The 56,070-nt window shown below is 49.5% G+C and carries 66 protein-coding genes (2 of these 66 running past the window's edge); 9 read left to right on the top strand and 57 right to left on the bottom strand.

From position 1 onward, the window contains the following. From M3650_RS16245 to M3650_RS16105, 29 genes are all read right to left on the bottom strand, one after another. Nucleotides 1–359, bottom strand: the beginning of a protein-coding gene (locus M3650_RS16245) for a 5'-nucleotidase (RefSeq protein ID WP_251576297.1). The gene continues 589 nt to the left of window position 1, outside the view; the window shows 359 of its 948 coding nt (coding positions 1–359); the start codon lies at nucleotides 357–359; its stop codon lies beyond the left edge, outside the window. Between the two features lie 29 nt (nucleotides 360–388). Next, nucleotides 389–559: a hypothetical protein gene (locus tag M3650_RS16240; protein ID WP_251576295.1), complete on the bottom strand. Its 171-nt coding sequence runs from the start codon at nucleotides 557–559 to the stop codon at nucleotides 389–391. 5 nt (nucleotides 560–564) lie between these two features. Then, the gene (locus M3650_RS16235; protein ID WP_251576293.1) at nucleotides 565–801 is read right to left on the bottom strand and encodes a GrpB family protein; all 237 of its coding nucleotides are present in this window, start codon (nucleotides 799–801) and stop codon (nucleotides 565–567) included. Next, a complete protein-coding gene (locus M3650_RS16230; protein ID WP_251576291.1) occupies nucleotides 759–941 on the bottom strand; it encodes a GrpB family protein in 183 nt (60 codons plus the stop codon). Before M3650_RS16230 ends, M3650_RS16235 begins: the two co-directional genes overlap by 43 nt. Next, complete coding sequence (locus M3650_RS16225) at nucleotides 941–1,399, bottom strand: GNAT family N-acetyltransferase (protein ID WP_251576289.1); 459 nt, start codon at nucleotides 1,397–1,399, stop codon at nucleotides 941–943. The genes M3650_RS16230 and M3650_RS16225 overlap by 1 nt, the downstream gene beginning before the upstream one ends. 17 nt (nucleotides 1,400–1,416) lie before the next feature. Then, complete coding sequence (locus M3650_RS16220) at nucleotides 1,417–1,968, bottom strand: hypothetical protein (RefSeq protein WP_251576287.1); 552 nt, start codon at nucleotides 1,966–1,968, stop codon at nucleotides 1,417–1,419. A 209-nt stretch (nucleotides 1,969–2,177) separates the two neighbouring features. Further along, the gene (locus M3650_RS16215) at nucleotides 2,178–2,729 is read right to left on the bottom strand and encodes a ribonuclease FAU-1 family protein (RefSeq protein WP_251576285.1); all 552 of its coding nucleotides are present in this window, start codon (nucleotides 2,727–2,729) and stop codon (nucleotides 2,178–2,180) included. A 498-nt stretch (nucleotides 2,730–3,227) separates the two neighbouring features. Next, entirely contained in the window at nucleotides 3,228–4,028 is an 801-nt protein-coding gene (locus tag M3650_RS16210) for a hypothetical protein (protein WP_251576283.1), read from the bottom strand. 111 nt (nucleotides 4,029–4,139) lie between these two features. Further along, nucleotides 4,140–4,892: a vWA domain-containing protein gene (locus tag M3650_RS16205; RefSeq protein WP_251576281.1), complete on the bottom strand. Its 753-nt coding sequence runs from the start codon at nucleotides 4,890–4,892 to the stop codon at nucleotides 4,140–4,142. A 37-nt stretch (nucleotides 4,893–4,929) separates the two neighbouring features. Further along, nucleotides 4,930–6,936 carry a serine/threonine-protein kinase gene (locus M3650_RS16200; protein ID WP_251576278.1) on the bottom strand — a complete coding sequence of 669 codons (2,007 nt, stop codon included), beginning with the start codon at nucleotides 6,934–6,936 and terminating at the stop codon, nucleotides 4,930–4,932. 237 nt (nucleotides 6,937–7,173) lie between these two features. After that, the gene (locus tag M3650_RS16195; RefSeq protein WP_019424144.1) at nucleotides 7,174–7,449 is read right to left on the bottom strand and encodes a WXG100 family type VII secretion target; all 276 of its coding nucleotides are present in this window, start codon (nucleotides 7,447–7,449) and stop codon (nucleotides 7,174–7,176) included. Nucleotides 7,450–7,545: 96 nt separating this feature from the next. Then, complete coding sequence (locus tag M3650_RS16190; RefSeq protein ID WP_019424145.1) at nucleotides 7,546–7,869, bottom strand: DUF4176 domain-containing protein; 324 nt, start codon at nucleotides 7,867–7,869, stop codon at nucleotides 7,546–7,548. A gap of 153 nt (nucleotides 7,870–8,022) precedes the next feature. Continuing rightward, nucleotides 8,023–9,198 carry a WXG100 family type VII secretion target gene (locus M3650_RS16185; RefSeq protein WP_251576276.1) on the bottom strand — a complete coding sequence of 392 codons (1,176 nt, stop codon included), beginning with the start codon at nucleotides 9,196–9,198 and terminating at the stop codon, nucleotides 8,023–8,025. Then, nucleotides 9,195–10,034: a hypothetical protein gene (locus M3650_RS16180; protein ID WP_157259750.1), complete on the bottom strand. Its 840-nt coding sequence runs from the start codon at nucleotides 10,032–10,034 to the stop codon at nucleotides 9,195–9,197. Before M3650_RS16180 ends, M3650_RS16185 begins: the two co-directional genes overlap by 4 nt. Nucleotides 10,035–10,040: 6 nt before the next feature. Further along, nucleotides 10,041–14,042, bottom strand: coding sequence for a type VII secretion protein EssC (gene essC / locus M3650_RS16175; protein ID WP_251576274.1), 4,002 nt, complete (start codon nucleotides 14,040–14,042; stop codon nucleotides 10,041–10,043). Between the two features lie 29 nt (nucleotides 14,043–14,071). Further along, nucleotides 14,072–14,401 (bottom strand): hypothetical protein, encoded by a 330-nt coding sequence (locus M3650_RS16170; protein ID WP_251576272.1) that lies wholly within the window; start codon nucleotides 14,399–14,401, stop codon nucleotides 14,072–14,074. Nucleotides 14,402–14,790: 389 nt separating this feature from the next. Beyond that, on the bottom strand, nucleotides 14,791–15,519 hold the full coding sequence (locus M3650_RS16165; RefSeq protein ID WP_233697171.1) for a CoA-transferase subunit beta: 729 nt from the start codon (nucleotides 15,517–15,519) through the stop codon (nucleotides 14,791–14,793). Then, nucleotides 15,516–16,352: a CoA transferase subunit A gene (locus M3650_RS16160; RefSeq protein ID WP_251576271.1), complete on the bottom strand. Its 837-nt coding sequence runs from the start codon at nucleotides 16,350–16,352 to the stop codon at nucleotides 15,516–15,518. Before M3650_RS16160 ends, M3650_RS16165 begins: the two co-directional genes overlap by 4 nt. A gap of 11 nt (nucleotides 16,353–16,363) precedes the next feature. Next, nucleotides 16,364–17,695, bottom strand: a complete 1,332-nt coding sequence (locus M3650_RS16155) for a CoA-disulfide reductase (RefSeq protein WP_251576269.1) — start codon at nucleotides 17,693–17,695, stop codon at nucleotides 16,364–16,366. 1 nt (nucleotide 17,696) lies between these two features. Then, the gene (locus M3650_RS16150) at nucleotides 17,697–18,035 is read right to left on the bottom strand and encodes a type 2 periplasmic-binding domain-containing protein (RefSeq protein ID WP_251576267.1); all 339 of its coding nucleotides are present in this window, start codon (nucleotides 18,033–18,035) and stop codon (nucleotides 17,697–17,699) included. Between the two features lie 19 nt (nucleotides 18,036–18,054). Then, on the bottom strand, nucleotides 18,055–18,333 hold the full coding sequence (locus M3650_RS16145) for a EutN/CcmL family microcompartment protein (RefSeq protein WP_251576265.1): 279 nt from the start codon (nucleotides 18,331–18,333) through the stop codon (nucleotides 18,055–18,057). Between the two features lie 11 nt (nucleotides 18,334–18,344). Beyond that, nucleotides 18,345–19,028 (bottom strand): phosphate propanoyltransferase, encoded by a 684-nt coding sequence (gene pduL, locus M3650_RS16140; protein ID WP_483311750.1) that lies wholly within the window; start codon nucleotides 19,026–19,028, stop codon nucleotides 18,345–18,347. Continuing rightward, a complete protein-coding gene (locus M3650_RS16135; protein WP_251576262.1) occupies nucleotides 19,025–19,300 on the bottom strand; it encodes a BMC domain-containing protein in 276 nt (91 codons plus the stop codon). Before M3650_RS16135 ends, pduL begins: the two co-directional genes overlap by 4 nt. A 37-nt stretch (nucleotides 19,301–19,337) precedes the next feature. Further along, nucleotides 19,338–19,613, bottom strand: coding sequence for a BMC domain-containing protein (locus tag M3650_RS16130; protein ID WP_019424158.1), 276 nt, complete (start codon nucleotides 19,611–19,613; stop codon nucleotides 19,338–19,340). Nucleotide 19,614: 1 nt separating this feature from the next. Then, entirely contained in the window at nucleotides 19,615–20,121 is a 507-nt protein-coding gene (locus M3650_RS16125; RefSeq protein WP_251576260.1) for a BMC domain-containing protein, read from the bottom strand. Beyond that, the gene (locus tag M3650_RS16120) at nucleotides 20,118–20,408 is read right to left on the bottom strand and encodes a BMC domain-containing protein (RefSeq protein ID WP_251576258.1); all 291 of its coding nucleotides are present in this window, start codon (nucleotides 20,406–20,408) and stop codon (nucleotides 20,118–20,120) included. The genes M3650_RS16125 and M3650_RS16120 overlap by 4 nt, the downstream gene beginning before the upstream one ends. 32 nt (nucleotides 20,409–20,440) lie before the next feature. Next, entirely contained in the window at nucleotides 20,441–20,767 is a 327-nt protein-coding gene (locus M3650_RS16115) for a BMC domain-containing protein (RefSeq protein ID WP_019424161.1), read from the bottom strand. 24 nt (nucleotides 20,768–20,791) lie between these two features. Then, a complete protein-coding gene (locus tag M3650_RS16110) occupies nucleotides 20,792–22,300 on the bottom strand; it encodes an aldehyde dehydrogenase family protein (protein ID WP_251576256.1) in 1,509 nt (502 codons plus the stop codon). Nucleotides 22,301–22,306: 6 nt separating this feature from the next. Then, nucleotides 22,307–23,080, bottom strand: a complete 774-nt coding sequence (locus tag M3650_RS16105; protein ID WP_285848495.1) for a class II aldolase/adducin family protein — start codon at nucleotides 23,078–23,080, stop codon at nucleotides 22,307–22,309. A 331-nt stretch (nucleotides 23,081–23,411) separates the two neighbouring features. On the opposite strand from M3650_RS16105, the gene M3650_RS16100 reads away from it, so the two are divergent. Further along, nucleotides 23,412–24,173 carry a DeoR/GlpR family DNA-binding transcription regulator gene (locus tag M3650_RS16100; RefSeq protein WP_251576251.1) on the top strand — a complete coding sequence of 254 codons (762 nt, stop codon included), beginning with the start codon at nucleotides 23,412–23,414 and terminating at the stop codon, nucleotides 24,171–24,173. 127 nt (nucleotides 24,174–24,300) lie between these two features. Here M3650_RS16100 and M3650_RS16095 read toward each other — a convergent pair whose 3' ends face one another. The 6 genes from M3650_RS16095 to M3650_RS16070 all read right to left on the bottom strand — a co-directional run bounded on the left by M3650_RS16095 (nucleotide 24,301) and on the right by M3650_RS16070 (nucleotide 30,779). Next, nucleotides 24,301–24,462 (bottom strand): hypothetical protein, encoded by a 162-nt coding sequence (locus M3650_RS16095; protein WP_251576249.1) that lies wholly within the window; start codon nucleotides 24,460–24,462, stop codon nucleotides 24,301–24,303. 244 nt (nucleotides 24,463–24,706) lie between these two features. Further along, nucleotides 24,707–25,792, bottom strand: coding sequence for an S-methyl-5-thioribose-1-phosphate isomerase (gene mtnA / locus M3650_RS16090; protein WP_251576247.1), 1,086 nt, complete (start codon nucleotides 25,790–25,792; stop codon nucleotides 24,707–24,709). 15 nt (nucleotides 25,793–25,807) lie between these two features. After that, nucleotides 25,808–27,034 (bottom strand): S-methyl-5-thioribose kinase, encoded by a 1,227-nt coding sequence (gene mtnK, locus M3650_RS16085; protein ID WP_251576245.1) that lies wholly within the window; start codon nucleotides 27,032–27,034, stop codon nucleotides 25,808–25,810. A gap of 21 nt (nucleotides 27,035–27,055) precedes the next feature. Beyond that, nucleotides 27,056–28,051, bottom strand: a complete 996-nt coding sequence (locus M3650_RS16080) for an ABC transporter permease (RefSeq protein ID WP_251576242.1) — start codon at nucleotides 28,049–28,051, stop codon at nucleotides 27,056–27,058. 1 nt (nucleotide 28,052) lies between these two features. Then, entirely contained in the window at nucleotides 28,053–29,567 is a 1,515-nt protein-coding gene (locus M3650_RS16075; protein WP_251576240.1) for a sugar ABC transporter ATP-binding protein, read from the bottom strand. Nucleotides 29,568–29,660: 93 nt separating this feature from the next. Beyond that, on the bottom strand, nucleotides 29,661–30,779 hold the full coding sequence (locus M3650_RS16070) for a sugar ABC transporter substrate-binding protein (RefSeq protein ID WP_251576238.1): 1,119 nt from the start codon (nucleotides 30,777–30,779) through the stop codon (nucleotides 29,661–29,663). A gap of 360 nt (nucleotides 30,780–31,139) precedes the next feature. Between M3650_RS16070 and M3650_RS16065 the strand changes: the two genes are divergently transcribed. Both M3650_RS16065 and M3650_RS16060 read left to right on the top strand, forming a co-directional pair. Then, nucleotides 31,140–31,739, top strand: a complete 600-nt coding sequence (locus M3650_RS16065) for a TetR/AcrR family transcriptional regulator (RefSeq protein ID WP_251576236.1) — start codon at nucleotides 31,140–31,142, stop codon at nucleotides 31,737–31,739. A gap of 63 nt (nucleotides 31,740–31,802) precedes the next feature. Continuing rightward, nucleotides 31,803–33,260, top strand: a complete 1,458-nt coding sequence (locus tag M3650_RS16060; protein ID WP_251576234.1) for a serine hydrolase — start codon at nucleotides 31,803–31,805, stop codon at nucleotides 33,258–33,260. 419 nt (nucleotides 33,261–33,679) lie between these two features. Here the strand turns inward: M3650_RS16060 and M3650_RS16055 are convergent, their stop codons facing one another. The 4 genes from M3650_RS16055 to M3650_RS16040 all read right to left on the bottom strand — a co-directional run bounded on the left by M3650_RS16055 (nucleotide 33,680) and on the right by M3650_RS16040 (nucleotide 36,814). Beyond that, the gene (locus M3650_RS16055) at nucleotides 33,680–34,039 is read right to left on the bottom strand and encodes a DnaJ family domain-containing protein (protein ID WP_251576232.1); all 360 of its coding nucleotides are present in this window, start codon (nucleotides 34,037–34,039) and stop codon (nucleotides 33,680–33,682) included. An 88-nt stretch (nucleotides 34,040–34,127) separates the two neighbouring features. After that, a complete protein-coding gene (locus tag M3650_RS16050) occupies nucleotides 34,128–35,102 on the bottom strand; it encodes a phosphotransferase enzyme family protein (protein ID WP_251576230.1) in 975 nt (324 codons plus the stop codon). Nucleotides 35,103–35,143: 41 nt separating this feature from the next. Next, complete coding sequence (locus M3650_RS16045; protein WP_251576228.1) at nucleotides 35,144–35,761, bottom strand: class I SAM-dependent methyltransferase; 618 nt, start codon at nucleotides 35,759–35,761, stop codon at nucleotides 35,144–35,146. 24 nt (nucleotides 35,762–35,785) lie between these two features. Then, a complete protein-coding gene (locus M3650_RS16040; RefSeq protein ID WP_251576226.1) occupies nucleotides 35,786–36,814 on the bottom strand; it encodes a BadF/BadG/BcrA/BcrD ATPase family protein in 1,029 nt (342 codons plus the stop codon). A 634-nt stretch (nucleotides 36,815–37,448) separates the two neighbouring features. Here M3650_RS16040 and M3650_RS16035 point away from each other — a divergent pair. Continuing rightward, entirely contained in the window at nucleotides 37,449–38,438 is a 990-nt protein-coding gene (locus M3650_RS16035) for an aldo/keto reductase family protein (RefSeq protein ID WP_251576224.1), read from the top strand. Between the two features lie 11 nt (nucleotides 38,439–38,449). Here the strand turns inward: M3650_RS16035 and M3650_RS16030 are convergent, their stop codons facing one another. Further along, nucleotides 38,450–39,352, bottom strand: coding sequence for a LysR family transcriptional regulator (locus M3650_RS16030; RefSeq protein ID WP_251576549.1), 903 nt, complete (start codon nucleotides 39,350–39,352; stop codon nucleotides 38,450–38,452). A gap of 94 nt (nucleotides 39,353–39,446) precedes the next feature. Next, entirely contained in the window at nucleotides 39,447–40,403 is a 957-nt protein-coding gene (locus M3650_RS16025; protein ID WP_251576222.1) for a helix-turn-helix transcriptional regulator, read from the bottom strand. A gap of 145 nt (nucleotides 40,404–40,548) precedes the next feature. Here M3650_RS16025 and M3650_RS16020 point away from each other — a divergent pair, with 145 nt between their 5' ends. Further along, the gene (locus M3650_RS16020) at nucleotides 40,549–40,914 is read left to right on the top strand and encodes a VOC family protein (RefSeq protein ID WP_251576220.1); all 366 of its coding nucleotides are present in this window, start codon (nucleotides 40,549–40,551) and stop codon (nucleotides 40,912–40,914) included. A 28-nt stretch (nucleotides 40,915–40,942) separates the two neighbouring features. Next, nucleotides 40,943–41,356: a GNAT family N-acetyltransferase gene (locus tag M3650_RS16015; RefSeq protein WP_251576218.1), complete on the top strand. Its 414-nt coding sequence runs from the start codon at nucleotides 40,943–40,945 to the stop codon at nucleotides 41,354–41,356. Between the two features lie 149 nt (nucleotides 41,357–41,505). On the opposite strand, the gene M3650_RS16010 is transcribed toward M3650_RS16015, so the two are convergent. The 6 genes from M3650_RS16010 to M3650_RS15985 form a co-directional block, all read right to left on the bottom strand. Continuing rightward, entirely contained in the window at nucleotides 41,506–41,826 is a 321-nt protein-coding gene (locus tag M3650_RS16010; RefSeq protein WP_251576216.1) for a GNAT family N-acetyltransferase, read from the bottom strand. A 55-nt stretch (nucleotides 41,827–41,881) separates the two neighbouring features. Further along, nucleotides 41,882–42,316 carry a GNAT family N-acetyltransferase gene (locus M3650_RS16005; RefSeq protein WP_251576214.1) on the bottom strand — a complete coding sequence of 145 codons (435 nt, stop codon included), beginning with the start codon at nucleotides 42,314–42,316 and terminating at the stop codon, nucleotides 41,882–41,884. Beyond that, entirely contained in the window at nucleotides 42,310–42,804 is a 495-nt protein-coding gene (locus M3650_RS16000) for a DinB family protein (protein WP_251576213.1), read from the bottom strand. The genes M3650_RS16005 and M3650_RS16000 overlap by 7 nt, the downstream gene beginning before the upstream one ends. A gap of 89 nt (nucleotides 42,805–42,893) precedes the next feature. Further along, complete coding sequence (locus M3650_RS15995; protein ID WP_251576211.1) at nucleotides 42,894–43,421, bottom strand: hypothetical protein; 528 nt, start codon at nucleotides 43,419–43,421, stop codon at nucleotides 42,894–42,896. A gap of 177 nt (nucleotides 43,422–43,598) precedes the next feature. Next, on the bottom strand, nucleotides 43,599–44,198 hold the full coding sequence (locus M3650_RS15990; RefSeq protein ID WP_251576209.1) for an HD domain-containing protein: 600 nt from the start codon (nucleotides 44,196–44,198) through the stop codon (nucleotides 43,599–43,601). 217 nt (nucleotides 44,199–44,415) lie between these two features. Next, entirely contained in the window at nucleotides 44,416–45,225 is an 810-nt protein-coding gene (locus M3650_RS15985; RefSeq protein ID WP_251576207.1) for an inositol monophosphatase family protein, read from the bottom strand. A 147-nt stretch (nucleotides 45,226–45,372) separates the two neighbouring features. On the opposite strand from M3650_RS15985, the gene M3650_RS15980 reads away from it, so the two are divergent. Next, the gene (locus M3650_RS15980) at nucleotides 45,373–46,062 is read left to right on the top strand and encodes a stalk domain-containing protein (RefSeq protein ID WP_483311749.1); all 690 of its coding nucleotides are present in this window, start codon (nucleotides 45,373–45,375) and stop codon (nucleotides 46,060–46,062) included. A 208-nt stretch (nucleotides 46,063–46,270) separates the two neighbouring features. Here the strand turns inward: M3650_RS15980 and M3650_RS15975 are convergent, their stop codons facing one another. The 9 genes from M3650_RS15975 to M3650_RS15935 all read right to left on the bottom strand — a co-directional run bounded on the left by M3650_RS15975 (nucleotide 46,271) and on the right by M3650_RS15935 (nucleotide 53,131). Beyond that, on the bottom strand, nucleotides 46,271–46,900 hold the full coding sequence (locus M3650_RS15975) for a pyridoxamine 5'-phosphate oxidase family protein (protein ID WP_251576205.1): 630 nt from the start codon (nucleotides 46,898–46,900) through the stop codon (nucleotides 46,271–46,273). 1,137 nt (nucleotides 46,901–48,037) lie between these two features. After that, nucleotides 48,038–49,024, bottom strand: coding sequence for a S66 family peptidase (locus tag M3650_RS15970; RefSeq protein ID WP_251576203.1), 987 nt, complete (start codon nucleotides 49,022–49,024; stop codon nucleotides 48,038–48,040). Between the two features lie 3 nt (nucleotides 49,025–49,027). Beyond that, nucleotides 49,028–49,951, bottom strand: a complete 924-nt coding sequence (locus tag M3650_RS15965; RefSeq protein WP_251576201.1) for an ATP-grasp domain-containing protein — start codon at nucleotides 49,949–49,951, stop codon at nucleotides 49,028–49,030. Between the two features lie 70 nt (nucleotides 49,952–50,021). Continuing rightward, nucleotides 50,022–50,390 carry a VOC family protein gene (locus M3650_RS15960; RefSeq protein ID WP_251576199.1) on the bottom strand — a complete coding sequence of 123 codons (369 nt, stop codon included), beginning with the start codon at nucleotides 50,388–50,390 and terminating at the stop codon, nucleotides 50,022–50,024. A gap of 125 nt (nucleotides 50,391–50,515) precedes the next feature. Continuing rightward, nucleotides 50,516–50,854 (bottom strand): HAD-IIIA family hydrolase, encoded by a 339-nt coding sequence (locus tag M3650_RS15955; protein WP_251576198.1) that lies wholly within the window; start codon nucleotides 50,852–50,854, stop codon nucleotides 50,516–50,518. A gap of 19 nt (nucleotides 50,855–50,873) precedes the next feature. Then, nucleotides 50,874–51,404, bottom strand: a complete 531-nt coding sequence (locus tag M3650_RS15950; RefSeq protein WP_251576195.1) for a GNAT family N-acetyltransferase — start codon at nucleotides 51,402–51,404, stop codon at nucleotides 50,874–50,876. 25 nt (nucleotides 51,405–51,429) lie between these two features. Then, nucleotides 51,430–52,107, bottom strand: a complete 678-nt coding sequence (locus M3650_RS15945) for an HD domain-containing protein (protein WP_311295092.1) — start codon at nucleotides 52,105–52,107, stop codon at nucleotides 51,430–51,432. A 13-nt stretch (nucleotides 52,108–52,120) separates the two neighbouring features. Further along, the gene (locus M3650_RS15940) at nucleotides 52,121–52,516 is read right to left on the bottom strand and encodes a hypothetical protein (RefSeq protein ID WP_157259751.1); all 396 of its coding nucleotides are present in this window, start codon (nucleotides 52,514–52,516) and stop codon (nucleotides 52,121–52,123) included. A 48-nt stretch (nucleotides 52,517–52,564) separates the two neighbouring features. After that, the gene (locus tag M3650_RS15935) at nucleotides 52,565–53,131 is read right to left on the bottom strand and encodes a GNAT family N-acetyltransferase (RefSeq protein ID WP_019424201.1); all 567 of its coding nucleotides are present in this window, start codon (nucleotides 53,129–53,131) and stop codon (nucleotides 52,565–52,567) included. A 272-nt stretch (nucleotides 53,132–53,403) separates the two neighbouring features. Here M3650_RS15935 and M3650_RS15930 point away from each other — a divergent pair, with 272 nt between their 5' ends. Beyond that, nucleotides 53,404–54,378, top strand: coding sequence for an ABC transporter ATP-binding protein (locus M3650_RS15930; RefSeq protein ID WP_251576193.1), 975 nt, complete (start codon nucleotides 53,404–53,406; stop codon nucleotides 54,376–54,378). After that, entirely contained in the window at nucleotides 54,375–55,892 is a 1,518-nt protein-coding gene (locus tag M3650_RS15925; protein ID WP_251576191.1) for an ABC transporter permease/substrate-binding protein, read from the top strand. The genes M3650_RS15930 and M3650_RS15925 overlap by 4 nt, the downstream gene beginning before the upstream one ends. Nucleotides 55,893–55,954: 62 nt before the next feature. On the opposite strand, the gene M3650_RS15920 is transcribed toward M3650_RS15925, so the two are convergent. Then, nucleotides 55,955–56,070, bottom strand: partial view of a GNAT family N-acetyltransferase gene (locus M3650_RS15920; RefSeq protein WP_019424204.1) — the end only. 364 nt of this gene lie beyond the right edge of the window; 116 of the gene's 480 nt are visible here — the last part of the coding sequence; its start codon lies beyond the right edge, outside the window — the gene reads right to left on this strand; the stop codon is at nucleotides 55,955–55,957.

Below are 56,070 nucleotides of genomic sequence, written 5' to 3'. Positions count from 1 at the left end.
GCGTTGAATGCTTCCATGTAAACGAATGGATTGCTTCCCGTGACAAATGCCGCCCGTGAAATGGGCAAGCCATGGTGCTCAATCGATTTAAACACACGGAGTCCGGTATCCGGATCGTTCCGGGATAATAGCACTACTTCAACATGCTGATCAGTCGATGAATTTCCGTTAATCCCAAGCAGTCTCCGCACGAGCGGAAAGGCCACGCCTGGAAGGAACGGCTCTTGCTCATGTTCCCGCTGATATTTGCGGTACTCTTCTTCTCCCTGAGCCCGAAATACTTGATCCGCCTGACTCAAATTGAATAACGCGCTCGAAGCGACCGCGACGACGAATTTGTGTGAAATATCATAAGCCATTCCATGTCGGCCCCCCTTTCTCCCTTACTTTAGCGAATCATCAGTGTACGTTTCTTATCCAAAATGTATAAGTCCAACGCTTGTATAGCCCGTCGCAGCAGCTTGATAACCAAATAGGCGATGTAGATCCCTACAACAATGGTGACAACATAGAACAGTTGAATGAACAATGACATAAGCATATAGCTCATGTGATTCATGAATATCAGCTCCTTCCTTGCTCCGTCCCCCGCCCTGTGCTCCAACCTGTAAGCTGGCTCCACTCGGATGCCTTTTGCATTACGCTCCATATAAACGGGGACTTGGCACCTGTGTAGCCGTGGCGATCGTGACGGTACTGCTCCGCCAGACGCAGCTTCATATCCGCATAGGCATCGCGCTCTTCAGGATGGCAGTCGGTTACCGAGAATTTGAATTGTCGATGATAGGCTTCGCCGCACATCCCGGTATGGAAGTGGAACCGATATGCTCCACCCGGGCAGCAATATCCTGCAACGACCTGCGTATCGGAGCGGCAATGCGTTCAAATTGGGCGGGCCACTGTGTCTGATAAGGCATAATCTGCACTTCATACGCATTCACTAGATTTGCGCCCCCAACTGCAGTATAATTTCCTCCCCATCCCTCTCTCCGGTATCACGGAAGCCTAGCTTCACATACAAATCACGGGCCACCGTATTATCCGGCACGTATGAAATGCGAATGGCGGTCGCCTTGTATTCCTGCTTCAGCGTGTCGATTACGGTTTGCAATGCCGCTGTTCCATAACCTTGTCCTTGGTAAGCGGCATCGATCATGAAGCGCATAATCCAATGGCAGCCATCATCAGGGTACGGAACCGTATCGAACATGACGAAGCCTGTCATCGTATCTTCTGCGTAGATTGCACACGGCTTCAAATTAGGTTCCACCTTCGATTGAGCGATGGAATACAGATTCGAAGCAACGAAGTTTCTCTGCTCCTCTTTCGGAGAAAGCTGAATGCAGTTCTTCCAGTTGTCCACCGTCACATCCACTAATGATATATTTATTTGTGCCATGATCTCCCTCCTTACATTTATTCCTCATTCCTGTTCTTCCTTCGAATCGTAGTCATACAATTGATTCCAATAACAACCGCCGCAATGAACAGAAGAGCAGAATAAGAGGAGTTGACGTTCCTTCCTTTGCCAAGCACTTGAATATCCTCCGCTGCATCTTCAAGCGGAGCAGTACGAGTGCACAGATGCGTCATGTATTTCCCATCACTATGATAAGCATATACAAGATACTCTTTTCCGGGTTCAAATTCGTATCCGCAGCTTGCAGAGGACAGCGCGGTGACGACTTTGGCATTGGATGCAACATTTCCTTTCCATACGCGCTTCACTTGAAAAGAAACTTTCACAGGATCTGCAGTAGAAAAAGTCATTTTGGTCCAACTGCGGCTCACATGGGTCACCTTGCCAGCGAACACAGCCGCTGCATCTCGCTTGGCATCCTCGATGCTCGGGCTCGCCGCGCAGGAGCAGGCGGAGACGGGAGCCGCAAATAGAAACGAGAGCCCAAACATGACGACAGTCATCATTAAAATGCAGGCGAACGGTAATCTTGTCGGGGCACGCTTCAACGAATATCCCTCCTGAAGTTTTACCTATGTTAACCTGTACGAAATAAAGCAGGAAAATGTTTCATAATCGCGCCGTTTCTTATTGGGGGAGCATCCTGACATGTAAACGTTGATCAAAGACAGCAGGATGGGCAATGTCGCGGATGAATAGAATATAGAAAATGATATCGCATCAGCGACAGAAAGAGGCGGTTGAGAAAGTGGAAGCATCACCCTTCTTGAGAAGTACGAAGGCGCGGCTTCATCATACGGAAATAATCCATCCCTTTAAGGATGACTGAATGTTCCTTTACACGAGAAATGAAACAGCTCGCCTCGGCAACTGCTAGGTCATATTGCGACTTCGAAATTCGGCCCCATTCGAGGGCCTCCTCCAATTCATTCTCATCCAGCAGGAAAACCTGTCCAGAGGGCAACAATACCACATCCAAATACAAGTCATCATAATACGGAATCCCGCGTTGATCCACGTCGACATGTTCGCATATATCAATATACCATTGCACGATTTTTTCCTGATCATTGAACATAGTCGTGACCGAATAGTGGGCGTGCAGTGGGAAATGCTGCATCCAATAATATCCTGTGTTCACGAGAGGTATCTTTGTTCCGCCCATTTCCTTAACAAGCGGTGCCCGAACGGAATTGAATTTAATGAGAGAGACATAGCCGGTGAAATGGGTGTCCTCAACATAGGTCAATGCAAAGTCTTTAGATAAAATTCGTTTCCAATCACTGCGATCTGCATATTTTCTCTTCATACGGCCAGCCCTTCTTTACGCTTGATTCAGTCCTTGCTGCGCGAACGTTTCATTCTGTGAACAATCAACTTCAACCAATTAATTCCTTTCTATTATAACGCTTTATTCAGCAAAATCCGTAAAAAAAGATCACATTTCCAGCCAATAACGATACGCTGCCAAGTATATCTCTCCATTCTCCCTCTCGTTCAGAAGGGGCATCCCTCTGTAGGGTGAGGTTAACTTTGATGTATATGTCTCCAGCAACATTGCTTCTCAGACGATGCAGCAACATCACCGTTAGCTCACATCGCCTAGCGCCTGAACATGCGGGAATCGTTGTTACTGATCGAAGGGGAGAGTGATCGGAAGCGCCGAACGGAGAGAGGATCGCGTCTCAAGCAGCAGGACTGCTAACAACAAATACAAATAGACGGGCCGAGGATGATAGCCTTGGACCCGTCTATTTTGGCGCGTTAGTTAAGGAGGAGACTTTTGGGATAGCCCCTGTATAGAATCCTACCATTGTATCTCTATCAAGGAAGCATCGTCGGCCAGCACACCTTCTTGCGGCTGATCCAACATGCGCTGCAGTTCCTTGTCTGACACCCGTTCGCTGTAAGCATCCAGCTCATGCAGTCCGTCCGTATACAATAAGAGCCTGTAACGATGTGAGCCCGACTGCTGGCAATCCATCTGTAACACATGGGGGCGGTCGCCGACAGGACCATATAAAGACGACCATCTTTCGCTGGTTCGGCATTTATCTGCGAACGGTTGGCGATATTCCGACTCGTTATGCCACAATCGCAGACGACAGTCTCCCTGCCAGGCCAACCACAGCCGTCCTTTGCGGAACCGTCTGCTCTGGTTGATGCCATCAATGCGGCCGCATACGAACATCGCTTCACTCCCCCGCCGCTTCTTATCCTTCAACACCTCGCGCAGGAGCCGCGGGGCCCCTGCCGGAACAGCCAGTTGTTCAACCTCTGTCGTTGCTGGTCCCGTAAGCGCCGATACATATTCATGAAACAGCGGTTCTTTCAATACGGCTTGACTGACAAGCCAATCCAGCAGGCGTTCGCCCAGAAAGCGCGCAGCGAAGTCCCCTTGATAACTCATGCTGACACCGTCACACAGAACAAAGCTAAGCGTGTCGCCCTGCATATGCAGGGCGATGAAGTCCTGGCCGTTTTCCTGCAGCCGCGCCGTCTCTTCTGCACGTGCATAAGCGTGCCGGCAGCGGAACGTCCTCTCGATTGTCGTCACCGGCTGCTCCGCCAGTTGGGAGCAAACGTAGCGGTATTCCGTCTGCTTCACATATGTCCCCTGCCTTCCCCTGATGTTCGTTCGTATATGAGGTTGCTCAAAAAGTCACCTTTTTGAATATGCACGTATATGATTCACTCATGAAGCGCGGCGACGTCATCCTTATCGAACCGGTGTAGCGGCAGACATCTGGAACCCGATGGATACCAGCTCCGGACAGTTCCCTGGGAGCATCATATACGCCCCTGACGCTAAATGATAATCTGCTTCCATGAGCATCTCGCGATAGCTTTCCGGCAGGACGGATGACATGCTCCGCAATTTGATTGCATGCTCATCCTTGAGCGCTGTATCTGCCAATATGCCTTTCCAGCGACGGGGTTCAGCTATCAGGCCCTCAAGCGTATGGTCTGAAATAAATATATTTTCCACCAGCACATTGCCGTCAGGAATGCTCATCTGCATAATACGCTTCGCTATCGGCTCGGGATCGTCTCCGGTTGCTACGCCATCCGTCATATGGCAGACGAGCGGTGCAGGGCAATCCTGCATATACGGCAGCTCCGCTTCAAGTATTTTCTCGGCTTGCTGGAACGCCTTGGCCGAATCCGAGAATCGGACCGGGGTCAAGTCCGGCAATGAACCGAGACTTGCAATCTCGTCAATGCCTTTAATTCCGTTCAGCAGGTCGTACACATCATCGCTATAAGCCAGTATAGCGATGCGGTAACGCGGTGTCAGCCGGTTCCCTTTCGTTGAACGGAATACCATCTGACGAATGGCCAAGGAGAGTGCATCGTACACGATGTCAATCCGGCGCTTGTTCTCCATCAACATATTCATGGAGGCGCTGATGTCGATTAAATAAATGATAAGAGCAGGCGTTCTCTGTGATGCTTGAATCGTGTAATTCATCCGTCCGTTTCACCTCTGCTACTCATATCGTCAACCGTTAAATATCCGGCAATGCATGCTTGGTATTACTTAAAAATTTATAAATATGATCTGCCCGTTTGCCCATTTTCCCGACTTTCTTGAAATAACTTGGATCTTTCTCATACCGTTTGGCAAATTCGAGCGCGTTTGTTTTCGCATTTTTCAGATTATCCTGTGCAATCGCATTATAGGTCATGTTGTATGATGCGATAAGCAAAACGACATCCCGGCTGCGAATCTTCTTCAGCTCGGCCGCTTCCTTCTGCTTCCGCTGGCGCTCCAACTCCTGTTGACGGCGCAGCCGCTCATCCTTCTCTTTTTTCCACTGCACATACTTCTCGTACTTCGCTTGTGCATCGTACTTTTGCTGCAGCTGCTTGTGCTCGGCTTCCTTCTTTTTCTGCTCCTCTTGCTTCTGTTTCTCTGCCGCAAGACGCTGCTGCTCCACTTCCTTGCGCTTGATCTCTTCTTGCTTCTTCTCTTCTTCCTGCATTAACCGCTCTTCTTCCGCTTGCTTGCGTTCCAACTCTGCCTTCTGTCTGGCAGCTTCCTCTTCGCGCTGCTTCGCCTGAAGCCGCTCGGCTTCTGCCTGCGAATCGGCCTGCAACATGCTGACCATGAACGGGCTTGCCCCTAGCAGCAGCACGGCGAGGGCGGATGTAAGCAGAATGGCAGTGCGCTTGCGGAGTTTTGGCTTCTTGGTGTGTGCCGGAGCAGCATCAGCGGCAAGCTTCTGCTCCAATCCGCCAATCGCCGCCGCAAGCTCGACTTCAAGCGGACTTCCATGCGGTACGAAATGGTGAGCAGAACGATATACCTCTAGCGCGCCTTGCAGTTGCTCCTTCTGCTCCAATTCCCGCGCTTGATTAAACAAGCGGTTGACCACATTCGGGTCAGACACTGTCACCGCCGCAGCTGACACACCGCTCTGCTGAGTTGGCGATTGCTGCCCAGATACTTGCTCCGCTTGCACAGAAGCCTCCGCTGGCTTCCCAGTGCTCACCGAGGATTCTGAATCAGCAGCTGTGGGAATGGATGAGCTCGCCTCCACGGCACCTGCACTTGTAGGCTTGACCGCAATCGGTTCTTCATCCGCCACCCCGGACAAGACGATAAGCCATTCTCCGAAAGTTGGACAACTGCTCAAGTCGTGACTTTCCCAAGCACGAACAAACAGTTCAGTCACTTTGGAACCCCACCGTTCGTCCAGCGACCGCTTCATTACGCCATACCGTTCACATACCGTTTGCATTTCATGTTGATCAAAGTAACTTTCGCCCCACGCGCGCTGCACCAATTTCGAGTCCGACCAGCCGAGCATCTCCGCAAGGATAACCGCGCCAGCGAACCGATCCGCATAAGCGCTCCACAATCCGCTATGTATCGTGCGATGCGCAGCATATCCCGGAGAACCCGCAAGCAGGACGTCCGGGCGGTCCATTTTCGGACTGTATAGCTGTTCCACATCAACCAATTCGATTGGAGAAGTTTCTGACGACCGTTTAACTTCCGAAAAAAACGGAAGCAGTAAGTTCGGTGCCGACAAATCGCAATGCGCCAGCCCCTTTTGCTCCATACCCGAACAAATCTGAGCGAGAGATTTGGCAAGATGCAGGCTGTCTTTGCGGGTAAGCACGCGCTGATCCGCGACGATATCCAGCCAAGTGGGACCGTGTACCCAAGGCATCAGCACCGCGTAAAGCAAATCCGTATGCGCTTGAATGGTTCCTCCGTTTTTTTCGGGGGTCAATACGTTGCGTTTACATACCTTAAGCCCTTGTAGCCCGCTATAGGCCTCCAACTGTTCGGACTGATACACCATTGCAGGAATCCGATACTTCGGAAAAAACACCTTCAGCGCTTTGGCATCAAGAACATCGCCGTGCTTCAGAAAGAGCTGATACACCATCCCTTGCCTCCCCGCCTGCGCATAAGCCAGACCTGGGGCGGCTGGATGCTCGCCGACTCGATATTCGGTTTCGTTAATGATGTATGTGTCTCCTGGATTCGGCTGAAATACCATCCCTTCCAACCTCCCGTCTACAAAACGAGCTCTACTGTGAGAAAACCTCTATCAAGGCCATTCGACGATGAGCGAACGCGTTTAAAGGTACGTTTTATCGCCATAAGGAATGTTGGTTTCACTTGATCGGTTAACACAGAATTTAAACATTCCTTAGCGGTAAGAAAACCGGGAGTCGTTCAACGCCCGGTTGCTCTTGTCTATTCAGCTCGTCTGTACATCGCCATGAATCTATAATTAGCGCTGCTCATCCACCGTACGGAATTTCTGAGCAATGGCTTTTAGTTCTTCGCTGATGGTGTTCAACGTTTGAACGAACGATTGCATTTGCTTGTTCGCTTCTTGGAACTCTTGGAAGAAACGCTGCTTCGTCATCCCTTCCCATTGTCCTTCCATACCTTGGATCGATTGCGTCAAAGTAGATACAATTTGTTGACTTTGGTCTCCGCTTTGTCTGAATTGATTCGCTACCTGGTCAATCTGTTCCGGCGTAACTAAAATGCGACCTGCCATAATCTATCCCTCCTCTATTTCCATGCAGTAATATGAAATATTTACTAGGAACTATTTTACATGATTGCTATTCCTATTTCGTAAGAGGCTACGGTCCTAATTCTGTTTCACCTTCTCTGCCGGCAATGAAACATCTTGTAAAATGTTTTGAAATTCTTCTTCTTCATAGTTGGAAAATCCAACGTGAGCGACTACGTCAATATCTTCATGATTGAAGAGAAATGAAAAATTCTCATCAATATAGCCTTCCGGATACACCACGCCTAAATAGTCGAACAAACGATTCGTGTTGATTTGCAACTGCTTGCGACCGTATATCATAAGCTTCTTGCTGCCCTCACGGAGCAAGACGATAGAGCCTAAAGGAAGCAATGTCTTCTCATTATGTAACTGTTCATGTTGTTCTGTATGTTTCTCCATATCGCACCTTCCCTTTCCGCGTTCTGTTGCACCTCGTCACCAAGGTCGCGTCATCGTGCAAACTAATAAAAATAGTGTATAATTAGAATAAAAGTGAGTCTTCAGACCCATCGGGTTAGCCTGGAAATAATCGACCGCTGTATAATAGAGTGCTCATCCTGGAAGCAGCTTACCTAAACCGCCGAATGTTTCAGATACTTTATCGGTGATTTTCTTTACCGTCTTCGTCGTACCGCTCTTCACCGCCTTCACACTATCCTGGACGGTGCCAGAAACTGCTTTCGCTCCTTCGGACACTTTATCAGTCACCGAATCGATAACGGTATCCACGGCATCGATAGCATGTGTCTTCAACGATTTCCCGTTAATCGTCACCTCGGATACAAGCGAGATGACTGCCCCAGTAGCTAAGCCGACGCCGGCGCCGATGATCGTCCCGGCCCCTGGCACGACAGATCCGACCCAAGCGCCTACTGCCGCACTGGCCGCCATTGTTCCGACTCCTACGGAGCCATTGACGACGGCGCTCGCTACGGCACGGCTTGTTCCGCCTGTCTCATAATCAGTCACGACAGCCGTTCCGGTATCATAAGCAAGGCCAGCATATCCCAACTTGGCGGCCATGCCCTTCAACGAGAACGCCTCTTGCACCGCAATCTTCGGATCGACGAATTTCCATACACTCGTATTGTTAGCAGCATTGCTAGCTGCGTATCGTGTTCCTAGAATGCCTTCGGATAGAGCGAACTTGGAACGCGCACCGGTAATGGTCGCATAACCATTGCCGCGCAGATTCACATTGAAGTTGCTCTGGTACATATTCAACATCCGATATCCGTCTTTTCCGTAGCCGTACAGCTCTGATGTCGTAGGCTTCCAGTTCAAGCCGATGTCCGTTCCTCCGCTGCCGCCCATAGCTCGAACGGCAGAATTCGGATTGGAGATGGCACCGATGCCTGCACCGGCACCGGGCAGGATAAGGGATGTTCCGGCCAATCCCATACCTGCATATAAAGCGGTCGCCGATCCAATTCCATAGGCGCTGCCTAATATCGAATTGGTCTGCTGATCCGCAGTCTGGAATTGATCTGCTTTTATCTGCACTTGTCTGCCCAGTTCAAACAGCATCGCATGGATCTGAGACGATAACCGAGCGGCTTGCTGCCATTGTTGCATGATGGCCTCTCTAACGGAAGTCTCCCACGCCAATGATTGTAGTGCTTGACTCAAAGTGGATTGAATTTGATTTAGCTGCTCCGCTGCAATCTGTAACTGACGGCTTAAAGCGCGAAGAGCATCCGGTTGAACAATAATGCGCACGGTTGTCACCTTCCTTCATCTTTCGATAGCTGCCTGTCCCACTCCAAGAACATGTTCTGGAATTGTTCTTTCGTCGTAGGGGTAGCTGTCAGCCAGTCCTCATCTCCCTTGGAGCTTTTCCGGATAAGCCAATTCGAAGATCCGCCTGCAATAAATGCTACGCCCTGAACCTCCCAGTTTTTCTTATTCCATACCAAAAACAAAAATTCGCCCTCCGAGGATCGCTGCTTCAAAGAATGAGCCAGCGCTCTCGCGCCCTCTTCTTCTCCGTCAAAGGTCATGAGCTGGCTTGTCATCTGTTCGACCGTTAAATTCGGTGCTTGCTCATACAATTTATGAAAATGTCGTTTGGAAAGCATCACCGAAGTAATATGACTTTCAGGCTGTTCAACCCACCGCATCCGTTCCATCAAGTTGCGGCATGCCTCTTCCACCGACTTGATCTCGTACAGGGTATACGTAGCTGGATGTTCCTGCAGATGAACACGTTCAATGACCAAATCGTCGGTAAAATGAAAGTAACCCTCAAATGTCTCGCTTTCATTCGCGAATTTCACCCAGCAGGATCGTTCCGCAAGCCCGGTCACCGCAATACTTGAGAATACATGCGGCGGCATCGCATATTCCACGCCATCCTGCTCTTCGATCAAATACCCTTTTTGAAGCAATGTCGCCTTAGCTTTATCCCATTCATCAGCTATCTCTTCTGATAAGTACCCGCGGAAGGGATCTTCGATTCCGAGCAATCGGTCTGAACCGATAATTCCCGTTAAAAAATACAACTCTTTGGAATCTAGCGTAATTCCTTCTCTGTGAGCTTCGTCTGTTGTTATCAATCCATGCACCCCCCATCAGACCCGTACATTCCATCGCTCGCGAATTCGTTCTGACCATGTTACTGGAGTCCACAACTCGTCATATGGAAAAGCGGCTTTTATCTTTGTAAATTTGCGTCGCATAAAGTATCCTTGACCCGGAGGCAGCATCTTCGTTCCTCCCGTACCTGCCGATTGTGATTCCGATATCGGAATACGCAGGAAAGACAAGTCATTCGCATCTATCGTACCAAATAAAAATCCGGATTGCGTCGCCTTCACATCATTGAACCAATCGACACCGAAGGTCGGGAAATCGGATGGCACGCCGGCCAAGATGACATGCACATTTTTATCACGGCCCTGCCGCACGATGTCAGACAGTTGATTCTTGACTGCAAAATCCGTAATTTGTTTGCATAAATAATCGGCATCATCCATGACGAACAGCAGCGCAGGCTCTTGACCGTCTTGAGTTCGAGTCTGAACTTGCTCGTGCACCGTCTGGATCAGCAACGGGATCTCTTCTTCTCGAGTCGCACAGCCTCTCATATGCGGCAAATCTTGCAGCGCACGAAGCCCTTCGCTTCCGTATCGCGTATCCACTGCATAAATGTGCACCTGTTCCGGTGAAGCATGGTAAGCCAGCGAGAGCATCCAGCTCGCGAGAAAGGATGTCTTGCCGCTTTCCATCGGACTAGCTACTACAAAGTGTGGTCCTTCCTTCAGGTCAATGCAGAAAGGCTCCAAATCATCAGAACGTATACCTACAGGCACGTTGAATGGTTCATCTTCTTCCTTATCGCTTGGTCTATCAGCAGGATGTGCCAGCTCAGACAGCTTCACGAATTCAGGAAGCGGGCGAATCGGCGGTGCCTCTTTGCCATGCCACATCGCTTTCAATGCTTTCATCTGGTTGCGAAGCTCCACGATGCGCTCCGTCTCATCCAATCCGCCAGAAGGCAGCGCCGTCTGGAACTCTAGCGGCGGAAGCGCACCCTTGACCAGCCCTCTGCCGGGAGGCAGCTGCGATGGCGCCTTCATCGGCCGGCCAACGGCAAAATAATAATCGCTCGGATCGGCCAGTTCGAAGGACACGGCGTTCGGAATATTGCTGCGCACCTTCTCGAAAATGTCGGTAACCCGGTTGGCTGTAATGACGAACGTAATCCCCAGACTGCCGCCTTCTCGCAGCAAGTATTCCAATATATCATTTTCTTCCGGGTATGTCGTGCGGAAGGTCAAATACCCGTCGATAACGACTACGATGTTCGGAACCGATTCTCGCGTCACTTTCCGGTAGGAAGCAATCGTCTTGACGCCCGACTCCGATATCATTTCCTTCCGCTCTTTCACTTGATTAACAAGATAACGGAACAGTCGGTTGATCCGGTCGTCCTCTTCCATCAACATCACCGAACCAACATGGGGCAGATGGGCAAAGTCCTTCATTATTCTGCCCATATCTACCACATAACCATGCCACTCATCCGGAGACAACTGTGTTGCGAGCGACATCAACAACGTCTGCACGAACGTGGTCTTCCCGGTGCCTGGCATACCGTATACCGCTATATGTCCTTGGTCTAAATTTATGGTTAACGCTTCTTGCCTCTGATTCATCAAATCGTCTACCAAACCGATGGCCGGACGCAATTCGGACTCCGGCATCCAGCTGGACGGAGCATCCTTCTGCATGGCAAACACATCTGCCAGTTCGAGATGCTCCGGCAGCGGCGGCAGCCATGGTCCCTGCAGGCGTGGAATGCCGGCTCGCTTCGCCGCTTCCGCCACATGCTCGATAAATACTTGCAGCTGCTTCGGCGGCTCCTTATCCATGAAGGCAGTCGCCATCGTGTCTCCTGGAAGGAGCGGCTCTTGCTTCCCGTTGAGACGCACTTCGTTCACATGAATGCGAAGCGACTGCTCATCTTCTCTCTTGACCAAGTAAGGAGCCCCGCTCCAGGCAAACTGCATCTCTTCAAATACCTCATCGCTGCCGACTTGGAAATAACCTCTGCCGGGATGGGTAATCCAAGCGGCATTCGGTATTTTCAGCATGTCTCGGCTGTCGCCTTCGCTCTGCACGCGCAGACAGATGCGGAAGCGGGTGTTGCTCCAAATTTTCTCGTCAACGACACCGCCCGGCTTCTGTGTCGCCAAAATCAAATGAACGCCCAACGTCCGCCCAATCGTCGCGATGCTTATCAATTCATCCATGAATTCAGGCTGGTCTTTTTTCAATTGCGCGAACTCGTCAATAATGATCACGAGATGGGGCAGCGGCTTCTCCGCCCGGTCGGCCGTCTTGTAATACTCGTCAATATGCTGCAGATTGCCTGCATCGTTCAAGATGCGCTGCCTCCGAATCAGCTCGGCCCGCAGCGATACTTTGGCACGCTCGATCAAGCTGCCTTCCAGATTCGTTATCGTCCCCACGACATGCGGGAGATCAACGAACGTATTCGACATACCGCCACCTTTATAGTCAATCAGCATGAACGCCAGCTCATGTGGATGAAACTCGGCAGATAGCGATGCCACAAGCGATTGGAGCACCTCGCTCTTCCCCGACCCGGTCGTTCCGGCGATCAATCCGTGCGGTCCATGTCCTTTGCGCTCTATTTTATCATGCAAATTGAGCATAATCTTCTTCCCGCCGGCCCGAACGCCGACCGGAACCGGTAAAGTATCGGGATACCGGTTGAGACGCCAACGGCCTGCTGCATCCAATTGTTCGATTTCCTTAATGCCGAGCATATCGAACAGCGTCAGCACAGTCGGTATGTCCGATGCGGACGATCGCTTTAACCGGATAGGCGCCATTAGGCGCGCAAACGCATCGGCCCTGTCGCGAGTCATACGATCTATCGCATAGACTTGATGCAGAATCCCTTCTTCTTCTGTCTTATGGGTGGAGGCGCCTCTGTCCGGCCCTACCTCTACGATGAGCTGACACTGCATAGGCAAGCGCTCCTTGCAATCTGACAGTACGATCGTGCAGCAGTCGACACGTCCCGCTTCTTCCAATAGCAGCGGAAATAACGGCTCTTCTTCAATCAATTGAGAGTCTGAGAGCAGCACAACATAACAGGGAATTTCCATCTTCTTCTGTCCAGAGGTCTGGAAGCTCTTGCGCCGATTGAGCAGACTGAATAGTTGATCAGCAAGCTGATGCGCCGTACTGCGGCGGTCAGCCATATAACGCTGCGTTCGGTCATCGTCCCACGTATGCGGCAACCAGCGCATCCCGTTCCATTCTTCTGCTTCCCGTTCGTCATAAAATGCGGCTAGCTTCACTTCGTCCGGCGAATGCCGGGTCGTCAACTGCGCTACGATGACGCGAATCGCATTCAGGACAGATTCTCTATCACCGACAACACCGACTACCTTAGACTGATATAACGGCAAGGCGATCGGCGCATCGGCCACCGTATTGAACTCAGATTCCACCTCATGCGCAGCTTCAATAAGCGGATCCCGTTCGTAGCCGTCAATCCGCGGCACTTCAATTTCAATATGAAAGGGTACATCTCCAGTGCCGATGCGAACATGCATGAAATCATCATCCAGAGGCCCGCGTTCCCACAGACTGCTATTGCGGTTCTTCACGATTTGATAGCATACATCCGGGTCTCCATGGATTCCATGCATCGCCTTCAACTGCTCGTGCTGCTTCTCTGTCAATTCGGAACGGTGCTTATCCAACTGTGCGCGGTACATCTGGTTCCGTTCGAACTTTCTGCGTTCATACCCCTTCTTATTACTTAAGTACATAAAGAATGGGAGAGTATACGAAGTTAACATCATGATGATAGTAATCATCTGGAACATCAAATAATTGCTGTTGCCCAACTTGCCGGACATCGACATATATATGTAAAATCCGATGCTGACGAGCGTCATGACAATAGGGATAATAATCGTGATCATCGCAAACGTCGGGCGCGACGGCTCAGCAGGCGGTCTTAATATTTCGAGTTTCTCTTTAGGTAACGTAGGTTTAATTCTAGGTGACCTCTGATACATCACGTTCACTAAGAACAACTCCTCGTCTCAATCACTAATTATTCGCTTACCTGCCCCTTCTCATCTTGAAACAGCAACCTCCGCCCATACGCGGGCACAGATTCTGCCGTGGTAGAGAAAGCACGCTGTACGCGGACAAATGCGCCTTCCCGAAGTCCCGCTTCCATAAGACGCTGTTGTTCTTGGACGACGAACCATAACCCTTCCGGTTGCTTCGCTTCCAATATGTATTGTACATGATTCTTAGGGGCTTCCCCATATAGCTTCAATCCGAGGATTGCTTTCAATTGAAGTCCCGTGCTATCATCCGGCACCTCGATGTCAAACCACTCTTGCCCCTGCCTTCCGGCGGTGACCGTCAGCATCATCGACCCTTCCCATCCTTTCCATGTCTGACTTATGATGATGATCGTGGAGCGAGTGTACTATTTTCTATGAAATACTTTAGCACTGTTTGATTGCTTATATCAATACGAGACGGCTTCTCGTCTTCTTACGATTGTAACAGAAGTGAAACGAGCTGTACTCCTATATTGTATATATTGGAATTGGTCCTTTTCAATATGTCTTGAGGCTTGTTTGTGCCGGAAGTCACCATTTTCTTACAAACAGCAAAACACCACACCCCCAGATTTCCCGCTTCAGGGAACCCAGAGGTGTGGTTGGCCGAAACACAGCTTTTACATCAGCATGCTTGCTTTTCATTTAAAGTTCGTAATTCAAAGGTCACTAAAAGGGGGCTTTTTGAACAACCTTTTTAAAATTCACTTGAGCGGTAATCGAACGGATCAATCTGTTTCAGCACGCTTAATTCCCGCGCAGTCGGCATAGGGGTGAAGCGAATGTCGTCGTACTTCACTTCGAAGCCGGTGTTCTGCACAACCTCCTCCAATGAGGAGGTCGGATGAATACTTTCCAGCATCAATGCTCCGTCCTTCATCGCGAATACGCACAGAGGGGTTACAATCCTCCACACATTGCCCCGTGTCGTCACAAAATCAACCTTTTCCACAAAAGTGCGCCGGTCGTGCTTCGTCCGCCAAATAATCGCTTTCTTCGCGGTCGGTATGAGCACGGCGCTTCCGGCTCCGCCGGGCAATCTGACCTTCGGCTTATGGTAGTCTCCAATGACGGAGGCATTCACATTGCCCCGCGCATCGAACTGCACGCCGCCCAGAAAGGCAACATCCAGCCCTCCGCGCATCGACAGGTCGAACACCTGCTCAAGAGGAAAATAAGCTTCTGCGCTGGCAAGCAAATCCGCGCCCGCAGAAGAATACGATGCTTTCTTAATCGAGGAAGGATTGACACCTCCCGGAATGTTAAGGTGGACCAGATTCGGCGCATGCAAATGCCGGGCCAGCATCATTGCTACCATCGGCATCTGCGAAGAGACGCCGTGAAACACCGTCTCTCCGTCTTGGAGCATACGGGCGATCGCACATATCATAATGTCACTCACTCTTGCTTGATTCGCCGTGTTCACCAATTACCACCTGCCTTTGTCCCGCTTCGATCCTTGCTTTCGTAAGCTTGCACATACTGTTCAATTTCATCTGCCGTCTTCATTTTCACAAACTGTTCCAGCATTTTGAAGTCTGCTTCGTAGCTCTTCTCGCAGGAGCACGGTGCAGCACCCCGCGGAACCGGAACGACCGCTTGCACCAGAAAATGGGGAATGTCCACATTGTCGGGACGCATTCTCATTTTGCTCTTCGGAACAATTTTCTCGGTCGTCAAAATGACTTTCTTGGCTGCACGACTCATCAGTACATCCTCGAACTTCGGGCCGGCAATGATGGCATTGCCATCCTCGTCGCATTCCTGTACATGCAGCACTGCCACATCTGGAACGATGGCGCGTACTACCGTAACCGGCTCATCGCCGAACGGATTCGCGATGACTTGAAAATAATCGTTAGCCTCGATTAAATCTCCCGTTTTCAATCCCGCCACAGGCATAAAAGGCGCGCCTGAGGCTGCGGCCCGCAGCGCGCAGATAACCGTATAGCAAGCATGCTCATGGCCTTGCACTTCGCCTCTTTCCACAGCTTTACGGTAATGCATGGCCAGACCGAATTCGGTTTCATAGCTGACAAATCCCGCATCGACCGACTGAACGCAGCCTGCTGCACACAGCAAATCGATGTCATGCGCACCCGCTGTCTTCACGAGCCGCAAGCGGCGTTTTTTTTGTCTGACCAGCTCGCGGACCATCGCCATCGGCGCACGGTGGAGCACATTGCCGCCGAGAGCTACGGTGGCGCCGTCGCGCACTAGGGCGGAAGCTTCTTGAAGACTCATTAATTTTCGATTCATTCTGTCACCACCTATTTGATAGCATTACACGCAATATGAACAGCATCCCATACTCCAGCGAACGGCGGCGCATAACACAAGTCAACCATTCCCATCTCAGCTGCAGTCATACGGTTATGGATAGCAACGGCCAAAATATCAATGCGGAGCACGACCCCTTTCTCACCGATGCCTTGTGCTCCGAGCAAAACGCCCGTTCTCTTCTCATAGATGAGCTTCAAGTGGATCGGCGCCGGGTCAGGGTAATATTTGGGATGGTCGGCAGCACTTACCCATACTGTGCCATAGTCAATCGCAAGCCGCTTCGCATCCTCTTCCGACATGCCGGTGCGGCCGAGCTCTAGACCAAGCACTTTAATTGCGGCGCTGCCGAGCGTGCCAATGAACTTCTCGTGCTTGCCGAGCAGGTTCACTCCGGTAATGCGTCCGCATTTGTTCGCCGTCGTGCCGAGCGGAATATATGTGTTCTCTTCCATGACGCGGCTGTATACTTCAGCGCAATCCCCCGCTGCATAAATGTCTTCCACGCTCGTTCTCATCTCGCGATCGATGATGACAGCGCCGTTGCGGGCCACACGTATATCCGTACCTTTGACAAATCCGGTCGCCGGCTTGACGCCGACGGATAGAATGACCAAGTCCGCAGGATACGTCCCCTTATCCGTGCATATGCCTGCGACTCGATCCGTCCCGGTAATTTTTTCCACTTTTTCCCCAGTATTCAAGCTAACTCCTTTCGCCAGTAATTCCTGAGAAGCGATATCGGTAAGTTCTTGATCAAACGTCTTGAGAATGCGGTCGCCAAGCTCGACGACCCGAACCCGTTTACCGAGCTCGACCATCGCCTCGGCCACTTCGATGCCAATATAACCGCCGCCAACGATAACCACATCCTGAATGTCCGGCGAAGTTATCTTTTCCTTCAACGCAATGCCGTCTTCCAGTGTCTTCAGCACATGCACGCCTGGCAGTTCCTTGCCTGGCAGCGGTGGCACGACAGGGACAGTTCCGGTTGCAATCATCAATTTGTCGTAATGGTCCAAAAACACTTTGTTCTTTTCTAAATCCTTGACCATAATCCGCTTGGACTCGGGAACGAGCTTGATCACCTCGTGCCTCAGGCGGGTGTGAATTCCTGCTTGCTCGAATTGTTCGCGTGTACGCGCAATCATTTTCCGGTAATCATCGTTGGCGCCCGACACGTAGTAAGGCAGGCCACAAGCGCCGTAAGACAAAAAGCGGCCTTTTTCATACACAATGACTTCCGCATCCGGATCGGTGCGTTTAATTTTGGATGCGGCCGACATGCCTGCCGCAACACCGCCGATAATGATGATTTTCATATCAGCTTCCTCCTTCCTGCAAGGCAATAATCCTCGCCTCGGCCCGCTTCAGAGCCGCTTCTGCGCTCCGCAGCCCTTGAAACGCTTCAAATATCTCCTGATGCAGCACGCCCATCACTTCGCCTGCCCGCACCAGCGAGGGCAGAGGCTGCGCATATTGCTGCAGCATACTGAGATGAGCATCGTGCCACGAATGCTTGTCTCCATCACTATCGTACGTGGATTGCCGCACAGGCGATCCCGCATAGGCGCCGATAATCCGATCCGCTTCCATGGAGGAAAGATACCGCAGCAGCGCATTAGCTTCGTTCTGCTTCAACACTTTCAAAGATTCGCTCATCTTTCCCCTCCGTTCTTGATCACAAGTGCCGTGTGGCGGAAAATACAGGCTCGTTGTCAATAATGCCGACGACAAGCGCGTCAATCGGCGCAGGCTTCGCAAGCGCTTGCTGTATATTGGCGCCCTCAGACACGAGCACCAGTTGGCCCGTGCCCGCTCCGATCGTATCGGCAGCGACAATATACGTTTTTTGCTCGGTATAACACAGTTCAATGATAAGAAGTTTGTATCCTTGAAGCCCATCATATTTGCGAGTGGATACCATGTTCCCCACCACTTTGCCTATCTTCATCGCCATGAGCCTCACTTTCACCGTAGGATTTCGAGTGTATCCCCCTGCTTGATGCCAAAAGCGTTGGAATCATCTGTATCGATGTGCATTTCCAATGCATAATCAGCGCGCACTTTAATCGAGACACAGTCCATAATTCCGCCCTTTTCACCGGTTACCTTCACTTGAACCTTCTGTCCATGCGTAACACCGTATGCTCTGGCATCATTAGGCGTCATATGAATATGGCGTTCGGCTACAATGCATCCTTGCTCCAGTGTGACAGTGCCATTCGGACCGGCAAGCTGTATGCCGGGAGAGCCTTCAATCCGGCCTGATTCCCTTACTGGCGGTTGAACGCCCAACTTGCGCGCTTCACTTGCCGCAATTTCAATTTGCGTGTTTTTACGGAACGGGCCCAAGATGCGCACATTCTCGATCATTCCTTTTGGACCGATGAGCGTAACTTTCTCGTTCGCTGCAAATTGCCCCGGCTGGGATATATCTTTAAATTTGGTTAACGGCTTGTCTTTGCCAAACAGCAGTTCCATATGCTCTGCCGACACGTGCACATGTCTCGCAGAGACGCCGACCGGTACGAGATTCAGAGGCTCCCGGGCGGGAGCCAAGTCGTACCGTTGCAATTCTTCCATTATTAATTGAGTAATGTAGTCCGTTAATTCCTTATTAACCTGTTCCGTCATGTTCATCACCGCTGTCATTTCATCGATGGCAGAATCTTAGCAATATCTTCGTGCGGCCTCGGGATGACGTGAACGGCCACCAGCTCCCCAACTCTTTGTACCGCTTCCGCGCCGACTTCCGTAGCGGCCTTGACTGCTCCGACATCTCCCCGGATAATAATCGTAACGAGTCCAGAACCGATTTTCTCCGTACCTACGATTTCCACATTGGCCGCCTTCAGCATCGCATCCGCCGCTTCAATCGCCGCCGTTAACCCTCTTGTCTCAATGATTCCCAATGATTCGTTCATCTGAAAAACCTCCTTCGGAAGTTGAGTTTCGATTTCCTTATTTGACTGTAGAGAGAAGCTTGGCCACATCGCTATGCGGGCGTGGAATAACATGAACTGCTACCAATTCACCTACACGCTGCGCCGCTTCTGCTCCGACTTCAGCCGCTGCCTTAACCGCACCTACATCTCCTTGCACCATAACGGATACGAGTCCGGAACCGATTTTCTCGGTGCCCACAATTTCCACATTCGCCGCTTTCAGCATCGCATCTGCCGCTTCAATCGCCGCCGTTAATCCTCTTGTTTCTACAATAGCTAATGATTGGTTCATTTCATTTTTCCTCCTTCATGTTCTTCTTCTCCGACGCAGCCGGCCGGGAAGCTTTTGGTTTCGTTTTTGGTTTCGCATCCATCTCATCCATCTTGCTGGACGAAGCCGTAATATTCTCGTTGCCAGCAACGTCCGGCTGCGCTTGCTGCCGCTCCACCGCCGTCTTCTGTTCCATCGGCAGCGCCATCTCTTCAGCTGCCATCTTATCCAGCTCCTGCCCTGAAGAAGGCACGATAAACTTCATAATTTCAGCGTGAGGCTTCAATATGACGGCTGCGTTAGCAAGCGGATTGTCCGCTTTGCCGGCGCATACCGCCTCGGCCGCTTCCACCGCCGCCTTCACATTGGCAATATCGCCGCCTACTACGACCGTTACCAGCTTCCCGCCCAAATAGTTCTCACTTGCCAACCACTCCACCTGGGCCGCTTTGCTCATCGCATCGGTCATTTCCAGTGCAGTCGCAAAATAACGGGCTTCAATCACGCCTATCGCATCGTAAGACATCATGGTGTTCCCTCCGTTCCATCACGCGGCAACAGCTGCCCGATTCCATCGTCAGGATTGTTGATGATATGGACGGCTACAAGCTCCCCCGTATTCTTGGCTTCAAGCGCTCCGATGTCGAGTGCGGCTTGAACGGAATCCAGCTTTCCTTGAATGAGCACCGTCACTATGCCCGATCCCGATTTTTCAAAGCCTAATACGGTTACATAAGCGCATTTCACCATCATATCCGCAGCGCGGATGGCCGGTGTCATGCCGATCGTTTCAATCATGCCAAGGGACTCTTTCATGCCGCACCCCCAATAGTGCTTCTTCACACACTCTATTTCACAGATATTTTGCCTTGCGTCATTAAAGAGGCAATTCCCGCGCTGCCCGACGTAATGCATTTCGTGATCACTTGGTCATCGCGCAAATATGACAACGCCTCTTCCCGCGCTACAGCGAGCGCCGTCTGCACGTGACTGACGGTTCCGCTGAACTTCACTTGAATCATGACCGGAATGGAAGCCGGCATGTCATCGGGCGGGTTGTTCGCATCAATACCGTGAATGTGCACATCTGCCGCCTTACAAGCTTTGTCCATAACGGCCAAGGCTACGCTGTACCCCTGAACTTCTAAAAATCCCAATGCTTTGCCGTCTGTCATCGTCATCTACCTCTCTTGCCGGATTCAACGTTCCGCAAGAACGCACCGCTTCTTTCTCGTGAAGGTACGTGCTGAAGTCAGACCTTCGCCCGTCGGACCTGCGATTGTCATCGTCGTACAGCCCTCTCCGCCAGCGCCGACACCAGCCAGAGACGAAGCGTTCTTCACAAAGATTGTCGTGCCGATCGCGCGCTCAAATGCAGCGAAGTTAGCTACATTGGTGGAATGCATCAGCGCGGTATGCCGATTGCCATGCTCCGCCTCTACAGCCAAGCGAATCGCTTCATCCAGATCACTCACCCGTACGATTGGCAATACCGGCATCATCTGCTCCAATTGCACGAACGGATGGTCGAAGTCGACTTCGCAAATAAGGAGCTTCACTTCTTTTTCAGGTGTAACGCCGATTTTCTCTAAAAATAAAGCCGCATCCTTACCGATCCACTCTTTCACGGTGTGGTATTCACGCTTCGTATCCAGTGAGCAGCCGCCTGCCGTCTCGTTCACGTTCGCTTCCAATGCGAAGCTCATCACCTGTTCGAGCTCGCGGTCGTCCAATCGATATGCCCCGTGATTCAACATGTGGAACAGGAGATCGTCAGCCACTTTGTCAACGACGAACACTTCCTTCTCCGCAATGCATAAAATGTTGTTCTCGAAGGACGCCCCTGCAATAATCTCTTTCGCCGCCCGTTCTATGTTAGCGGTTTCATCAACAATAACAGGAGGATTGCCTGCGCCTGCTCCAATCGCTTTTTTGCCGGAACGAAGCAACGCTCTTACCAACCCGGGACCTCCCGTGCCGACGAGCAGTTGAACCTTCGGCGATTGTGTGATCGCATCCAGCGTTTCTTTGGTCGGCTCCTTCACCATCGTCACCAGATGCTCCGGTCCGCCTGCTTCCTGGACCGCCCGGTTTATCATTTTTACCGCGTAAGCGCAACAAGCTTTGGAGGATGGGTGGACATTGTATACGACTGCATTGCCCGCAGCAAGCATCCCGATGGCGTTATTGATAACCGTCTCTACTGAGTTCGTCACTGGAGTTACGGCCCCGATTACGCCAAACGGCCCATCCTTCACCAACGTAAGCCCATTATCTCCAGAAAACGCTTTCGTTTCCAAATCCTCTGTGCCAGGCGTTTTGAGAGCGGTTAACTCTAACTTGGCGATTTTATCCTCATAACGTCCGAGCTTCGTTTCTTTCAATACCATGCTTGCCAATGTTTCCTTATGCTCGAGCGTCGCTTTGCGAATGGCGGCAATAAAGCGCTCCCGATCCTGCATACTGAAATGGTGAGCGTATACTCTCTGAGCCTGATAAGCAGCAGTTATCGCCGCTTCCACCTCATCGAATACTCCGTAATCGCCGTTGCTCCGCACAGGCGCAGCGGCCACAGGTGCTGATTCAGGCTTTGTCTGTCCGGTTGCCGCGTCATCCGCAGCTTGCGCGCCGGGCAGATTTTGCTCGATATTTTTCAACACGCCCTGAATAATGTTCTGGATGTCCGTTTCCGTCAACTTGATGCTCAATCTCGTTCACCCCTTCAATTGCAGCTTCTGCAACACTTGTTCCGTCACTTTAGCAACAATTTGATTGACGAGGTCCGCTTTACCCGCTTCGCTCGGAATTTGTGTTTCCTCACGGCTGCGCACATCGGTTCGAACCGGCTTGCAGCTTGGCGTTCCCCCGCTATGAATTCCCATCTTCTTACGAATTTCGATTAAATCGGATACTTGGCTGCAATTCAATTCATTCGCTTGTTCAATGATTTTTCCGGAATACATCAGCATGAGCGCGTAATGTTCCAACGACTCGAGGCGGTAATAAGCTTCCACAATATCTTTGCCCCAAGTCAGCGCGCCGTGATTCGCCAACAACACCGCGTTGTAATCCTTGCAGTACGGAGCAATCGAGTCCGGCACTTCCTGCGTTCCCGGTGTTGCATATGGAGCGACCGGAACTTTCCCCAGAATAACAACTGCCTCTGGCGAAACGGCCTGATCCAAATCAATGCCCGCAATCGCAAACGATGTCGCCACTGGCGGGTGTGCGTGAGTAACAGCCTGAACGTCAGGATTTTCTGCGTATACCCGCAGATGCATCTTAATCTCGGAGGAAGGCTTGCGGTTGCCGGCTAGCACCTTGCCGTTCAAATCCATCTTGACGAGCATGTCCGGCGTCATGAACCCTTTGCTTACCCCTGTCGGCGTGGCCCATATCGTGTTGGGGCCTGTTTTTACGGTAATGTTCCCGTCGTTAGCGGCCACGAAATTTTTGAGGTACATTCTTCTGCCCATTTCACATATCATCTTTTTCGCTTCAAAATCAGAATAGTACGTTGTCTTTTTAAGCACGATGTCACCTCCTGTGTAATGCCTTATATGTGTGTCTTATGTCATTTATTTTCCTACTTCTTACGTTGTTTGTCAATGATTTATTTTGACTTTTATTGTTTCTTGTTTGTTTTGTTGAATAACCTTTTAGTAACTATCTCCTTTTTGTTATTTTTAAGTTTAAATGTTATACTATTAGTGTAAAACAACATCCAAACCACAAAAACCACATCTATTTTTGGTAGTAAAGTGTGATATACTTATTAAAACCAATAAAATGTATGTGTTTTAGGAGCGAATTTGTGCAATGTTACCAGTAGCGAGAAAAGCCAAAATTAAAGAGATTATTATGGAAGAGAAGAGCGTGACCGTTGCCGCGCTTACTTCTTTGTTCAGCGTGACGGAGGAAACGATCCGCCGCGACCTGAAGCAGTTAGAGGATGAAGGCATCCTGACGCGCACATATGGCGGAGCCTATGTTCCAGATGGGGTGCAAAATGATGTGAACGTGAATTTGCGGGAGCACATCCATGTCGACGGCAAGAAGCGCATTGCCGCAAAATGCGCTGAATTCATCGGCAACGGCGACTCTATCTTCTTGGATGCTTCCACCACATCGTTGTATATTGCGCAGCAATTGGAGGATAAGCGGATAACCGTCGTCACCAATTCGATTAAGATTGTCAACGCCCTAATCGACAACAAAAATGTCCATTTGGTCATCATCGGCGGCGGCATCTCCTCCAGTTCCATGTCGGCTCTCGGACGCAACGCCGAATTGAACATGAACAGTTATTTTTTCGATTTGGCCTTTATTTCCTGTCGTTCCGTCAGCATGCAGCATGGTATTACCGATTCGAACGAGCAGCAGGCGGAGGTGCGCCGGCTGGCCGTCGAGCGCGCCAACAAAGTCCATCTCGTAGCGGATATTACGAAGTTCGACCGCACTTCCTTTGCCAGCATCTGCGACCTCGATAATATTCATACGATCGTTACCGACAAGAAGCTGGGAGAAGCATGGCATGAATTTGTGAATACGCACAACATTGCCCTGCATGAGTGCATCTGATTACCTGATCAACACGACAAAGGCTGCATCGCCGCAATTCACGGGCGAGCAGCCTTTTTTATTAATGATTGGGATGTCCATTTATAGAGTTTTTAGCTATAGGAGAGAATTTTAATAAATTGAAGAGTTATGGGAACACCTTTTCTGGAACTCCATCTATTGTAAGGACTCCTTCGGATACTTTATACACAATAAGCGGTTGTAACATTCCGTTGGCCCCCGTTCCTGTACCGACTCCTATAGTGGCTGCAAATCTTCTGCTTGCAATAAACGGTTTGATAATTTCCATTTCATTAACATCTTCTATTCACTATTTTAGTGCTATACATCAATTATATGACGGCTTGTATGTCATATTAAATGCAAGTACTTTCAGAGATGTCACTATATTCCACATAGCAAAATGATACATTTTCATTTAAAAGCTGGATGAGACAAAAGGATACCTTCCCAACTTTTAGCCCGGCTCACTGCAAAGAAGCCCGGCTCATTTGCAGTGAGCCGGGCTTTGTTCTTATGATGCGTGATTCGCCCTATTCTTTATCTTTCTTCGCGAACATGGCTGGGAGACTATCCGCGAACGGCGGATAAGCAATACCGTTCTGTGTAATGATCGCCGTAATATGCTCGTGATCCGTCACATCAAAGCACGGGTTATATACGTTAACACCTTCCGGCGCCATCGGCTTCTCATACCACTTGCTCGTAATCTCTTCATCCGGTCTTAATTCGATATGGATATCGTCGCCCGTAGCGCACTGCAAATCGACCGTAGACAACGGCGCACAGACATAGAACGGGATGCCGTAATGCTTCGCCAAAATCGCAACCGCCGACGTGCCGATCTTATTCGCGGTGTCTCCATTAGCAGCTACCCGGTCACAGCCGACCAGAACGGCCTGAATCTTGCCTTCTTTCATGACAATGGAAGACATATTGTCGCAGATGAGCGTCACATCGATGCCCGCTTCATGAAGCTCCCACGCCGTCAAGCGTGCGCCTTGCAGCAAAGGTCTCGTCTCATCGGCATACACCTTAAAACGGTATCCTTGCTCTTCTCCCAAATAGATGGGCGCCAGCGCGGTGCCGTATTTCGCCGTAGCGATCGCCCCCGCGTTGCAATGGGTCAGTATGCCCCATCCCGGCTGCAGCAGCGACAAGGCGTATTCGCCAATTTGCTCGCACACCTGCTCATCTTCAGCACGAATCGCTTCCGATTCCTGTCTCAGCGCTTCTTTAATCTCGCTTACACTTTTGCCTTGCTCTTGCTTGAAGCGCGCTTCCATCCGATCCAACGCCCAGAACAAGTTTACAGCCGTCGGACGGGACGATCCCAAATACTCTTTTACCCGTTTAAAATCGCCAGCCATTTCTTCATATGTCTCCGCCGCCGAAGCCTTGACGCCCAAATACATGCCGTATCCTGCCGCAATGCCAATGGCCGGAGCTCCGCGCACCTTCAAATGGTAGATCGCGTCCCAAATATCCTTCAATTCTTTTAATTGCAAAAATACTTTTTCATTGGGCAATAAGGTCTGGTCCAAGATGACCAGCGTGTCGTTCGCATCGTCCAAAGTTACCGATTGAATCATTGTGGCAGTCATGTTGTTATCTCCCATCGTCTCATAACCTCCTTATCTGCTGTAAACCTCGCCGGCTGTTGCAATCACCTTAACAAAGTCAGCTCCGCCTTTCATGTTGTGGCGCTCCATAATGAACCGCTTGCCCATGACGATGCACATCTTCTCCGCCCGCGCTCTCGCGGCATGGTCCGCAATGGAGGTGATGTCCTTCACATGAGCGAGACCCAACGTTCTGCGGCACAATTCTAGCCCTGCAACGCCTGCCGTATCCCGCAAGATCATTTCGAGATAATATTGATCAAAGCCTTTGTAAGCAGCGCATTTGTCCGTTGCGGAAGCTGCCCACGTTACCAGAAACTTCTCTTTAAATAAATCAATAATATCTTGAATTGTGGAAATGAGCCAGTCTTTTTGCCGTTCCTTCTCCGCCCCGTCTTCCATCACGCTGTCCGCATTGACATAGGCAAAGATAAGATTGGCAATGACATTACCCACATCATAGCCAGCCGGTCCGTAGAAAGCGAATTCAGGATCAATGACTTTGGTCGAATCTGGCTTCACAAAGATGGAACCCGTATGCAAGTCACCATGAATGAGTGACTGGGCGTTGCTCATGAATTCGAACTTCAGCTTCGCCGTCTCCAGGAGCAGCGCTTCGTCCTCCCATAAGTATTCCTTTACAAATGGGAGCAACGGCGCAAACACATCATTCCGCGGACAATCATAGAATGGCTCCGTATATACTAAATCTTCGGTAATTTCACACAAATCCGGATTAATGAAATCTTTGACTTGCTGTTTCTTTGCTTTATGATTCAGGACAACGTCCGTCGTCAGCAGCAGCGTGTTGACCATAAAGGTCGAGATATGCTCCGCAAAAAGCGGGAACTGCTTATGCTTCAGTAAAGCGGTGCGCAATATTTCATGGTCGGACAAGTCCTCCATGACGCAGCAGTTCATGACGGCATCATATTTGTATATTTGCGGCACAAGCCCAGGAGCCAGATCATATTCGATTTTCAAAATCTCGCTCTCTATCCGGTTGCGGTCTGGCGATACTTTGAACTCATCCGAGATGCGGGCAACCGGACCGGCCTGCTTAATGATAAGCGACTGCTGCGTATTTTCATCGACGACCCGGAATACGTAATTCAAGTTTCCGTCCCCGATTTCCTTGCATGACAGCACGGCATCCGGAGCAAAGTAATCCAGCTGGCTCATCGCATAATTAATAACATTGCTTTCTTTCATCGTGAAATAATTGTTGAAATCGTTCATCTTTATCTCCTCCTACAACCGTTATTTCTGTTTGTAATAGGTTAAAGCTAGCGCAAATGCAAGTACGGTTCCCTTCACGATGTCCATTGCATAATAAGGAACAGACATCATAACGAGACCGTTCTGCAGTATACCGATGAGAATCGCCCCGACGAATGTTCCGAACGCATTCGGTCTGCCTGCGCCGGCTACGGAAAAACCGATGTATGCCGCCGCAACTGCATCCATCAAATACGGCGCGCCCGCATTGACCTCAGCCGTCATGACACGGGATGCCAGCATAATGCCGCCAACCGCCGCAAAGCCGGCCGATAGCACATAAGCAAGCACACGATATTTGTTGACAGGAATCCCTGACAGCTTGGCTGCCTCCATATTTCCTCCGATTACATACATGTAACGGCCGTGCTTCGTGTAATTCAGGAAAATATGAACGACGACAACGACGACTAGCATAATGATAATAATCCACGGCACTTGGCCGATTTTCGAGAAGAACGCACTGATTTGCCCTTGAGCGAAGGTGCCATCCGGCATAACCATGTTCTGTGATACCGTCGCCCCTCTCGTATAGGTAAGCGCAACCCCTTGAATGATGAACATCGTCGCCAGAGTCATCAGCATATCCGGAATTTTCATTTTGACAATCATGAAAGAGTTCAGAAGCCCCGCAAGGAGACAGACCGCAATGGCAATAATAATGCCGATGAATGAATTTTGCGAATGCCAGACAAACATGGAGATGACGACAGCGTTAGCCAATGAAGCTACGGAGCCGACCGACAAGTCGAAGCCGCCCACTGACAATGAAATCGTGATCCCGATGGAAATGATCGTAACAATAGATATCGAACGCAAAATGTTAATGATATTAGAAGGCATTAGAAAGCTGCTGGACATCGTGCCGAACACGGCGATTAGAATTAAAATCGTTACAATCGTCCCGTATTTATATAAAAAATCAAAGAAATCGAAAGACTTGGCCGCCTTCACTTGACGCTGTTGACCTGTGCTCATGCTACTTTCCTCCCGTCGAGTAGAACAATAATTCTTCTTCGTTGGTAGCGCTCGTCTGGAGCTCCTTCACGATCTCACCATCGTACAGCACGTATACGCGATCGGTAATGCCGACGATTTCCGACAGCTCGCAGGAAGCATAAATAATGCTTTTCCCCTGCTGCGCCAATTGTGAAATGAGTTTAAAAATGTCTTTTTTCGCCCCGACGTCAACACCTTTGGTCGGTTCATCGAAAATGTAAACTTCCGCTTCGGTCGTCAGCCATTTTCCAATCGCCACTTTTTGTTGATTTCCGCCCGACAAATTTTTAACTTTTGCCTGTTCGTTCGGTGTCTTGATGCCCAGATCTTGAATGAGCTGCTGAGCCTCTTTTTTTTCTTTACCGAACTGCAGAAATGTACGGTAAGCGCAAAACTTCGACAGATTGGCAACCGTCAAATTGCTAACAACCGATTCAAGCACGAGTATGCCTTCCTTGCGCCGTTCCTCCGGCACAAGGGCAAGGCCTTGCTTCACGGCATCATTACAATTTCGAATGGAAAGCTTCCGCTTCTGAAGCACGCGCTCGCCAGACACGACGCGCGACGCACCGAAGAGCGCTTTGCACAGTTCCGTCTTGCCGGCCCCTACAAGTCCTGCGAGACCGATGATTTCACCCTTCCGTACATAAAAATCGATGTTTCTGAGCTTATCGCTGTCCGATAGGCCTTTCACTTCAAAGTTCGTTTCTCCGATTTCAATCGGCACTTTCGGAAATTGATCATCTAATTTCTTACCGAGCATGTACTCCACAATATCGTTTTGATTTGTGTCTGCAATCCGCTTTTTAATGACGAATTCTCCATCCCGCATTACCGTAATGTCATCGCATATTTCAAACAGCTCTGGCAGACGGTGCGAAATAAAAATGACACCGACATTATTTTTCTTCAAATCTCTCACAATGCGGAATAGCTCTTCCGTCTCCGCATGGCTGAGTGGAGCGGTCGGCTCGTCTAGTATAAGGAATCGGCACTCTTTCGTTATCGCTCGCGCGATCAAAACCATTTGCTTCTCTGCCAGCGTCAGTTCGCTGACTAGTTTTTTCGTCGATACCTTTACGTTCATGCGCTCGAGTGTCGCCTTGGCATTGCTGTGTATGCGTTTCCAGTTCATCCATTGCCTTTTCCCCATATCATTGACCGTATCGTCCAGCATAATATTCTCGCCAACGGTCAAATAAGGAATAAGTGCCGTATCCACTTCCTGATACACGATTTGGATTCCCAAGTCTTTGGCATCTTTCGGCGAACGGATATGCACCGCTTGGCCGTCTATCCATATTGCTCCCGTGTAATGGTTATAAGCTCCAGACAACACCTTCATCAACGTCGACTTACCCGCCCCGTTCGCACCGATGAGAGCATGGGAGGTTCCGCTCTCCGTTGTAAAATCTACATTGTTTAGCGCTTTCACACCCGGGAACTCGATAGTAATCTGCTTCATATCCAGGCGAATCACTTGCTGCTCAATCATCTCTCCACCTCCTGTACGGATTCGGGAGGGTAAGCGTTGCCAATTACGTATCTAACGATTGTGCACGCTTGAACGCTTCCCTCCGTCACCTTTCTATTTGGATGTGTACGCTTCCTTAAGCGCTTGCATCCAGCTTTCGTCAAAGTCTTTGCTTACTCCCCAGCCCGGGATAATCGTGCTAAGGCTTTCCATGTTCACTGTTTCCCCTGCGGAGTTCAATTGCACTTGCGTAATCATCGTCGGCTTCAAGTCAAACTTTGGTGGTGTTTCCTCGCCTGCAATCTTCTTGGCGATAAGACGCATGTTGACGGCACCAATGACTTTCGGATCCACAGCAGCAGTCGCTACCCACGGACTCTTCTCTTCTTGCATCAGCTGCAAATCGGCGTTCGAGACGTCAATGCCGTATATTTTGATTTCGTCTCGGCCTGCTTCCTTCACGGCCCGTGCCGCTCCGATAGCAAATGCGTCCCATGTAGCGAAGATAGCGTCAATTTCACCTTCTCCGTGCTTGGTCAGCATCGCGGATACAGCGTTCTGCGTCTGTACAGATGTGTCGGATGCCGCTACACCGAAGCGTTCTACTTCCTTGATGCCCGTGTTCTTCTTCAAAAAGTCTTGGTACACGCCATTGCGGCTTACCATCGGCGGGAACCCGTCCACCCATAAGTACACAATGTTACCGCTTCCATTTAGCTGCTGATTCATGCTTTCCAGCGCTAACTGAGCAAGCTGTGCATCGTCTTGCGACGTCAACGTGACATCGTTGAGCGCAGCCAGATCTGGATTAGAGTCAAACGTGACGACAGGAATCCCCTTATCCGTCAACTTCTTGACATCATCCAACGTTGCAGCGTCATCCCCGTGGGAGATAATGACTCCGTCGTATTTTTTCTCTAATGCTTGGGCGATCGCATCATGGAATTTGGCTGTATCGCCGTTGGCGGAGAACGTGTCCACCGTAAATCCCATCGATTCCCCCTCTTGTTTCGCACCGGCTAAATATTGTGCCGTATGATCGTCACCTCCGATTTTGCGGATAACCATCACTTTCACATCTTTGCTGGCGATAGGCTGAGGAAGATTTTCAATTTTTCTTTTGTCCACGTTCGGCTTGCTTTGCGAAGAATTTCCCCCGGTAGAACAGCCGGCAGCGACAAGCATTACGGCCATCAATGTTACGACAAACCTAGTAAAAACTTTGAATTTCATCTCCTGCACCCCTTATAACGTAGTAGATAAATCCGCAGGTCCTATGTAAGAAGTCATACAACCTGTTGTTGATTAAATACTACCACCTTCATACCCAGATCGCAATGAAAATTTATTGTTTTATATTGTTTTATGTTGATTAATACATTATTATTTTGATTGTTATTTGTTACACGCTAAAATCGCAATAAGAATCTGGTTTAACTTCTTCCAAAAACAACATTTCGGATTATAGTTTCCATTGGGTATGGAAAACTTTACGAGGAACTAATTGCGTTAATAAAAAAAGAATGTTATTCTTTTATTAGACCGAACGTTCTGTTTGTTCGAGTAATATGATAAAGGAGTCAACTTATTAAGATGAAAGTGAGTCAAAGGAGAACATCAGAGACAAAAAAGCGGATAGCGGCGGTCTCAAAGGAATTATTTTCACAAAAAGGCTACCTTGCGACATCCATAGAAGATATTATCGCCGCATCTGGAAGCAGCAAAGGTAATTTATATCATCATTTTAAAAGCAAGGAAGGGTTGTTTCTTTATTTAATTGAAGAGCAGGTGGACGAATGGATTGAGCATTGGGCCAAAAAAGAACACTTATACGCGACATCAGCGGAGAAATTGCATGGGTTAGCTGATCATAGTGTCGATGATTTTCAAAATCCGCTTATTCAAGCGGCAGAAGAATTCAGCGGCAGTCAAACAGCAGATCCCGTTATCGTAGAACAGATCGTAGTCGCCACGAACAAACAGCGCGATGTGTTCCAAAGCGTCATCGAGGAAGGCATCGCCAACAGGGAATTCGAGGAATGTGACGGAAAACAAATCACTTATATTTTATTCGCACTCGTTGCCGGTCTGGGCGCGGCACGCTACGAGTTGGAGCTCAATGAACTTCGCGCGTTGCATCATACGGCGATTTCCGTTTTTTTACATGGTATCACAAAAAAAGAGAAACAATAAATTTTTTTCACACAAAAACAGACCGGTCGTTCGGTTTGTAAACTATGAAATGGAGTGAATCTCATGGAGAAGTCAGTTTGCTTAGAACGAATGTCTGAAATTACACCCCTCATTGAACAATCGATGCGGGAATTCGAAGTACCCGGACTTGCTGTCGCCGTTGTACACAAGCAAGAGGTATTGTTCCGTTCCGGATTTGGATGGAGGGATGCTGCCCGGCAACTGCCGGTAAACACGGAAACAATATTTGCGATTGGCTCTTCAGCCAAATCCTTTACCGCAATGGTGTTGGCGATGCTTGTGCAAGAAGGCAAAATTGAGTGGGATACGCCGGTGAAGCAGTATTGGCCGGACTTCCGCATGCATGACGCGGTTGCGACAGAACTTATTACATTCCGGGATATCGCTTGCCATCGTTCCGGGATTCCTAACCACCAATTTTTGTTTTATAAGCCCGAACTGACAGACCAGCAATTGCTCGAACGGCTTCGGTATTTAGAGCCCAGTCTGCCTTTTCGTCAAGCGTGGCAATACTCCAACGCCATGTTTTTTATTGCTGGCTGCTTGATCGAGTCCATCACAGGAACGCCTTGGGAACAATGGGTGCAGAGCAACATTTTTACGCCGCTTGGCATGAAGAACAGCAATTTTTCTGTTGCGCATACAACGGCAGGAGCCAACTATTCATTGCCGTATGATATTGCAAAGGATGGAATCGCAGAAATTCCGTTTACGGCAGACCGAGCGGGCGCTGCGGGAGACATCAACACATGCGTTGCGGATTTGGCAGCTTGGGTTTCTCTTCAGCTTAATCAGGGAAGCTTTCAAGGTCATCGACTTTTGTCGGAGGAACTGGTTCAGGAATTGCATCAGCCGCAGGTTGTTATAGGCCCAGGTCACCTTCTCCATTTTCCAGAGATGCCCTATTCCGCTTATGGTCTTGGATGGATCATTGACACTTACCGCGGGCATAAGCTTGTCCATCATGGCGGAAAGAATAATGGCTTTACCGCTCATGTATCGTTTATGCCCGCAGATGAGATCGGGATCGTTGTGCTGGCCAACCGGGACAGTTCCTATTTGCCGGATTGCCTCGCGTATACGCTTTATGATCAATTACTAGCCAAGGAGCCTATTGACTGGACGGGGAGGTTTAAGCAGGAGGAAGCGAAAATGAGAAAAATGATGGACGACATGAACGCTCCCTCAGAACCTGCGGAGCCTAAGCCCAGTTATGATCCTCTTTTCCCATTCGACGATTACACAGGTCATTACCATCATCCTGCCTATGGCGGCATAACCATTCACCGATTGGGGCAAGGACTATCCATGGAAATTCGTACTTTGTCGTCAGCATTAATTCAGCTTGATGAGAATTGTTTTTGTTCCGAAGATGGCGCTCTCCAGTTGACATACACCCGGGATGACGCGGGAAGCATCCAGAGCCTTCAAATGCCCTTGGAACCGAGCGTCAACGAGATTGTATTCGTCAAACAGCAAAGTGGAGAGGACGATGCCTGATTTCAAATTTCGCTCAGACTACTACGGGCCCCTCTTTTATCAAGTTGAGTGTCAAAACAAATTAAAACAATCAGAATATAATTTGAACTTCCTTGATTTCTGCGGTTGAAGTAAGTCCCATTGGAAAACGTACAGTAGAATTCATGGATCGAGCACCTAATTGGCAAGTAGACTGTATTTCGTCCAGTGGATTGGGCTGTGTTTCAGCGATTGCTGCGGGACAGGACCCAAAACACTGGATAAACTCCAATGTAATCATATCGTAAATAGATATATTCGCTGTTCGATTGGATCAATTCCAATGGAACATGAGATAAAGGGGCGAACGGCTGAGCCTTCAGCCCCATAGCTTCGAGCACGTACACTCCTTCAACTACCAGTCACAAAAAACTACCGCCACAAAAGCGGTAGTCGTCAAGCTATTCCCATCTTGCCAATTGGTCCTTGATATGTTCTTTGCTTACGAACCCTTTCTGAAGCAGAGGATTGGGCACCATTTGATTGTATTTCCGAATATTGCGATTGATTTGTTCGAACTTATCTTCTCCGATCTCTTGCTTGTCTTGATCGATCTGCTGCACAAGTGCCCGGATTTGATTCCGGATCGCATGCTGCAGCTCCAGCCAAGCCGGCAAATAGTTCGCTTCTTTCAGCACCCCGCTCAACGCATCGCCGCTTGGCACATCGAGGGGCTTGCCTTTGCCAGAAAGCTCCTTCAGGCCGCCCTGCTTTTCATAGTTGGCAAAAGCCTCATCCATCCAGTCTCTGGAGTTCATCATCACTAGCCATCGCTCCTTTTTTTCCTTCCGTTGCAATCAAGAAATTCCACTTTTATATTATGTTATTACGCTCATGCTTCTTACGTCCTTATCGGGGTAGCTGGACCACTGGCACCTCATGTATAATTCGTTCCCGCATCAGATTAAGAATTACGGTTTCCCGCTCCGTCCGCTGATGGGGGGGCTTATGTATATGATGATACAGATACGAGTACAGTTGACGGTACCATAAGAAGAATGGGATGTGCCGCCACTCTTCCGCTGGCAGGACATGCACGCTTTCGTAGCCTTCCGCAAACGAATGCAGGAAGCGGGCTGCAAATTCGCTTCGCGCCTGCTGCTCCTGCGAATCGATTGTCAGAGCGGCGAAAAAGACAGCGATGGTCGCATCATAGACGTACCAGTGCTGCAAGCTATCGCCGAAGTCCAGAACAGCCAAGCCATGATTGCATAGCATTAAGTTATCCAGATGCATATCATGATGGATGAGGCCGAAGCGTGCTTCATCTCTCTGGAACCCGCGCAGCCGCTCCACCGCCTCCGACCATTTGGCCGCCACATCCGCATCCAGTTCAGTGTCCACCAGAGTATTAGACGCAGAAGGATCTCCAATGCGCACAATCGTCTCATCGGACCAGTCAGGCAGTTCCTCGTCCTGCAAAGACTGATAATCCTTCCCGGCGGAGTGAATCCGGCCCATCGTCGCGCCCCAGCGATGGAAGAAGCTATCGTTCCAGACCGATTCGTCCTTGGGATCGATCGCTTTCCCCTCCAACTTAGTCGTAACGGAGACAAAGTATCCCTCATTCAACCGTGCTATCCATTCCCCATTCCTCGCAGCAATGGGGGAGGCAACCGGCACGCCCTGTTCATGCAAGTGCCTCATCCAATGCAACTCGGATAGAACACGGCGCGGATCGTCGCGGTCGAAGCGGAAGAGCTTGACGACAAGCGTCCCGTCCGCCGTCTCGTAGACATGATTGTAATAACCTCCTAGCAGCTTCAATCCCCTTGCGCTAAAACGATAGTTTTGCTCCAACAAAGGAAACAATTGCTCGAGCATGTTACCCTCCTTCTTTCACCACTTATCACTAGTAGTGTGCTTCACTCCGTCTTCTTCCGCAGCAGAAACGAATGATACTCAAAGTCCTTTTTTATGACGATCCGCTCACCTTCGATCACTTCGAAATGTTCTAGCAGCAGATTCTGATATACTTCAAACCGATGAAACGAAAAGAAACGCTTCTCTATAAAGTTGTCGCGTTCGTTGATGCCCTCGAATTCGTAACCGCCATACAGACCTAAGTAGAACAGTCCGTCCGGCGCAAGCACACGCTTGAGCTCGATGAGCACCGCATTCAGGTCGACCTTGGGCACATGGAGCAGGCAGTTTAACGAATATATACTATTAAAGCTGTTATCCGGAAAATCCAATTGATATAAGTCCATGACAAAGGCTCGAATACCGCGCTGATTGCAATAAGAAACATGTTCCTCCGACAGGTCAATGGCCGTCACATCGAGGCCGTGCTCCATGAAGTACAAGCTATCCTGTCCAGTGCCTGCTCCAATCTCCAAAAGAGTGCGGGTATGATTCGCCTTCAACTGCTCGAGAAATCGGGCCCGGCTCTGAATCTTCCATTCCTGCTTCGAGGAAGCATTGCGCTCATGGGCGTGTTCGTTATAGATCTTCTTCAGTTCTTGTTTAATGTGCATTGTCATGCTGCTGCAGCTCCTTCATGCAATTTATGTCGATTCAACCGTTATGTAATGTATACGTTGCTTTCTCCATCGCGAGACGTGCCAGAACCTGTTCATCGGCAGGCGCGCCGCATTCCCGCAACGCCAGCAACACAGCGCCCGCTGGCGGCGAGAGTCGGGGCTCGATAATGCGATATCGCTTGGCACCATTTCTTTGTAGACGCTCCGTGAGCAAATGGCTGACGAACGGGTCGCGAATGACACTGCCCATGAAGGCCACCTGCACGTTGTCCTCTTCGAAATAAGTCGAACCCCCACATCGAGAGCTTGCACGAGCTGCATACATACGCCAGCGGCCAATGGGCTGCCTTCGGCCGCCGCACGCGTCACTATCGGAGCCATCTGCCCGAACAGGCGCATCTGTTCATACTCGCTCTTCGCGAATCCCCCGGCTCCCAATTCGTTCAGTTGCCCGATGCTGCTTACTCCCCAGTATGAGAGCACCTCTTCCAAGAGACTCCCATCGCCTCGTTGTTCCGCGCAGCCTGCGATAATGCGATGCACGCACTCATACGACAAATGACGCGCCGCCCCTGCATAGTGCTTATAATCTTGATTTCGCAGCAGCCGTCCGTATTCATTGATTCCGAATACGACCGATCCGGTTCCAGATATCGCGATAATACCCGCCTCTCCTACGAAAGCTCCCGCATGGGCAACAGTGGAATCGTTCACGTGCCGCTTCGGGCAAGAAATTCCCGGAACATCCGTAAAATCAGCAGCCCATGTCAAGTCTTGCTCCGATTCCAAGCCAGACAATCCTGCACATAAGCCGACAACCTCATCTGGCCCCGCTCCCGCTGCTTGCAGCACCTTCTCAATAACCTCTCTCACATTCTCTTGCGCGCGATCATCTTTGTTCGGATTGCTGCAGCCAGTCTCCGCATAACCGATAATGCTGCCATCTACTCGCGCCGCCATTGCGCGTGTCTTCGTACCGCCGCCTTCGATGCCAATGACGATGTTCTTCTCCATAGTGCCTACGTCGATTATGATATCGCCTTCACTTCTCACCCTGCCGCCTCCATTGTCAATGATGTCTACATCAGTTGTTCGCTTCCTATTACACAGATCAGTATCATGATTTACAACGTCCATCTTCTCTTTTCCATGAAAACTTTGAATGCGCTTTCTCCATTTCCGTCAATCTATCTCGAGATTCTATTTACCTCAGTATAATTGACCAAATGAGCTGCTTCAACCACCCTTTGCTCCATTCTCCCCTTCCTTCAGAAAGACGGCATGCCAATAATAATTTTGATTCACCATCATTATAGCGATTGCTGTTTGATTCACCATCATTATAGCGATTGCTGTATGTATAGTTAACGCGGTAAATACTTTTCCTCGATGCTGTCTTGCAGTCGGATGTTCTCCTTCCTGAATGTCTGGGAGAATGGACGTAAGAACCGTCGAAAACCGACAATATATCCTCGCTTAAAAGATACTGGGAGGTTCTGCTCTGAATGAAAGGATAGTGAGGGAAGAGGTGGAACGGTGAGCCTACTCCACCGGGTAAATTGAGGCCCCCTGGCCAGATCCCGATTGGAGTAATACGTATTTCATATCAATAACGAGTGTATTATATATTTTTAATATTAAAAATCACTTGTTATAATCAAATTTATATGGAAGGGAGGAATTAAGAATGAAATATCGGAAACTTGGCAAAAGTGGCTTGTCGGTAAGCGAGATGGCATTAGGAAACTGGATAACACACGGTGCGCAAGTGGATGACACCACAGCGCAAGCTTGTGTAAATGCTGCACTAGACTCCGGGATTACAACTTTCGATACAGCTGATGTTTATTCAGAGACGAGAGCGGAATCTATTTTAGGTGAGTCTTTAAAGGGGATACGTCGTGAAAGTATTGAGTTGTGCACGAAGGTCTTTCATCCATCGGGTACCGGACATAACGATAAAGGGCTATCCCGCAAACATATCATGGAAGCCTGCCATGCTTCGCTTCGAAGATTGCACACGGATTATATCGATGTCTATTATGCACACCGGTTTGATTCGACCGTATCGCTTGAAGAAACATTTTTGGCCTTTTCCGATTTGGTTCGGCAGGGAAAAGTTCTGTATGTAGGGGTAAGTGAGTGGACAGCAGAACAGATAAAGCTTGGAGCGGCTGTGGCAAGGGAACTGAAAGTTCCCTTCGTGGCAAGTCAACCCCAATATTCCATGCTATGGCGTGTTATTGAAGCCGAAGTTATTCCCGCTTGTGAGCGTGAAGGAATTGGGCAGGTTGTCTGGTCACCACTGGCGCAGGGCATTCTTTCCGGTAAATATGCACCAGACAAGCCAATACCGAAGGGCTCCCGCGCTTCTACAACAGCTGGTTCACCATTTTTCGAACGCTTGGCCGGGCAGTGGTTGCGTAAAGAAGTCCTTCAGGCAGTAGAGAGAATCCAGCCGATCGCACAGGAATGCGGTTTGACGCTGCCACAGCTTGCGATAGCATGGGTTCTGCAAAACCCGCAAGTGTCCTCAGCCATTATTGGCGCCTCGAAGCCCGAGCAGGTAAAGGAAAACGTAAAAGCTGCAGGTGTCTGTCTAGATACTGAGGTCATGAGGCAAATAAATAGCATTTTAAATGGCGTTGTTGAGTTTGATCCAAGCAAAACCGGTTAAGATTATAGGGTTTATACAAGTTTGCTTGTCTGACTATTAACTGTTTCTTCCACCACTTCTAGAAAATTAGTCAGAACGGTTTCACTCATATCTGTTTTCCAGGCTGCATAGAGAGGGACTGACGGTGTATCTTCGTTAAAAGATCGGAATACGACATCACTGCGTTGGAAAACAGAAACCGAAGAGGGTACAATTGAAATGCCTATACCGGCAGCTACCAGATTAACAATGGTATACATTTGAACAGCTTCCTGCACGATGTGGGGCTGAAATCCATGCTGCCTGCAAAAGTCTATAATGAGGTCGTGAAAAGAAGCCCCCATATGATGCGGAAACAAGATAAAGGGTTCTTCCGCCAAAGAATGTAAAGACAGGGTTGGATGTATGGCTAACGGATGCATTTTGGGTAATACGGCAACGAGTGATTCGTTGGTGTAGAGTCGAGTGGTGATATGCTTTGACGGATCTACCGAACGAAGGAAGCCAACATGAATTTTTCCATCGTGTAAAGCTTTCAGTTGTTCGGCAGATGTCATTTCAAATAGAGTAAGCTGCACATCGGGAAAACGCTCCCGAAATCCCTTTAAAACGTTGACCATCATTCCGCCAACTGCCGAATCTACAAATGCGATGGACAAATGTCCAATTTTTCCTTGACTTGCAAGTTGTGTCACCTTAATAGATCGTTCCAATTGAGAAACAATGTTTCTGGATTCTTCCAAAAATATCGTTCCTGCTGACGTAAGTCGAACCTGTCTCTTGGTTCGCTCCAAAAGCTTCACGCCGAGTTCTTCCTCAAGACTTTGGATTTGTTGGCTCAAGGGAGGTTGGGTTATATTCAGTTTTTTCGCAGCACGGTTGAAATGTAGTTCTTCCGCCACTGCGATAAAGTAACGTAGTTTTTTCAAGTCCATAGACACGATTTTCCTTCCTGTTTTGTAGTGGTCTCGTCGATTAATTCGACCATTTTCACAACCATATCCTTCTGTTGCTCGTCCCACGGTTATTCTATAATTGATAGCGACTTTGAAGCCTCTCCAGCTTATCCACAATTAGATCGGCCATCTCCGAAGGCTCCTCCACGAAAGCATCTGTACCCAATCCAAACACAAAATCGGCATAGTATGCAATCTCCCGTTTTTCTATTTTACTATTAATAAAGCCTGATCCGTCTTCACGTAAAGTAATTGCCTTGTCCAGCCAAGGATCAGCCTGACATTTCCTTACTCCTAATCGGGTTAATTCAACCCGCAGCGGTACGGTATGCTGGGGTGTGGGCGGCAGAAACCATTCCTCGAGCGTCATCGATTTGCCGATTTTCTCTTTCATTGCCGGCTCCAACTCCTCCCGCAGCTGAAGCGAACGGATATTGTCCGCTCGGAACAACCGGTAAGCCTGTTTATTGAAGCAATAGGCAGGACAGTACCAATACCCGTTATGTGAATATAAGCCAATCGGCAAAATATCTCTGTCCCCCTCTCCCTTCGCCGAATCATAGCGAATCGTGATTACCTTCCTTTCTACAGCTGCCTCCAATATAAGATATAAAAAAGGAACGTCCTGCTCTCTCATCGGAACCCAGAATAGGATGCGATGCTTCAGCTCATCAATCTTTCGCTTCGTGTTCGGAGGCAGAACGCTATAGAACTTGGTTAATGCCGAAGTCGCCTCCTTCCCGAACGGAACGGAGGTATAGTTCTGCAGCGATTCATAGGCAAAAAACATCGCAATTGCTTCGTTCTCGGTAAAAGTAAGCGGAGGCAGAAGCTTCTCCTTCAGCAGTCGGTACCCGCCCTTGGGGCCGAATTCCGTATATAACGGCACACCTAGTTCCTCTAAATCGGCCAGGTCCCTTTGGATAGTACGCAGCGAAACACCGCATTCTTCAGCTAATTCACGCGCCGTGAAGTGCTGCTTTTTGTTGATTAACATCATTAATTCAATCAGTCGTTTCGATTTCTGCATCCATTGTCCCTCTTTTATTTCCCGGTACGTTAATCCGTCAGGTTTTGTAATCTATTGTACAACTATTTTATATCTACGACAAATATTGACGTATATAGATGCTACAGTATATACAGGCTTAAAAATTACTTTAGGAGGAACTAATATGCTTAAAAGACTGGAATGTGTGGCACTGTATACCCCAAACATGGAGGCATCCGTGGAATTCTATACAACGCTTGGATTGACGGAAAATTGGCGCATTGAACGAAACATCGGAGAAGGCAGAACATGGACCCTCGTCGGGTTGAAATTCCCTGATGAGAAGAGCTCTGAGCTCGTGTTGCAGAACAATCCGGAGCTCAATGTTACCGATATTGAATTATACGTGGAGGACGTGCGTGACGTATACCAAGCCTTATCCGACAGATCCGATATCCAGTGGATACGTGAACCCTTTCCGACGGAATCCGGCCACGTCGCTGTCATGGAAGCGCCCGATCAAAACGTATTTGTGCTTGTCGGCAAATAGATAAATTCACGAGCAGAAAGGAGACATCATGGAAATACGATTGGCACGCCCAGCCGAAGCTGCCGCAATCGTTACGTTCTTCGATGCTAATATCATTCGGGGACACGACGGGATTCCGAACGAAGAATTTTTCTGTCCGGACGGAGCGCGTGCTGCTGCGAAGCGGAATCAAATACTTATAGCTGTCGAGCATCATAGAATTGCCGGCGCGCTGCGCTTCTATCCAAAAAAAGAAAGCGAACGCATCTCTCTTTACCAATTCGCCGTAGCGGAGAATTACCGCGGACAACGCCTGCTGAACCGCATGCTGCAGACAGCCTTCCCGATTCCGGTAGATGTGACTTGTCCGCTTAACGCCTGCTTCAATGCTTATTATGACAAGACCGGCTGGACCTTAGCAGGCCAGACGGCCAGATGCAATCGCTGGGTGCTGAACGCTTAAAGTGCGTGTTCAACCTGTTGGCGCCACATGATGTCACCATCCACAGTGTGAGCTCGGCGGTTATTCTACAACGATACGACAACAAACTCCGAACAATCCGGCAACCGGAACGTTCGGAGCTTTAGTCGTTGCTGGTGACACAATATAGATTAATATCCTTCCACGGCTCCCTGTCCATCGTGAAGCAACCGTGACTCATTGAACAATTGGGTGCCAATCCCTTGACCAGCATAGTCCTGCAGTATGCCGATAACGATATATAAGACATGCTTCGTCCGCTGAATATCTGAACCGAGACCGGCAATGTACCCAACCAGTGTGTCATGCTCTTCGGCAACATATATGATGGAGCGTCCAGACTGAAGCATTCCTTGTATGCGATCATGCTGCGCTTCAACCGTCGTATTCCGCTCTCCCGGCTCATACAGCATGAACGACGTTTCTTCATCTAGCGTTTTGTTTAATGTCAAAAACGCTTCCGCATCATTTGGTTGGATAGGTCAGATCCCCATCCCGAAACCTCCGTTACAAATCTTTCACAAACCCGTACCCAACTTCCTTGCTGAAGCCGAGGCGTTCATAGAACCGGTGTGCGCCCTCGCGCTTTACACTCGACATCAGCATCATGACATGGCAGTTCCTTTCACGGGCGAACTCTTCCAATCGACTCATCAGCTTCATCCCGATGCCTTGGCCATGAGCCGCCGCCGTGACAATTACATTTTCAACCACCATAAAAGGCTGACAATCCCCTGTCAAATCTTCGCAAATAATGCCCATCACCGAACCGAGCAACTTGCCGTTCTCGCCCGCCGCACCCAAAAACAAATAATCCGGATCATCGTTCAATCGAGTCAGTCGGGTCGTCATCTTCTCTACGTTAATGGGGCGATCATCCAGCTCTGCGTAAAGTACTGCCAATTGTGTTACATCTTCTACTTTCAGCTTGCGTATTAACATGTTGTCTCTTGTTCCCCCTTATCTAACAAAGCTCTCATCGGTTCCATATGATGCCGATCATGCCACAGAAAATCCTGCAAATATTGCGGTGCTGAAAATGGATTGCCTTCACCTTCCACATAGGATTGCAAATAGTCCTCTTCAGACATCTCCGCAATCGCGTCAATGACGTTCTGTCTCCATTGCAGCGTCTCTCGCACCAACTGGTCGAGCGGAATCGTATGGGCGTATGCAGCGGCTTCATGGTTAAACTCGTCGAAGTTCAAATGCTGTACTGTCAATGGCTGCCCCTGCACGATTTTCGCAATCGCATGCTGATAGAAATATTCATCCCAACGCATAATGTGGGATACGATTTCACGTATGGACATTTTCCCTTCCTCGCGTATCTCCCATACTTCTTCATTCCTATTGTTCAAATCGTTCACAAATGCCATCCACTCACCAAATTGCTGCAATATACCGCTTCTTTCTTGAACCCGTTCCACTGACTTCTCCTCCTCTAAATCCCATTCGATTAAGGCAGCGCCACGATAAATCCTCCTCTCTATATATGGAACATCGGGCCCTGTTTCTCCTAAACGATATAGGCGGTATTCTCGTCGAAATACAGCTCATATCCAAGCACAGACAGCTTGACGAATACGGTATCGTTAATATCAAACATGCTGATTCCTTTTATATACTGTGTCGAGCTGCTCAGGACGATCTCTTCTTTCCCGGGAAATCGAAACGTATGCGTAAAACCGCTATGGGAGACGTATTGGGCGAATACAGTGGTCCGCACATACCATTCGTCGTCCAGCTGCACCAGCGAATGGCGGGAATCTCCTTCCAGCGGGAAATGATGAGAGCGGATGTGATAGATCGGCCAGCGCGCGATTTTATCCTTCACCAGATCGCGATCTAGCGGAATGCCTAGCTGTATGTAATAGATTCCTTTGAGGTAAGTAATGATTTTGGCAATGCCGATTAATGTAAATCCAGCAAATACGACGAAAATGAGAAGTTGCGGCTCCCCCAAGTTAAGAAACATTGACACGCCATACACTCCGCCGATGAACAAGATGAACATGCCGAATATAAGCACAATGCCAGTCGTCATATCATACCTCCTTCGCGGAACCGCCGGATGGTCGTATAATGTTGGACCTAAGTTACCTGGTCATGCATGCAACGAGCAGCCTCATTGTACAGTCCACGAAGCTGCCAAACGTTATTTTGCGGCCTGTTCCTCACGGGATGCACGCAATTTCGTTATTTTTTCGATGATGAATTGTTGCTATTTAGAAAGATAGCCTTTCTCTACGGCGCTGCGCACGATCGTTTCCGCCAGCTTGCCGAGTTCTGCAGACCCTTCCCGGATGCCACGGATGCGAGCCAGCACCTTATCGCTCGTAATGCCGTTCTCCTGCCATGACTTCCCTTCAGTCACATAATTGTGAAGTAGCGGCTGAAGCCGATCCAGGGCGGATGCGAACTGAGCTTCCGGCGTCTGCCGCTGCTCGTATTCCACCCAGAGTTGATTCATCTCGTGCTGCTGGTCTTCCGGAAGCAGACCGAAGATACGTCTGGCCGCTTGCGATTCTCGTTCGAACTTGTCCTCGTTCCCTTTCGCGTCGTAGGCGAATGTATCTCCTGCATCGATCTCGACGATGTCGTGAATGATGAGCATTTTAAGCACGCGAAGCAAATTCAAATTCCGTTCATTCGCATACTCTTGAAGCAGGATGGCCATGACCGTCAAATGCCAAGTGTGTTCGGCATCATTTTCATACCGGCTGCGATCAAGCAGATAGGACTTGCGAAAAATAGATTTCAGCTTATCTATCTCCTTAATGAATTCGATTTGCTTCAATAGTCTTTCGTTCATGTGTGTCATGTTCGCTTAATCTCCTTCGCATCCCCTTAATCCCTCAAGAGCGATGCAACATTTCTTCATCCATCAGCCTTGCAACGAAACAATTTCGGCAACCGCTGCCACTTTTTACTATTGTCTCACAAAGAGACCGGCTTTCCTAGTTCCTAGTTGTCATGTGCAAATCTTCAACGAGATAACGGAAGCAGGACAAGCCGACGCATCAAACATGGATTCATTGTCATGCGCGCAAGCCTTGCTTGACGATCTGCAGCCACTCTTCTTTATAGTCGGGATGACACGCAATTAAATAAGGTTCCTCGCACATGCCTTGAAATGGTCTGCCTTGGAAATCCATCACGTGTCCGCCCGCTTCTTGAACCATAAGCACGCCCGAATACAAATCCTCACCTTCCGAGTTGTAGAGCACGATTGCCTCGGCATCGCCCTTCGCGAGCATGCACCAGACTAGAGTTGGAGCCCACACCCTTAGCATTCGCTTGCACTTCAAGTCCAAATGCTGCCGCAATTGAACGGCCTGTTCATCATGCTGAACAAGATGTCCCTGAATCCAGCCCAATGTCGCCCGCTGCAGTTGCAGCTGCGGCTTCTTCTTCATCTGCATCTGGACTCCGTTGCAAAAAAATCCTTCATCCTTGATAGATATGTAGAGGCGGTCAGTCATAGGCTCATAGATAACGCCTAGCACAGGCTGCTCCTTAAATAGCAAAGTAATAGATACCGCAAAAACCGGCAGACCGATTACATAATTATTTGTGCCGTCGAGCGGGTCCACTAGCCACAGCCAGTCGCTCTCCTTCCCCAGCTGTCCGGCTTCCTCACTTCGGATAAGGTGTTCGGGAAACGTGTGTCCGATAGCCTCCACAATGACCTGCTCGGCAAGATGATCGACTTCGGTCACTACATCTCCGAAGGCCCCCTTGTCTTCACATTGGTGATAGGTAGCGAAACGTTGTTTTGTTATATCGCCTGCGGCTTTAACGGCCGAAACTGCCACCTCTCTGGCAGCGTGCAGAATCGTTCTGTCCATGATGCACCTCGTCTTTGCTCGCAATATGAAATTTGCATTTTTTTAGAAAATCGACCCCTAAATCCGTAAGACATGCCCTATACTTTCAGGAATATTTTAACTATAATACATGGGAACCAATGTGTATAGACCAAGGAGGAACTGAATATGAAGCAATGGTTGAAAACATGGCTCGGCTCCGGCGTGGCTGTCGTCATGGTCATATCGGCATTCACTCCCGCCGCTGGCGCACACCCGGGAAGAACGGACAGCAACGGCGGACATTACTGCCGCACCAATTGTGAGAAATGGGGGCTCGAATACGGGGAATACCATTACCACAATGGCGGGTCAAGCAGTTCAAAGGGGAGCAGCTCGTCAAAAGCTGCGAACAAAGCAAAATCGTCAGGATCAAAGGCAAAGTCAAAACCAAGCAAAAGCAAATCATCAAATAAAGCCAAGTCCAACGCCAATTCAAAGGCTGCACCCAAAAAGCCCGTTCCACAACAACTGAATATTTCGGTATTGCTCAACAAAGAATCGGTTCAGCTTCCATCGAAGCCGGTTCGCCATGAGGGCCAAGTACTGCTTCCGCTAATAGATACGTTGAGCGCATTCGATATCCCTTACACGATTACCGATAAAAGCGTGCACATTCAGCTGGACGACCGAACCGTCATTATTCCTATCCAACATAACGAATTAAACATACAAGTGGATGGACAAGCAGTGAAGCTATCCACCCCGATGATCATTTACGGAGGAAAATTGATGGTGCCGCTGCAGCTCTTCCGTGATGCGCTGCCTTGCACGTTAGAGTGGAACGAGACAATGAAGCAGTTGAGCGTAACGTTGTAAGCGCCATTAGGATCGTGACGACAGGACATTCAGCCACTTGATAGTATAATTCACCGTAATGGCGCAGCGACCTTATCCATCCGGAATTTATCATGCGGCGCCATACGGTGTACCGAGGATTTTGAGGTAAAAAAAGCAAAGCGCCCCGCATGGAGAATCCCATAGCGGGGCGTGGGCGCCGTTCATATGCAGCAGAAATGCGGCTCGGCTAATACAATCGCTTCGTATAGCTTTCCTGCAGGCTGCGGGCAATGTCGTCCGCATTGCCCCGGGCGTGAGCGGCCAGCATCTGCGCTGCGGACGGCAGCTCTTCCTCCGCGGGCCAGGAAGCCGGGTTCCACAGGGTGGAGCGCTTGAACGCCTTGGCGCAGTGGATGAAGCATTCTTCCACTGTGATACCGATGCCGAGAACGGGGCTATTCCCGCTCGCCTTCATCGGCTCAAGCAGCGCGCGGTCCTTGACGATGCAAGCCCTCCCGTTCACACGCAGCGTCTCCTCTAACCCGGGAATGATGAAGATGACTCCCGCATGACCGTTCGCCAGTATGTTGCGCAACGAATCGATGCGGCGGTTACCCGGACGTTCCGGAATGATGAAGCGGCGCGCGTCCAGCACGTGCACGAAGCCGGGAGCATCTCCCCGCGGCGACACGTCGCAATGTCCCGTCTCGTCGGATGTCGCAAGGAACAACAGCGGCGATTGCGATAGGAACCGGATGCAATTGTCGTCAAGCCTTGCGATGACCTTGCGCTTGACCAATTCGCTTGGATTTCCAATCAGCGTGCGGATTTCGGCCTCCGATGTGATCATTTCCCCAAACTTTGAATCATGTTCCATAAGCTGAATCCCCTCCGATTAGATGTCTCTTGTCCTTATACCATACTATTCCTGCACACCAATGTTAAGGAGTTCGGCTCCAACCATCGTGCGAATTCTCCTTTTCCTCTAAGGCAGGTTCGCCAAATAGCCCTTTTGCCCACTATCCCAATTATTCAGAAGATTAGAAGATGAGCAAGAATATCGAATATCGCACCTTTTGCTCCGGTTCAATCGTTCCTGACTGAATGGATTAGCCCGTCCCCACTCTCTTACGATTACTGCTTCCGCTCTCCTCACAAGCATGCGAGCTCACAATTGTCTCATCCATTGGATTTGCTCCAATGAAACAGTAGTGTATATCTCTTTACGGTCGATTCTATTGGATTTCATCCAATAGTTTGACACTCCATCCGCTCTAATGGCTGAAAACAGCCCAATCCATTGGGCAATTTACAGTCTACATGACTATTTGCAGCCAAGTCCGTACATTTGACTGCATATTTTCCAATAGCGCTTACCACGACCTTCCTTCTATACCACTCCAATGCTGTATCCTAATCATTCAATGGACATCTGAATCACTCAGCCGGGCTTTGTTATCGTTTATTGTTGATTTTTGAACAAAAGAAAAATCGCCATGATAAGAGCGGTTTATTGAACTATCGTTTTCCGCTAGTTTGAGGGCAAGCACCCATCGTATATTATTTCTGGCACTTACTTTTTATACGTATGGCTCGATTCAAGTGAAGGAAATTGTGTCTTGTAGCAGGCATTAGCACTTAACCGGCAATGGTTTTACTGCCCCAATAATCTATAAGCCATTTTGGCTTTTCCTTAACTGCGCCTTGTTCGATTAATTTTCTAAAGCGGACAGATTCAACCTTTTGTTTAAGAAGCAGAGATGCTGGTTGGATACCGAAAAATAATGTAAAGCAGCAATTTTTGCGAAAAGAGCTTTAATTAACGGGGATGTGTGTCCGCGATGGACCTGTCGCAACTCAAAAATCGGCTGAAATCGCGATTTTAGATGCACTTTTGCAGTTGCCGCATCAGTTGGCTGCGTAGCCGCAGAAAAAGACCACCGTGCCGCAAGCTGCTTTACGAGCTTGCAACACGGCCTTCTATATCAACCTAGCAACTGTCACCCTGCTGCTCCTAAAACGGCTCTTCCCGGAACTGCAGCTGCGGCGGAGCCTCTCGATTGGCATCCAGCTTGGCATATCCTCCGATCGGAAACGTGAATATCGGCGTCGTGTGGCCGAAATCGACGTTGGCAATGACCGGCATCCCTTGCAGCTCCTGCTTGGTGGCGATGATCTTCGTCAACAATGCCAACGTCATACGGGACGACTTCTGGAAACGGCCGATGACCAATCCGCGCACCTCATCGGCGCCAGGTTGGTGAAGAAGCGACTGCAAATCTCTGTCGAACGTTTCTGGACTAGTTAACTCGTCATCCTCTAGAAACAAAACGGCCCCGCGCAGATCCGGCATATACTCCGTGCCTTGCAGTAAATTCAATGTGCACAAATTGCCGCCGATTATCGTTCCTTCACAAGTGCCTGCGTGAATAATCGACCAGCCTTCGTTCGGAATGAATTCCCGCCGTTCCTGATCGAGATACCACGCGTCGTCGCTCCATTGTGCCGACGGAGTGACCGTCATAATCTCGTTCGTCGTCACCATTTTGCGGAAATGTTCCGCCGTATATTCGATGCCGTGCTCCATGCCAAAGGTGGAAAAATGAGCTCCGGAATAAGTAACAAGCCCTGCCTTGGCATACATCGCGTTGCTTAACGCGGTGATGTCCGAATATCCGCAGAACAATTTCGGATTGCGCCCGATCAGTTCATAATCCAAATAACGGAGCAACTGATTGCTGTTATAGCCGCCAATTACCGTCAAGATGGCTTTCACGTTCGGGTCGCGGAATGCTTCATGCACATCCTCCACTCTGGATACAATCGACGAAGAACAAAAATCATCCGTCTCTTCCACATGCGTGGAATACGTCACTGTAACCCCCATCTGTTCCAAGCGGCTCTTCGCCAACTCTCGCTGTGGCACAGAGATGAGCGACAAGCTTCTAGAAGGAGCGATAACCCGGATTTCGTCTCCCCGTTTCAATTTGGGTATACTCATTGTTCAATCCATCTCCTTTCCAGCCATTGTATCATCGCGATGGAGCGAACGATAGAATCCTTCGATATCAGCCAGATCCGGCAATCCCGACACTTGTCCGTCACCCAGTTCCACGATGGTCCAACTTCCTGCTTCCAGCTTCGCGATATCCATCGTGAAAAAGCGGCTCTCCACCCTTCGTGCAATTTCCATGAAGAGCTTCATATCCGGCCGGTCCTCGTCATACTCCGCCTCATCCCAATAATGAAGCACTAGAACAGGCTGATGATCCAGGAAAAACACCCGGTATTCTTTCGACAGCGGCATATCACTCTTCGGGTGCTGGTTCAGAAATTCGAGCCGCACAAATTTCCGGAACACGATGCCTTCATTCAGGTCATCACCCTGTCTGGTCACGAAATTGCTGACGACTTGCCGAGCATGCTCCTTGTCAGCCGCATTGGGAATATAACAGGCGTCCTCCCATTCATGCTTGCGCGACTTGACATAATCCTTGACAATGACGGGCTGATCTCCGAACACCTGCAGCCCTTCAAGCACACTGTCGAATTGATCACGCACCTGTTCCTCTGGAAACCAGATGCTTGCTGGTGTATGCTCCTTGATAATGTTATAGGAACAAGGAAAGTGATGGCAGTGCCTGTATTGCTCCGGCGTGTTAATTAATGTGATGCCTTTCTGCTTCAGCGCATCGTACAGCATCGCGTAATAACGAGGCTTGATCATCCATCCCCGGTAAATGGCGACTTCTGCATCGGAAGCCCAATTCACTTTGCGTATAGCCTGTTCAGGTTCATCGGCAAGCAACAGTTCCAATGAAATGAGCCCGACAGAAAAGCCGAGCTTGCGCGCCGCCTCATATTCCGTTTCATAGTCTGCATCCACTCGATTGCTATCCAGCGGATCGCTGCAATAAATAATTCTCATGTCCCATCCCTCTACAATGCTTTCCATGATGTGAGTAGCTATATATCCCGATTTCAAAGTTCCGATCTCATCACGCTTTTTCGAGAAATTCCAACCGATTTCCGAACGGATCGAACAAATAGAAGCGATGATAGCCCTCCAAAGGCTCATCTTCTACAATGCCGATAGTGTTCGCAAGCACATGCTCCCGCAGCGCCTTCAACCCCTTCACTTCAAAGGCAGGATGCGCCTTCTTGGCAGGCACGAACGGCTCCTGCACACCGATATGGACCTGCTGGCTGCCGCAAACGAACCAGACGCCGCCCCGTTTTTTCAAATTACTAGGCTTCTCGATCTCCGTCATGCGCAGCACATGCCCATAGAAATGCCGTGCTGCGTCTTCGCAATTTGCAGGCGCCGCCAATTGGACATGATGGATGCCTGAATAGGAAAAAGACATGCTCCCCCTCCTTCGTGTATATGCACATCGATATTTATCGTTTACGCGTAATGATATAGCGCGTTCCTACCGTTCGAATCCCAGCTTCGGATAGAACTGTGTCGCCTCGGGCGCAGACAGCAGAATTAAAGCCGCAAATCCACCCTATAGTCGGCGGCCGCTTGCAGCAGCATACCCGGGAGCGGTTTGCGGCACTCGCATTCATCATTTGCCTCGTGGGGGCAAATATAAGCTTGGTGGAACCCGTAGGAAGCGAACTGCTGCTCGAATTGCTCCACGCTGGCCTGTCCTTGCGCTATTCGGTGTTGATTCGTAAACGCAAACACGAGCAGCCCCGCTTCCCGCAGCAGCCGGAGCGCTGCGGCTGAATTCGGGTATAGCTGAAAGTCATTCGGGTGAACGAAATGACCCGTTCCGCCAATCGTACCGTCTCTGTCAAGGAATACCGCTTGAATCGGCTTCATTAGGCTCAGATCCTCCATGTTAATCTTTATTCAATTCCTTCACTAAATAAAGCACCAAATCATCATCCACCCGCACCATCTCCCCCGGCTCGACCCGAACGTTATCATAATGGACGCCATTGCCGTCCAGCACATATCCGCGCTTGCAGTACATGATCTGCGCTTTCCCGTAATCCTGGAATAATCCTACACCGACGCCGATGCGTCCCGTGCGAGAGGCAGCGACAGATTCGAATTCATCGAACAGCTTGCTTGCTATGCCCCTTCTCTGATAGGCCGGGAACACATTCAAGTCGTTGATTTCGGGAATCTCCCGCTCCTGAAACGGCGGGTAATCGGACTGAATCTTCAAGTGCGCGCACCCAGCCACCTGTCCGTCCACATAACCGATGAAAGAGTAACGGGTTTCGTTCTGATTTTCGCGGAAGCACTTCTCGAAATATCCTTCCGGCCGGCTTATGCCTCTGCCCGCAAACGCATCTTGAAGCTGTTGAATCTGCGCTTCCTCGTGAAAAGGAACAATCGTAATGACGCTGTCCATACTGTTCATACCTTCACTCCCTATAAATTGAAGCTTACAGGCTTCCAGAAGCCTTACATTGATGTGCCAGATCATCGTAAGCAGCTTTAAGCCATGGATGAACAACCTTTAACCGCTCTCGCTGCTGCCATAGATGATGAATATATGCGAAGGCCGCATCATCCAATGATACATCAAGCTGGTTGAGCATTGCCTCCTGATACGGCGGAACTCCAGGTTGATCCCACGCCAGCTTATCCGCAACGAACAAGATTTTATCCATCAAGGAGGCGCCCGACTTCAACGTCGTATGACATTCGATGGCACTTAATACGTTCAAGTTACGAATGCCGAATAACTCCTCCGCTATAACCCGTGACAGCTTCTGATGAATAATCATTGGGAACGCCTCTTCCTCTGGCAGCACTTCAAGACCTAAGCTGCGCGACACAGCGATGCGTTCGTAGTTGGGAATGACCGCACTAATATCGTGCAAATAACCTGACAGCAGGGCGGCCTGTGGGTCCGCACCATATAAGTGCGCAATCCGCTGTGCTTCCTGAGCTACGTCAAAGCAATGGTCAGCTGTCTGCAGGCAGCCATGCAGCTCTAGAAAAAGACGCATATCGCGCTCCGTGTCCCCTGTAAATTCCATGTCCTTTGCCAATGCTTCCAATATGACATGCATCTTCGTCAACCTCCGATGATTGTTCAACAAGTCCTTTTTGAACATGCACTTTGAGTGGTCAAAAACGTGCAACGTATCCGACGACCTCCCCGCTGCCTGGATGAATAACGACCGTAATCGGCCTGAGCCGTTCATCATGATTGGTGTGAAAGGTCACCGTAATCCACTGTTCGACCTTGTCTCTTATTTTTTCGAAAATATGCGCCTGTGCTTCGCCTACCGGAAAAATCATAAGGTGTTCATTCTTGCGGAACGAGACGTCCGCCTCTTTCCAATGATTGATAACGCCGACTTGCTCGGCTTCGTTCAAACTGTGCCACGCCACGGAGCGATACGTATCCTTCATGGATTCGGAGAGCTGCAGCGGTGCGGATTGGTCGGATGTTTTGTAGATGATTGTGCCAGTTAGCATAAACAACATAAGCAGCACAACCCCTAGTTGAACCGTTTTCATAGGATCCCTCGGTTAACGCTGGTTCATCGTTACTATGATGACAACAGCTTATTGTTGGCTCCCGGTCCATTCTCTTCTTAGCAGCGAATAGCAATCGTGGTCATAGAATTGGCCCAGGTATAAATGCTTGTCGCGGATAACGCCTTCCCTTACAAAATAAAATTTTTGCAGCAATAGTGCCGAGCGCTCATTGTCCGGATATACGATGGCCTGAATCCGATTCAGACCCATCCGTTCGAAGCCAAAGGCAAGCATGGTCGCCAGCACCTCGCTCATATAACCACGCCCCCAATATTCAGGGCTCAAGTCATAGCCGATTTCTGCTGCTAGATTCCTTCTGTCCCAACCATGAAAGCCGCACGTGCCCATACGCTCACCTGTATCCTTATTCAGAATCATCCAGCGATTATGCCCCTTGCTGTCTGGATCAGCGTAACACTCAATCAATTCGTGCGCATGATCGATATGCGTGTACCGTTCCTCATCCAACAGGAACTGGCATACTTCCTCGCTTCCGAAATGGCGCAAAATAAACGCCGCATCCTCTGCATTCACCTGTCTCAAGGCACATCGATCCGTTTCTAAGTCGGCAAATATGTTTGTTCTCTCATTCATGATGCATGGTCTCCTTGTATTCTGATCACGTGTTCTACTCAACCACGTCTTCCATATCTTTCAATTCTCTTTGAAACACTATAATTCCTAGCTAACATTCGATAAAATGTTTTTTTCAACCCTTTTTGCGGGATGTAGACATGAAGTCATTTTTTCGTATCACGTATTTTTCCACCTTCAAGCCACTATATTTAATTTGATATACACCTCTGCCCGCCTTCATGTCACAAGTGAACGAACTGCCGCCGGCGGCAGCTTAAGGAGAGTGAACCATGATTGAATTCAATCATGTATCCAAGACGTATCCCGACGGCACCAAGGCCGTAGACGACTTGAATTTGCATATTGAGCAAGGAGAATTTTTCGTGCTAATCGGCCCAAGCGGATGTGGCAAGACGACCACGATGAAAATGATTAATGGGCTTATCGATACGACGGATGGCGATATTCTCATCCATGACAAGAATATCCGCGATTACAACTTATACGAATTGCGCTGGAATATTGGCTACGTGCTGCAGCAGATCGCTCTGTTCCCTCATATGACGATTGAAGAAAATATTGCCGTCGTGCCTGAGCTGCGAAAATGGAGTAAGGACGATATTCGCAAACGCGTTGACGAGCTGTTGGATATGGTCGGCCTCGATCCCGACACCTACCGCAGCCGTAAGCCGCATGAGTTATCAGGCGGACAGCAGCAGCGGGTGGGGGTCGTTCGCGCGCTAGCAGCCGATCCGGACATTATACTCATGGATGAACCGTTCAGCGCGCTCGACCCGATTAGCCGCGAGCAACTGCAGCGGGATATCGCCGATCTGCAGAAGCGCATTCGGAAGACGATTGTCTTCGTGACGCACGATATGCAGGAGGCGCTCGCGCTGGGAGACCGCATCTGCCTCATGCGGGATGGCGAGGTGGTACAATGCGGCACGCCACAGGAGGTGCTGCAGCATCCCGCCGACGACTTCGTCAGAGACTTCATAGGCGCCCGCGCTGCTGCGCCTGTCTCAGCGATGACAGACGATATATTGCCGTTGGAACAAGTATTGCAGAAAGTGGAAGCAGAATGCTTATCAAATGATGCGGCACCGCTCTCTTCCCAGGCTTCGTTATCCGAGATGCTGTCGCGGCTCGCGCAAGAAGATGACATTCCTATCGAACAAGACGGAGAGTTGGTCGGAACCGTCAATCGGCAAGCGGTCGTCCAATTTCTAGCTGAGCGGATGGAAGCGAGGGGAATCGGATGAGTCGATTATGGAGCACTTTTATCGAACGTCAGGAGCAGCTCTTGAACGCCCTGCTCGAGCATATTCAGATCTCATTTATCGCTTTGCTGTTTGCGATCCTCATCGCGATTCCGGTGGCCATCTATTTAACCAGGCATCCGAAATGGGCCGAACCGATTATCGGCACGTCCGCCGTGCTGCAGACGATTCCTTCACTCGCATTGCTTGGATTGCTCATTCCGCTCGTCGGCATCGGCAAGGTTCCGGCTATCATCGCGCTTGTGCTGTACGCGCTGCTTCCAATACTGCGCAACACGTACACGGGCATTAAAGAAATCGATCCGGCGCTAATCGAAGCCGCCCGCGCCATGGGCATGAACCATCGCAAGCGTCTGTTGCGCGTAGAGCTTCCGCTCGCTCTGCCCGTCATGATGGCGGGAATACGAACCGCCATGGTGTTAATCGTCGGTACAGCAACCTTGGCCGCGTTAATCGGAGCAGGCGGGCTAGGAAAGCTGATTCTGCTCGGCATTGATCGCAACGACAACATGCTTATCATGCTGGGCGCGATTCCAACCGCGCTCTTAGTGCTGCTGTTCGACGTCATGCTGCGGCTCGCAGAACGGCTGTCACAGAAAGGATCGTTGAGATTTGTTAGAATTGCCATGCTGGCCGCTATCCTCTTCATCGGGATTCCCTTTGCATGGGGGTCTGGCCAGAAAGACTTGGTCATCGCCGGCAAACTCGGCTCAGAGCCGGAAATTCTGATTCAAATATATAAGCAATTAATCGAACAGGACACTGACTTGAAGGTAGAAGTGAAGCCTGGCTTCGGCAAGACATCGTTCGTGTTCAATGCGCTGGAAGCCGGTGAAATCGACATTTATCCAGAGTTTACCGGTACAGCGATTACGACGTTCATGAAACAGGAAGCCGTCAGCACGGATCGCAGCAACGTGTACGAACAGGCGAAGCAGGGCATGGCAGATCAGTTCGGCATGGTCTTGCTGCAGCCGATGGAGTTCAACAATACGTATGCATTGGCAGTGCCAAGTGCTACCGCTGAACAATATCAATTGAATACCATTACTGATTTGAAGCAGATGGCCTCGAACTTGAAGGCAGGATTTACGCTTGAATTCTCCGATCGGGAAGATGGATATAAAGGGATTCAACAGCTGTACGGCATACAGTTCCCGAATTTGGTCACGATGGAGCCGAAGCTGCGGTACAGCGCCGTCGAGACGGGAGACATCACGCTCATCGATGCCTATTCAACCGATAGCGAGCTGAAGCAATATGAGCTTAAGGTGCTCGAAGACGATAAATCATTATTCCCTCCATACCAAGGCGCTCCCCTCATGCGTAAGGAGACGCTCACGAAATATCCCGAGCTGGAGAAGACGTTGAATAAGCTCTCCGGTAAAATAACGGATGAAGAAATGCGGAAAATGAATTATGACGTGAATGTGGGAGGCATTCCTGCCGAAGAGGCAGCGCGAGACTTCCTGCAGCAAGCGGGGATATTGAAATAATCCATTTTGAAGGCAGAGCTGACCAGCTCTGCCTTGTTTTTTTATTACGTTGATAGCTTTCGTTAAAGAGTTAATTGATATACGATTTCTCGCGCTTCTTCCCGCACAATGCCGGTATCATGAAATCCGCGTTTCCGGTAAAAGCGCTGCGCGACCTTATTGTCCTCGTGAACGGTCA

This window comes from Paenibacillus sp. MER TA 81-3 (assembly GCF_023713585.1).
Classification (GTDB): domain Bacteria; phylum Bacillota; class Bacilli; order Paenibacillales; family Paenibacillaceae; genus Paenibacillus_B; species Paenibacillus_B profundus.
Note: the sequence above shows the minus strand (reverse complement) of the source record. Positions and strands in the feature narration are given on the sequence as shown.

Excerpts from the sequence above, each read along its gene's own strand:
- M3650_RS16240 (WP_251576295.1), bottom strand. The coding sequence starts at position 559 with ATGAATCACATGAGCTATATGCTTATGTCATTGTTCATTCAACTGTTC.
- M3650_RS16235 (WP_251576293.1), bottom strand. The coding sequence starts at position 801 with ATGTGCGGCGAAGCCTATCATCGACAATTCAAATTCTCGGTAACCGAC.
- M3650_RS16225 (WP_251576289.1), bottom strand. The coding sequence starts at position 1,399 with ATGGCACAAATAAATATATCATTAGTGGATGTGACGGTGGACAACTGG.
- M3650_RS16215 (WP_251576285.1), bottom strand. The coding sequence starts at position 2,729 with ATGAAGAGAAAATATGCAGATCGCAGTGATTGGAAACGAATTTTATCT.
- M3650_RS16205 (WP_251576281.1), bottom strand. The coding sequence starts at position 4,892 with ATGAATTACACGATTCAAGCATCACAGAGAACGCCTGCTCTTATCATT.
- M3650_RS16200 (WP_251576278.1), bottom strand. The coding sequence starts at position 6,936 with ATGGTATTTCAGCCGAATCCAGGAGACACATACATCATTAACGAAACC.
- M3650_RS16195 (WP_019424144.1), bottom strand. The coding sequence starts at position 7,449 with ATGGCAGGTCGCATTTTAGTTACGCCGGAACAGATTGACCAGGTAGCG.
- M3650_RS16190 (WP_019424145.1), bottom strand. The coding sequence starts at position 7,869 with ATGGAGAAACATACAGAACAACATGAACAGTTACATAATGAGAAGACA.
- M3650_RS16170 (WP_251576272.1), bottom strand. The coding sequence starts at position 14,401 with ATGATGCTGACGGTCACCGCCGGAAGGCAGGGGCAAGAGTGGTTTGAC.
- M3650_RS16160 (WP_251576271.1), bottom strand. The coding sequence starts at position 16,352 with ATGAATCGAAAATTAATGAGTCTTCAAGAAGCTTCCGCCCTAGTGCGC.
- M3650_RS16155 (WP_251576269.1), bottom strand. The coding sequence starts at position 17,695 with ATGAAAATCATCATTATCGGCGGTGTTGCGGCAGGCATGTCGGCCGCA.
- M3650_RS16150 (WP_251576267.1), bottom strand. The coding sequence starts at position 18,035 with ATGAGCGAATCTTTGAAAGTGTTGAAGCAGAACGAAGCTAATGCGCTG.
- M3650_RS16145 (WP_251576265.1), bottom strand. The coding sequence starts at position 18,333 with ATGGCGATGAAGATAGGCAAAGTGGTGGGGAACATGGTATCCACTCGC.
- pduL (WP_483311750.1), bottom strand. The coding sequence starts at position 19,028 with ATGACAGCGGTGATGAACATGACGGAACAGGTTAATAAGGAATTAACG.
- M3650_RS16135 (WP_251576262.1), bottom strand. The coding sequence starts at position 19,300 with ATGAACGAATCATTGGGAATCATTGAGACAAGAGGGTTAACGGCGGCG.
- M3650_RS16130 (WP_019424158.1), bottom strand. The coding sequence starts at position 19,613 with ATGAACCAATCATTAGCTATTGTAGAAACAAGAGGATTAACGGCGGCG.
- M3650_RS16125 (WP_251576260.1), bottom strand. The coding sequence starts at position 20,121 with ATGATGTCTTACGATGCGATAGGCGTGATTGAAGCCCGTTATTTTGCG.
- M3650_RS16120 (WP_251576258.1), bottom strand. The coding sequence starts at position 20,408 with ATGAAAGAGTCCCTTGGCATGATTGAAACGATCGGCATGACACCGGCC.
- M3650_RS16115 (WP_019424161.1), bottom strand. The coding sequence starts at position 20,767 with ATGACAGACGGCAAAGCATTGGGATTTTTAGAAGTTCAGGGGTACAGC.
- M3650_RS16105 (WP_285848495.1), bottom strand. The coding sequence starts at position 23,080 with ATGATATGTGAAATGGGCAGAAGAATGTACCTCAAAAATTTCGTGGCC.
- M3650_RS16100 (WP_251576251.1), top strand. The coding sequence starts at position 23,412 with ATGTTACCAGTAGCGAGAAAAGCCAAAATTAAAGAGATTATTATGGAA.
- M3650_RS16095 (WP_251576249.1), bottom strand. The coding sequence starts at position 24,462 with ATGGAAATTATCAAACCGTTTATTGCAAGCAGAAGATTTGCAGCCACT.
- mtnA (WP_251576247.1), bottom strand. The coding sequence starts at position 25,792 with ATGGGAGATAACAACATGACTGCCACAATGATTCAATCGGTAACTTTG.
- mtnK (WP_251576245.1), bottom strand. The coding sequence starts at position 27,034 with ATGAACGATTTCAACAATTATTTCACGATGAAAGAAAGCAATGTTATT.
- M3650_RS16080 (WP_251576242.1), bottom strand. The coding sequence starts at position 28,051 with ATGAGCACAGGTCAACAGCGTCAAGTGAAGGCGGCCAAGTCTTTCGAT.
- M3650_RS16075 (WP_251576240.1), bottom strand. The coding sequence starts at position 29,567 with ATGATTGAGCAGCAAGTGATTCGCCTGGATATGAAGCAGATTACTATC.
- M3650_RS16070 (WP_251576238.1), bottom strand. The coding sequence starts at position 30,779 with ATGAAATTCAAAGTTTTTACTAGGTTTGTCGTAACATTGATGGCCGTA.
- M3650_RS16065 (WP_251576236.1), top strand. The coding sequence starts at position 31,140 with ATGAAAGTGAGTCAAAGGAGAACATCAGAGACAAAAAAGCGGATAGCG.
- M3650_RS16060 (WP_251576234.1), top strand. The coding sequence starts at position 31,803 with ATGGAGAAGTCAGTTTGCTTAGAACGAATGTCTGAAATTACACCCCTC.
- M3650_RS16055 (WP_251576232.1), bottom strand. The coding sequence starts at position 34,039 with ATGATGAACTCCAGAGACTGGATGGATGAGGCTTTTGCCAACTATGAA.
- M3650_RS16050 (WP_251576230.1), bottom strand. The coding sequence starts at position 35,102 with ATGCTCGAGCAATTGTTTCCTTTGTTGGAGCAAAACTATCGTTTTAGC.
- M3650_RS16045 (WP_251576228.1), bottom strand. The coding sequence starts at position 35,761 with ATGACAATGCACATTAAACAAGAACTGAAGAAGATCTATAACGAACAC.
- M3650_RS16035 (WP_251576224.1), top strand. The coding sequence starts at position 37,449 with ATGAAATATCGGAAACTTGGCAAAAGTGGCTTGTCGGTAAGCGAGATG.
- M3650_RS16030 (WP_251576549.1), bottom strand. The coding sequence starts at position 39,352 with ATGGACTTGAAAAAACTACGTTACTTTATCGCAGTGGCGGAAGAACTA.
- M3650_RS16025 (WP_251576222.1), bottom strand. The coding sequence starts at position 40,403 with ATGCAGAAATCGAAACGACTGATTGAATTAATGATGTTAATCAACAAA.
- M3650_RS16020 (WP_251576220.1), top strand. The coding sequence starts at position 40,549 with ATGCTTAAAAGACTGGAATGTGTGGCACTGTATACCCCAAACATGGAG.
- M3650_RS16015 (WP_251576218.1), top strand. The coding sequence starts at position 40,943 with ATGGAAATACGATTGGCACGCCCAGCCGAAGCTGCCGCAATCGTTACG.
- M3650_RS16005 (WP_251576214.1), bottom strand. The coding sequence starts at position 42,316 with ATGTTAATACGCAAGCTGAAAGTAGAAGATGTAACACAATTGGCAGTA.
- M3650_RS15995 (WP_251576211.1), bottom strand. The coding sequence starts at position 43,421 with ATGACGACTGGCATTGTGCTTATATTCGGCATGTTCATCTTGTTCATC.
- M3650_RS15990 (WP_251576209.1), bottom strand. The coding sequence starts at position 44,198 with ATGACACACATGAACGAAAGACTATTGAAGCAAATCGAATTCATTAAG.
- M3650_RS15985 (WP_251576207.1), bottom strand. The coding sequence starts at position 45,225 with ATGGACAGAACGATTCTGCACGCTGCCAGAGAGGTGGCAGTTTCGGCC.
- M3650_RS15980 (WP_483311749.1), top strand. The coding sequence starts at position 45,373 with ATGAAGCAATGGTTGAAAACATGGCTCGGCTCCGGCGTGGCTGTCGTC.
- M3650_RS15975 (WP_251576205.1), bottom strand. The coding sequence starts at position 46,900 with ATGGAACATGATTCAAAGTTTGGGGAAATGATCACATCGGAGGCCGAA.
- M3650_RS15970 (WP_251576203.1), bottom strand. The coding sequence starts at position 49,024 with ATGAGTATACCCAAATTGAAACGGGGAGACGAAATCCGGGTTATCGCT.
- M3650_RS15965 (WP_251576201.1), bottom strand. The coding sequence starts at position 49,951 with ATGAGAATTATTTATTGCAGCGATCCGCTGGATAGCAATCGAGTGGAT.
- M3650_RS15960 (WP_251576199.1), bottom strand. The coding sequence starts at position 50,390 with ATGTCTTTTTCCTATTCAGGCATCCATCATGTCCAATTGGCGGCGCCT.
- M3650_RS15955 (WP_251576198.1), bottom strand. The coding sequence starts at position 50,854 with ATGAAGCCGATTCAAGCGGTATTCCTTGACAGAGACGGTACGATTGGC.
- M3650_RS15950 (WP_251576195.1), bottom strand. The coding sequence starts at position 51,404 with ATGAACAGTATGGACAGCGTCATTACGATTGTTCCTTTTCACGAGGAA.
- M3650_RS15945 (WP_311295092.1), bottom strand. The coding sequence starts at position 52,107 with ATGTTCAAAAAGGACTTGTTGAACAATCATCGGAGGTTGACGAAGATG.
- M3650_RS15940 (WP_157259751.1), bottom strand. The coding sequence starts at position 52,516 with ATGAAAACGGTTCAACTAGGGGTTGTGCTGCTTATGTTGTTTATGCTA.
- M3650_RS15935 (WP_019424201.1), bottom strand. The coding sequence starts at position 53,131 with ATGAATGAGAGAACAAACATATTTGCCGACTTAGAAACGGATCGATGT.
- M3650_RS15930 (WP_251576193.1), top strand. The coding sequence starts at position 53,404 with ATGATTGAATTCAATCATGTATCCAAGACGTATCCCGACGGCACCAAG.
- M3650_RS15925 (WP_251576191.1), top strand. The coding sequence starts at position 54,375 with ATGAGTCGATTATGGAGCACTTTTATCGAACGTCAGGAGCAGCTCTTG.